The sequence below is a fragment of the Streptomyces sp. NPDC002206 genome, assembly GCF_053593595.1.
In genome coordinates this window covers 1-41928 of the sequence record NZ_JBSFCW010000013.1, presented here as the reverse complement: position 1 = coordinate 41928, position 41928 = coordinate 1, and the positions used below count along the sequence as shown (strand labels likewise).

Sequence of the window (41928 nt, the reverse complement as noted above, 5' to 3'; positions counted from 1 at the left end):
ACCGCGCGGCGGCGTCGAACCAGGAGGACCGGGAGGCGCGGGCGGTCCGGGCGGCTGGGGCGCACCGGGCGGGCCGACCTGCGAGACGAGCTGCGTCGGCAGATAGCCGCCCGCCGGAACGCCGGGCGTACCCGGGCCCGAGGGCGGCGGCACCGGCACACCCGGCCTGACACCCGGCGTACCGGGGGCGCCGGGCGGCGGCGGAGTCGTCGAACCGCCCCCGCGCGCACCGCGCGGAGGCATCACGGCCTTACTGGTGGCCGCGTCCGCGATGTCACCGCTCCCCGGAACACCAGGAGCACCCGGAACCGGAGCTCCGGGGCCGGGCGCGCCCGGCCCCTGCGGGGGCAGCCCCGGAACGACCGCCGTTCGCGGCAGCCGGCTGCCGCCGGACATCAGCGCGGTCGGCGCCTCCGCCGACACCACCGGCGGCGGGGTGCCGTCGTCATCGGCACCCGAGAGCGGCGGCGCGAACACGGTGGCCGGCAGTGCCACCGCCCCGTCGTCGGAGTCCGCGTTGGTGTCGGTCCCCGCCCACGGAGCGGCCCCCACCGGCACATTCGGCGCGGCGGCCGGAACGCCGTCCTGAGCGGTGGGCTCGTACGCGGCCTGCGCACCGGCGCCGGACCACGGCGTCCCGCCGGACGGCAGCCCGGGCCCGCCCACGGCCTCGGGAGCAGCAGAAGAAGGTGAAGGAGCGGTGGGAGAAGCAGGGCGCGTGTCCTCGGACCGCTTCGCCCGCTGATCCGGAATCCCGAGCTTGTCCGCCGCCTCCTGGAGCCACTCCGGGGGGCTCAGCAGGAACGACGTCTGGTTCAGATCGATACGCTGCGGCGGCTCCGGAGCGGCCGGGGTCGCGTCGGGTGCGCCGTACTCCTCCTCGTACCGCCGGATCACCTCACCCACCGGCAGCGCGGGCCACAGCGTGGCGTCACCGCTGTCCCGGGCGATCACCAGCCGCTGACGGCCGCCGTCCGAGACCGGCCCCTCCGCACGGTCCTCGGCCCACACCACGAAGCCCAGCTCGAACTCGCGGACCCGCACCTCGCGATGCTGGTACGCGGGCACATCACCGTTGACCCACTCTTCCGCGCGCTCCTGCGCCTGCGCGAAGGTCACCATCGCGCTCACCCCTCCACCGGGACGACGTACGCGAAGCCGCCGTCCACCATCAGGTTTGCCACGGTCTCCAGCTCCGGCGGATTGCCCGCCAGCCGCTGCAGGAAGGCGTCGAAGTCCGCACCGCAGGGCAGCAGCAACCGGTCCACGCGCTCCTGCACACCCCAGCCGTCCCGGTCCCTGGCATCGTCGTACGCGCAGAACCACACCGAGCCGACACCGTCGCCCCGGACCTTCACCGCGAGGATGCCGCCCTGGACGAAGCCAACGCCCAGGTAGTCCTTGGTGAGATGGTCCCGCAGGCACTTGTTGACGTACACCAGGTCGTTCACGGCGGCCTCCTCGCGCACCGTGAAGAACGGCTGGTCGACCAGGAGACCCAGCTCCGCGTCGAGCGCCGCACCCACCGGGGCCGAACCGCCCGCCGCCTTCAGGAACGAGCGGTACGCGCCCGGCAGCCGGTAACCGAGGTCCTCCTCGACACCCAGGATCTGCTGCTCGCTGACCGCCGCCGCCCCCTTCGGGAGCCGGAAATGCGCGGGCCGGGTCTCCTGCAGCGGACGCGTGCCCCGCTTGTTCTGGTCGACCGGAGTGGTGGCGAGACCACCGTGGTGCCGCAGCAGCGCCTTGACCTCGACCGGGACGAGCTCCATCCGACGGCCGCCCGGCACGTGGTGCCAGGTCCAGCCGTGCGGAGTGGCAACCGCCGGAATCGTGTCCCACAGCTCATGGCCGGTCGCCGCCAACGCCGCGTTCGCCGAGACATAGTCGGTGAGCCGCAACTCATCGACGCCGAAGCCCTGCGGAGGCTCCGCGATCTCGGCGGCGGCCCGTGCGTACGGCGTGAATACCGGGCAGCCGTTCTCGTCCACACGCACACCTCTGGGGTGGCGGGACGCCCGGACCGGATCCGGGAAGTGCACGACCTGCCCGGCGTAGGCCGCGTTCGGTGGCGCGGCTTGCTGCCCGAGCCGACCTGTCGTCATGGCGGTTGCCCCCTGCTGCGTCTGTCTGGTGAGGACCGACCTGCCCATGGTGGCGGTCCAGGCACAGCCTATGCGGTGGCGCAACAGGCGGTCTCGCCACTCCACTTCACCCCCGCTCCACCCTCCGCTTCGATCACCAACCGTCACAACTGAGTGACGGACGAGCGTCGGTCAGGCCACCTTCGGCGACACGCAGACACGTTTCACCGACCCAGCTTCCCCACCACCTGGCACATTTGGCAGGCTGTCACCGCAACTCGGGGGATTGCACGGGAGGGACATCCGCACCATGCACACAACACAAACAGTCACATCCGGGGATCCGCGCCTCAGCTGGAGCAGCACCGAGACCAGCCGCACACCTCGCCTGCTCCACCGCCGCGACGGCATCCTGCCGGCCGTGGCCGCAGCCCTGTCCGTCCGCGGCGAGACACTGACCTGCACGGCCGGCAAAGGCGACCATCCACCCGTACTGCACCCGCTGGTACAGGACTTCCTCGACACCCTCACCAGCGGCCAGCGGGAGCGCTTCACCGGCCGCTGCCCCGAAGCGATACTGCTCTCCCGTCAACTCACCGCCGCCGAGGCCGACCGATCCAAACGAGCCCAGCGCAAGCCGCTGACCAGCAGCGAGGCCCGGCGCGCGCTGAAGCACTCACGGCTCACCGCACGGCGGATCCGTGAGGACGGCGACCCGATGCACGGCAGTTACGCACCGCCCTGCCGCTCCTGTACGGCGATGCTCGCCCATTTCGGCGTACGTCCCATCGACCTCACCACCACCAGCGCGGCAACCACCGCCGAGAAGGGCTGATCGCGCGCCGATGCACGACCGAACCGACGACCACCCCGTTCCCGGCCTTCCCGGACAGGCCGACCGTACGGCCCACGCGGACCGCGCCGCCGCCACCCGATTCCCCGTCGCCATCGATGCCGCCCTGCGCTCCGCGGGCTGGCAGCCGGGCCGATGGGACATCCGGCAGGCAGAGGAATGGGCCGACGCACTGCGCGCCCACACCTCACCCGCCGGGCATCAGCACGCAGTCTTCCCGGCGGCCGTGGAGGCGTGGGCGGAATTCGGCGGACTGCACATCACCGCATCCGCACCGGGCCGGCAGATCGCACCGGCCTCGGTGCGCATCGACCCACTGAGCGGACTCCACCTGGCCCGCACACTCGGCGACCTGGGGCGGGCACTGGAGACCGAGGTCAGCCCACTCGGCGAGGAGGACGACGGACAGGCCGTCCTCGCGATCGACACCGAAGGACGGGTGTACAGCATCGACCACACCGGGGACTGGTACCTGGGCGCGAGCATCGACCAGGCGCTGGCAATGCTGGTCGGAGGGATCCAGCCGCAACGACTGACTTCGGGCTGAGGGGGCTTCCACAACCAGCTGGCCCGTCCTGCGATCGAGAACAGCGAGGCCGAAGAGCCGAGCCGGCCCGGTCACACGGCGCGCTGGTCCGGCAGCACCGCCGAAACCCGGAAGCCCCCCGCATCCGTCGGGCCCGACACGAACACGCCCCCCAGACCGAGCACCCGTTCCCGCATCCCCACCAGACCGTTGCCACCGCTCGGCAACCCCGCGTCCGCCGTCGCGCCGTCCGTCGGACCGTTCTCCACCTGCATCGCGACTTCCGAACCACGGTGCGCCAGCCGCACCCACGTCGTCGCACCCGCCGCATGCTTGTGGACATTCGTCAGGGCTTCCTGCACCACCCGGTACGCCGTCTGTTCCACCTCGGGGGCATACGGACGCGCCTGACCGTCCACCGACAACTCCACCGTCATCCCGGCCGCCCGGGACTGCCCGACCAACGCCTCCACCTCATGCAGCCGAGGACCGTCCTCCGCGGCCGCCGCAGCAGCCGCGGCCGCCGCCTGCCCCACCGCGGCCAGCGGCACCTTCGCGGCCCGGGCCGTCATCGGATCACCCGTGCGCAGCACGCCCAGCATCTCCCGCAGCTCGGTCAGGGCCTGCCGCCCCATGTCACCGACCAGCGCAGCGTTCCGCACCGCCTTCGCCGGGTCCTTCGGGGCAACGGCCTGCAGGGCCGCGGCATGCACCACCATCAGGCTGACCCGGTGCGCGACCACGTCATGCATCTCCCGCGCGATCCGGGTCCGCTCCTCCGTACGCGCCCACTCGGCCCGCTCCTCCGCTCGGTCGGCAAGCAGCGACAGCTCCCGCTCCAGCGAGTCCGCCCGCTCCCGCAAACTCTCCATCAGCCGGCGCCGCGCCCCTATGTAGAGGCCGAACAGCACGGGCGGGGCCGTCAGCCCCAGCGACATGAAGAGGGACAGCACCGGCACGTACCAGTCGCCGGGACCGAAGTTCCCGGCGTGCACCGAAACGCTCTGCCGCAGCCGTACGTAGGTGACGATGAACGTCCCGACCAAGGACATCCCCATCAGCACCGCGGTGATCCTGCGCGGTATGTCGGACGCGGCCAGCGTGTAGAGGCCGACCAGGCCCATCAGGAAGCCCATCTCGGCGGGCGTCGTCGCGATCGAGACCAGCACCACGGCGATCGGCCAGCGCCGCCGCACCACCAGCACGGACCCCGCAAGCAGCCCGAAGACGACCCCGAGCGGCACCGGCAGCCCGGCGTCCCCCGCGAAATTCACCCCTTCCAACGCGCATTCCAGCGCTGACAGCAGCGCCAGCCCCACGTCCAGGGCGACACTGCGCCGTCGTTCCCACCACCAATAGCCGCGAGTGGTCGATCCCGCGCCTTCCCGGTGTTCCCCCGTTGCGGTCATGGCATCCAGCCTACGGGCGGACGCATCTCATTTTCGGGCGACCTGGACAGCACGTCCCTCGTTCGAACAGGGGCGAAATGATCGACGATCGCCCGAAATGGCGAATCGGCCACCCTTTCGAGCCGGACGTCCGCATTCCGGACAACGCTTGACCCGTGACGGAAATCACCAGCAAATACGCCGACTTCGAGGGCCTCCGCAAGCAGGCGGTCGCCCTGCGACGCGAGGGTCTGAGCCGCCGCCAGATCCGCGACCGGCTGTTCGTGGACAACAACGACATCCTCAACCGCCTCCTGGAGGGCGAGCCCGCCCCGGAGTGGACGAAACGCCCGAACGCCAAGGACGACCTGCGGGAGAAGGCGCGTGAACTGCGACTGCAGGGAATGACATACGACCGGATACAGGTGGAGCTGGGCTGCTCCAAGAGTTCGATCTCGCTGTGGGTGCGGGATCTGCCGAAACCTGCGCCACGAACGAAGGCAGACGCATCGGCAATCGCCAAGCGAGGCTGGGAAGTCACGCTGCAACGACGTGAAGTGGCACGTCAGGAAGTCAAGCAGGCTGCGCAGCGCGAGATCGGCACCCTCTCCGAGCACGAACTGTTTCTGCTGGGCGTGGGGCTGTACTGGGCCGAGGGGACCAAGGACAAGCCGCACGCACGCCGCGAGAGAGTGGCGTTCGTGAACAGCGATCCCGACATGATCCAGGTCTTTCTGGCTTGGCTCGCTCTCCTGGACGTCGCCCCCGAGCGACTCCGGTTCCACCTGATGATCCACGCATCAGCCGACGTGGCCGCAGCGGAGCGCTACTGGGCAGACCTCACTGGAACGGACGTCTCCTCCTTCGGCAAGACAACCCTCAAAAAGCACAACCCGAAGACTGTCCGCAAGAACGTCGGGATCGACTATCGAGGCTGCCTCGTCATCCATGTACAGCAGAGCGCCGACCTTTACCGTCGCATCGAGGGCTGGTGGTGCGGCATAGTAGGCGGCAGCGTTTTCGGGCAGGCGCCTCGTTCTGCCCTGACTTGACGCATATTCCGCCGTAGTGTAATTGGCAGCACGGCACCCTTTGGAGGTGTTCGGTCTAGGTTCGAGTCCTAGCGGCGGAGCAACAGTGCGGGCCCCGACCTCACCGGTCGGGGCCCGCACTCATGTCCGCCCCGTACGCCCCCGGTATCCTTCGAATGTCCACCACCCGAAGCCGAAGGGCACATCTGTGAGCGTCAACAGCCCGGCAGCCGTCGTCGTCCTCGCAGCGGGTGAGGGCACCCGCATGAAGTCGAAGACTCCCAAGGTTCTGCACGAGATCTCCGGGCGTTCGCTCGTCGGACATGTCGTCACCGCCGCCCGCGAGCTGACCCCCGAGCACCTCGTCGTGGTCGTGGGTCATGCGAGCGAGCAGGTCACCGCGCATCTCGCCACCGTCGACAGCCAGGTACGGACCGCCTACCAGGCCGTCCAGGGCGGCACCGGCCACGCCGTGCGCTTCGGTCTCGAAGAGCTGGGCGGCACCGTCGAGGGCACCGTGATCGTCGTCTGCGGCGACACCCCGCTGCTCTCCGGCGAGACACTCACCGCGCTCGCCGCCACCCACACGGCCGACGGCAACGCCGTCACCGTGCTGACCGCCGAGGTTCCGGACGCCACGGGCTACGGCCGGATCGTCCGGGATGCCGCCAGCGGTGCGGTCACCGAGATCGTCGAGCACAAGGACGCCACCGACGCCCAGCGCGCGATCCGTGAGATCAACTCCGGCGTCTTCGCGTTCGACGGGCGGCTGCTCGCGGACGCCCTCGGCAAGGTCCGTACCGACAACAGCCAGGGCGAGGAGTACCTCACCGATGTGCTGTCCATCCTGCGCGAGGCCGGGCACCGCGTCGGCGCCTCGGTCGCGGCCGACCACCGCGAGATCCTCGGGATCAACAACCGGGTGCAGCTCGCCCAGGCCCGCGCCCTGCTGAACCAGCGGCTGCTGGAGCGGGCGATGCTGGCCGGCGTGACCGTCGTGGACCCGGCGACGACGGTGATCGACGCCACGGTGACGTACGAGCCGGACGCGATCGTGCACCCCGGTACTCAGCTGCTCGGTACCACGCACCTCGCCGAGGACGCCGAGGTCGGCCCGAACACCCGGCTGACGGACACCACCGTCCACGCGGGTGCGCGCGTCGACAACTCGGTCGCGGACCGGGCGGAGATCGGCCCGGGTTCGACGGTCGGCCCGTACGCGTATCTGCGCCCCGGCACCAGGCTCGGCGCGAAGGCCAAGGCCGGTACGTACGTGGAGATGAAGAACGCCACGATCGGCGAGGGCACCAAGGTGCCGCACCTGAGCTATGTCGGCGACGCGACGATCGGCGATCACACCAACATCGGTGCCGCGAGCGTCTTCGTGAACTACGACGGTGTGGCGAAGCACCACACGACGATCGGCTCACATTGCCGGACCGGTTCGGACAATATGTTTGTGGCACCCGTCACGATCGGGGACGGTGTGTACACCGCCGCCGGCTCCGTGATCACCAAGGATGTGCCGCCCGGTTCGCTGGCCGTCGCCCGCGGTCAGCAAAGGAATATCGCGGGTTGGGTGGCCCGTAAGCGTCCGGGCAGCGCTGCCGCACAGGCGGCTCAGGCCGCTGCGCAGGAGGCCGACAGCGAAAGCTGACCGGAAACGGGTGCGCCGCGCACGGCGTACCGTGATAGATGCTCACCCCATTTCGGCTGGCTCGTTGCACATCGGGACACATGCGTGCAGCGCCAGGAACACGTCTGAGGAGACTGTGCTGTGACCGGGATCAAGACGACCGGCGAGAAGAAACTGATGCTCTTCTCCGGCCGCGCCCACCCCGAGCTGGCCGAGGAGGTTGCGCACCAACTGGGTGTCGGCCTCGTGCCGACGAAGGCCTTCGATTTCGCCAACGGTGAGATCTATGTCCGCTTCCAGGAGTCCGCCCGCGGCGCCGACTGCTTCCTGATCCAGAGCCACACGGCTCCGATCAACAAGTGGATCATGGAGCAGCTGATCATGCTGGACGCGCTGAAGCGCGCGTCGACCCGTTCGATCACGGTGATCGTGCCGTTCTACGGTTACGCCCGTCAGGACAAGAAGCACCGTGGCCGCGAGCCGATCTCGGCCCGTCTGGTCGCCGACCTGATGAAGACGGCGGGTGCCGACCGCATCCTCACCGTCGACCTGCACACCGACCAGATCCAGGGCTTCTTCGACGGCCCGGTCGACCACCTCTTCGCGCTGCCGATCCTCGCCGACTACGTCGGCGCCAAGGTCGACCGGTCGAAGCTGACGATCGTCTCCCCGGACGCCGGCCGTGTGCGGGTCGCCGACCGCTGGTGCGACCGGCTGGACGCCCCGCTGGCGATTGTCCACAAGCGTCGCGACAAGGACGTCGCCAATCAGGTGACGGTCCACGAGGTCGTCGGCAACGTCAAGGGCCGGGTCTGTGTCCTGGTCGACGACATGATCGACACCGGTGGCACCATCTGCGCCGCCGCCGACGCCCTGTTCGCGCACGGCGCCGAGGACGTCATAGTGACGGCGACGCACGGTGTGCTCTCCGGCCCGGCTGCGGACCGGCTGAAGAACTCCAAGGTCAGCGAGTTCGTCTTCACGGACACCCTGCCGACCCCGGGCGAGCTGGAGCTCGACAAGATCACGGTGCTCTCGATCGCGCCGACGATCGCGCGTGCGGTGCGTGAGGTCTTCGAGGACGGTTCGGTGACGAGCCTCTTCGAGGAGCAGTAAGCAGCACTGCGCAAAAGATCCACTTTGGGTGCGGCCTCCCCGCCGGGTAGACTCAGCGAGTTGCTCGGCGAGGGAGGCCGTACTCATGGGTACGGCGGTCCGTTATCGACGCGCTCTTCGTAGCAGGCCTGTCGTGGGCCGGGTGACCATCCAGTTTTCGTCACCCCACGAGGAGTGCAGTCATGGCCGAGATCAAGCTCGCCACCCAGACCCGTACCGAGTTCGGCAAGGGTGCTGCCCGTCGCGCCCGTCGTGACAACCAGGTCCCCGCGGTCGTCTACGGCCACGGCGCCGAGCCGGTCCACGTCACGCTGCCGGCCCACGACCTGCTCCTTGCGCTTCGCACCGCCAACGTCCTGATCGGCCTGGAGATCGACGGCAAGGACACGCTGGTCATCCCGAAGGCCGTGCAGCGCAACCCGCTCAAGGGCGACATCGAGCACGTCGACCTGCTGACCGTCAAGCGCGGCGAGAAGGTCAACGTCGAGATCGCCGTGCACGTCGAGGGCGAGCTGGCCCCGGGCGGCAACCTCCTCGAGTACGTGCAGAACACCCTGCTCGTCGAGGCCGAGGCCACCCACATCCCCGAGTCCGTCACGGTCTCCGTCGCGGGCCTCGACGCCGGTGACTCCATCCTCGCCAAGGACATCCCGCTGCCCACCGGCTCCGTGCTGGCCGGCGACGAGGACGCTGTCGTCCTGCAGGTCGTCTCCGCGCAGGCCGAGGAGCCGACTGCCGAGTCGGCCGAGGCCGAGGGCACCGAGGCCTGAGCCTCGCCCTCCACGCTTCACCTGCTTCACTGACGGGGCGGCGGTTCCTTCTTCGGGGACCCGCCGCCCCGTCCGCCTGTATCCGGGCCATCCGGAACCATCCGTACGCGAAGGAGACCGAGCGCAGATGTCCGAAGCCACCGACCCCTGGCTCATCGTGGGCCTCGGCAATCCCGGTCCCGAGTACGCGGCGAACCGGCACAATGTCGGCTTCATGGTCGCCGACCTTCTCGCGGAGCGGATCGGCGGGAAGTTCAAGCGGGCGCAGAAGGCCCAGGCGCAGGTCGTCGAGGGCCGCATCGGCCCGCCCGGACCGGCGAGCCGCCGCGTGATCCTGGCCAAGCCGATGTCGTACATGAATCTTTCCGGTGGCCCTGTCACGGCGCTGCGCGACTTCTACAAGGTGCCGACCGACCACATCGTGGCGATCCACGACGAGCTGGACATCGACTACGGGATGCTGCGGCTGAAGCTGGGCGGCGGCGACAACGGGCACAACGGGCTGAAGTCGATGACGAAGTCGATGGGCTCCGACTATCACCGGATCCGGTTCGGGATCGGCCGGCCGCCGGGCCGGATGCAGGTTGCGGACTTTGTGCTGAAGGACTTCTCGTCCACCGAGCGCAAGGAGCTCGGTTATCTGGTGGACCGGGCGGCGGACTCGGTGGAGTGCCTGCTCGCGGAGGGTCTGGAGCGCGCGCAGAGCGCGTACAACTCGTGAGTTAGCCGCGCAATTCGGGGTCTTTTCTGGCCATGGGCTGACTCTGAGTTGACCGAAAGCGTTCGCTTGGCCAAGGATCGCTCCCCATGAAGCGGAGCCCCTCCCACCCCGCCCTCCTGTACGGCCGTAGCGCAGCCATGGGCTGTATCGCGCTGCTGCTGCTCGTCGCGGGCGTCGTGTCGTCCTGGGACTCGGCGCAGCACATCGTCCTCGCCAAGGGCCGTGAGCACGGCACGATGACCGTCACCGGCTGCGGCGCCGACGTCTGTACGGGTCCGTTCGCTCCGGCCGACGGCGCCACCGCCCGCCCGCGCGTGACGACGGAGAAGTCCGTCGCGGTGCGGAAGGGCGGCAGGTTCCCGGTCGTCGTGAAGCCCGGCACGGACATTGTCGTACGCACGGGGCTTCCGGGTTTTCTGCATGCCTGGACGCCGCTGGGCGGTGCGCTGCTGCTGGCCGCCCTGGTCATCGGCGGTGGTCTGCGGCTGACCCGGGTCGCCTGGTCCACCGGGGTCGCGGGCGCGGCTCTGCTGGTGGCGACGTTCATCGCCCTGTGACAGAACCGCGCCCGCGCACTGCCCGGCGGGTCAGCCGGTGTTGCGCAGGCCTGCGGCGACACCGTTCACGGTGAGCAGCAGGGCCCGGGCGAGCAGCGGGTCGGCTTCCTCGCCGCGCTCCGCGGCCTCGCGCTGGCGGGCCAGGAGCGAGACCTGGAGGTAGGAGATCGGGTCCAGGTAGGCGTCGCGGATGGAGAAGGTCTGCTGGAGCACCGGGCTGGTGCCGAGCAGTTCGGTCCCGCCGGTGACCTTGAGGACTTCCTCGACCGTGAGCGCGTGCTCGGCCTCGATGTCGGCGAAGACGTGCTTCAGCTCGTCGGGGACGAGCGTGTCGACGTAGTGGCGGGCGATCCGGAGGTCGGTCTTGGCGAGTGTCATCTCCACGTTCGAGATGAAGTTACGGAAGAAGTGCCACTGTTCGTGCATCTCTTCCAGAACGGTGTCCAGGCCGGCTTCGCGCAGTGCCTTGAGCCCGGAGCCGACGCCGTACCAGCCGGGCACGATCTGCCGGGACTGGGTCCAGCCGAAGACCCACGGGATGGCCCGCAGGCCGTCGAGTCCGGCGCCGGAGTCCGGGCGGCGCGAGGGGCGCGAGCCGAGGTGGAGTTCGGCGAGCTGGTCGACGGGGGTGGATGCGAAGAAGTACGCGGGCAGGTCGGGGTCCTCGACCAGCTTGCGGTACGCGTCGTGCGCGGCGTCGGAGACGGTGTCCATCGCCGCGTCCCAGCGTGCGAGGGCCTCGTCGGACTGGCGGGGCGCGGTGTGCAGCGCGGACGCCTGGAGGGTGGCCGCGACGGTCAGCTCCAGGTTCTCCCGGGCGAGCGCGGGGATGAGGTACTTGTCGGAGATGACCTCGCCCTGTTCGGTCACCTTGATCTCGCCCTCCAGCGTGCCCCACGGCTGCGCGAGGATCGCGTCGTGCGAGGGGCCGCCGCCGCGGCCGACGGTGCCGCCGCGGCCGTGGAAGAGCCGCAGCCGTACGCCGTAGCGGTGGGCGACGTCGCGGAGCCGGCGCTGCGCGCGGTGGATCTCCCACTGGGAGGTGGTGATGCCGCCGAACTTGGAGGAGTCGGAGTATCCGAGCATGACCTCCTGGACGTCGCCGCGGAGGGAGACGAGCCGCCGGTAGGACGGGTCGGCGAGCATTTCGTCGAGGATCACGTCGGCGGCGCGCAGCTCGTCGGTGGTCTCCAGGAGCGGCACGATGCCGATCTTGGCCCAGCCGCCGTGCAGGTCGAGCAGTCCGGCCTCGCGGGCGAGTACGGCGGCGGCGAAGACGTCGTCGGCGCCCTGGCACATCGAGATGATGTACGACTCGATGACCTCGGGGCCGAATCGTTCGAAGGCTTCCTTGATGGTGTGGAAGACGCCGAGGGTCTTCTCACCCGCGGCGTCCAGCGGGGCCGGGGAAGGGGCGAGCGGGCGGCGTGAGCGGAGCTCCTTGGCGAGGAGCTTCTGCCGGTAGTCGCGCGGCATGTCGGCGTAGCGCCAGGATTCCTCGCCGAGCCGGTCGAAGAGCTGGCCGAGGGCGTGGTGGTGGGCGTCTGCGTGTTCGCGTACGTCCATGGTGGCGAGCTGCAGGCCGAATGCGGAGAGGGTGCGGATGGTGCGGTTCATCCGCCCGTCGGCGAAGAGGCCGCAGCGGTGTTCGCGCAGGGAGGTCTGGATGAGTTCCAGGTCGGCGAGGAGTTCGGTGGTGCCGAGGTAGTCGCAGCCGGGGCGGTGCGGGGTGCCGCCGGCGAGGCGGTCGCGGGTGTTGACGAGCTTCTGCCGGATGCAGGTGGCCTTGAGGCGGTACGGCTCCTCGGCGTTGAGCCGCTTGTAGCGTGGGCTGATCTCGGGGAGGCGTTCCAGGTCGGCCTGCAGGGAGGTCAGCAGCTCGTCGGTGGCGCCGGTGTAGCGGATGGAGTTGGAGAGTTGACCGCGCAGGTGGTCGACGAGTTCCAGCGCGTCGGTGATGCCGTGTTCGTGCTGGAGGATCAGCACGTCCCAGGTGACGGCGGGCGTCACGTTGGGGTTGCCGTCGCGGTCGCCGCCGATCCAGGTGCCGAAGGTCAGCGGGCGGGTTCCGGCGGGCAGCTCGACGCCGACCCGCTCCAGCTCGGCCGCAAGGTCCTCGAGTACGTCCCCGACGGCGTTGGCGTGCAGTTCGTCGAGGTAGTAGATGGCGTTGCGGGCCTCGTCGGCCGGCTCGGGGCGGACCACGCGCAGTTCGTCGGTCTGCCAGATGAGGTCGATGTTCTCGGCGAGCCGCAGGTCGTGGCGGCGCCGGTCGGCCTCGATGACGGGGGTGTCGAGCAGCTCGGCGATGCGGCGGAGCTTGTTCAGTACGGAGCGCCGCGCGGCCTCGGTGGGGTGTGCGGTGAAGACGGGCCGTACGTTGAGGTTCTTGACGGTCTCGCGCAGGTGCTCGGGGTCCGCGTCCTTCAGCCGGTCGGCGGTACGGGCCAGCAGCCCGCCCTCGGCGGCGCGCCGGTCGCGCATCTCGTGGGCGCGGTGGACCTGCTCGGTCACGTTGGCCAGATGGAAGTAGGTGGAGAAGGCGCGCACGAGCTGTGCGGCGGTCTCCAGGTCCGTGTCGCCGAGGAGCTCGGCGGCGGCCTCGCCGTCGGTACGGGTCAGGGCGCGGACACGCTCGACGAGGTCGAGGAGTTCCTGACCCTCCTGGCGTACGAGGGTCTCGCCCAGCAGGTCGCCGAGGCGGCGGATGTCGGCGCGCAGCTCGGCGTTGGCGGCGGGGGTCTGGTCGGCACTGCTCACAGTGTGCGGCTCCTTGCAGTGGTTGAGCACCGGATCCGGGGCCGGCGGCTGGCAGCGGGCCCCGGGAAAGCAGAGTGCGGACCGCGCTGTCCGACGCTTCCAGGATAGGTGTCCGCGCCGTCGGCGCTGCTCTCGGCCCGACCACCGTTCCCCTTCATGGCGGAGGCCCGCAGCTCTCGTGCTGCGGGCCTCGGCGCTGTCATACTTACGAAGCCGTAGGTTACGGATGCGTAGCCAGAACTATCCGTCGTACTTCTCACCCTCCAGGGGCTCCCCATGAACACCACCCCCGACGTGATCGACGACGCCCGGACACCGGCGGCCGACGGTCCGGATCTCCCCTCCGCCACGCTCGGTGGCGACAACAAGCGTTCGATCGAGCAGATCGCGCTGCTGCTTTTCATCGTGGTGCCGTTCGTGGCGCTGGTCGCGGCGGTGCCGCTGGCCTGGGGCCGCGGTGTGAGCTGGCTCGATCTGGGTCTGCTGGTCGCCATGTACTTCACCGGCGTCCACGGCATCACGATCGGTTTCCACCGCTACTTCACCCACGGTTCCTTCAAGGCGAAGCGCCCGCTCCGTATCGCCCTGGCCGTCGCCGGGTCGCTCGCCGTGGAGGGCCCGCTGGTGCGCTGGGTGGCCGACCACCGCAAGCACCACCGCTTCTCCGACGCCGAGGGCGACCCGCATTCGCCGTGGCGGTTCGGCGAGACGCTCCCGGCCCTGATGAAGGGCCTGTGGTGGGCGCACATCGGCTGGATGTTCGACGAGGAGCAGACGCCTCAGCACAAGTACGCCCCGGACCTGGTCAAGGACCCGGCGCTCCGCGGGATCTCCCGCCACTTCCTCACGTTCACGATCGTCTCGCTGGCGATCCCGCCGCTGATCGGCGGTCTGGTGACGATGTCGTGGTGGGGTGCGGCGACGGCGTTCTTCTGGGGCTCGCTCGTACGGGTGGCTCTCCTGCACCACGTCACGTGGTCGATCAACTCCATCTGTCACGCGGTCGGCAAGCGCCCCTTCAAGTCCCGGGACCGGTCCGGCAATGTGTGGTGGCTGGCGGTCCTGTCCTGCGGCGAGTCCTGGCACAACCTGCACCATGCGGACCCGACGAGCGCCCGGCACGGGGTCATGAAGGGCCAGGTCGACTCCAGCGCCCGGCTGATCCGCTGGTTCGAAAAGCTCGGCTGGGCGTACGACGTGCGCTGGCCTGACGCGTCCCGGATCGACTCCCGGCGCATCGACGCCCGGCGCGAGACCGCACCCGCCGACGCGGCATGATTGACGACGTGGCGACCGACGGCAGCACGAGCAGCGAGAAGAACCGTCCCTCCTCCACCCGGCGGCCCCGCCGCGTGAGGATGACGGGCAAGGAACGCCGCGAACAGCTGCTGGACATCGGCCGCATCCTCTTCGCCGACAAGGGCTTCGAAGGCACCTCGGTCGAGGAGATCGCGGCCCGGGCCGGCGTCTCCAAGCCGGTCGTCTACGAACACTTCGGCGGCAAGGAGGGCCTGTACGCCGTCGTGGTGGACCGCGAGATGCGCCAGCTCCTCGACATGGTGACCAGCGCCCTGACGGCGGGCCACCCGCGCGAGCTCCTGGAGCAGGCCGCGTTCGCACTGCTCGACTACATCGAGACGTATACGGACGGCTTCCGCATCCTGGTCCGCGACTCCCCCGTCGCCCAGTCGACGGGCACCTTCGCGTCGCTGATCAGTGACATCGCCACCCAGGTGGAGGACATCCTGGGCCTGGAGTTCAAGGCCCGCGGATTCGACCCGAAGCTGGCCCCGCTGTACGCGCAGGCGCTGGTCGGCATGGTGGCGCTGACGGGCCAGTGGTGGCTGAACGTACGCAAGCCGAAGAAGGCGGAGGTGGCGGCGCATCTGGTGAACCTGGCCTGGCACGGCCTGGAGAATCTGGAGTCGAAGCCGCGGCTGATCGGCCACCGGAAGAACTGACCGGCCACCGGAAGTACCCGGCGCGCAGACACGGCGCGTGAGCGTGAGCGGGCCCGCCCTGTCGTCAGGGGTGGGCCCGCCGGCCGTTGCCTGCGTCCCGAACCGGCTCCGGCGCTCAGCCGTCCACCGGCTCCAGGAACTCCAGCCGGTTGCCGACCGGGTCGTGGCTGAAGAACCGGCGGTGTCCCGGCAGGTCGCCGTCCCACTGCACCTGTGCGCCGTGCGTCTCCAGCCGCGCCGCGAACGCCTCGATGTCCGTGACCCGTAGCCCCGGGTGGGCCTTCTTCGCCGGGCGGAACTCCGCTTCGATGCCCAGGTGCAGCTGGACGGGGCCCGTCCGGAACCAGCAGCCGCCGCGGGTTGCGAGGACCGGAGGCTTCGGGATCTCCGTCATGCCGAGGGCGTCCACGTAGAAGGCGCGAAGCGCGTCCTCCGAGCCTGCCGGGGCGGCCAGTTGGACGTGGTCCATTGCGGCGATCATCACTTCTCCTTGTGGGTCACGGCGAAGATGCGGCGGAACGGGAAGACCGTGCCGTGCGGGCCCTTCGGGTAGGCGGTGCGCAGCGCGTCGCGGTATTCGGTGAGGAAGGCGTCCTTGGCCTGCGGGTCGTCCGCGAGCGCCGTCAGGATCGGGCGCAGGCCGGTGCCCTTGACCCAGTCCAGGGCGGCGTCCTCGCCCTGGAGGAGGTGGAGGTAGGTGGTCTCCCAGACGTCCGCCGTGATGCCGGGGGCTGTGAGCGCGTCCAGGTAGGCGGTGGGTGTCAGGACGGCGTCGGCGTGGCGCAGGATGCCGGTCAGGCGGGAGCGCCAGCGCGGGGACTCGGCCAGTTCACGCATCAGGACGTGCGTGGGCTGGTCGAAGTTGCCGGGGACCTGGAAGGCGAACGTACCGCCGGGGGTGATGGCGTCCAGCCAGGCCGGGAAGCGGTCGGCGTGGCCGGGGACCCACTGGAGCAGGGCGTTGGAGACGATCAGGTCGTACGGTTCGGCCGGCGTCCAGGTCGTGGCGTCCGCCTCGGCGAAGTCCAGGAAGGGGGTGGCGTGCGCGTGGGCCTGTTCCAGCATCTGGGGGGAATTGTCGTAGCCGGTGATGCGGGCCTCGGGCCAGCGGTCGGCGAGGAGGGCCGTCACGTTGCCCGCTCCGCAGCCGAGGTCCGCGATGCGGGGTGCGGGTGCGGCCGGGAGCTCGGGGATGCGGGCCAGGAGGTCGTGGAACGGGCGGGTGCGGTGGTCGGCGTGGCGCAGGTACTGCTGCGGGTCCCAGGTGGGTGTCGTCATGCAGTCAGGATCACCATCGGGATATCTTGATGTCAAGACACTTGAATTCAAGAGACTTCATGTCGACAGACCCTTTACACTGATCCACATGGAGGACGAGGTCGACCGTCTGGTCGCTGCATGGCGCCGCGAGCGCCCCGACCTCGACGTGGAACCGCTCGAGGTGCTCAGCCGCGTCTCGCGCCTCGCCCGCCACCTCGACCGGGCCCGCCGGATCGCGTTCTCCGAACACAATCTTGAGCCGTGGGAGTTCGACGTACTGACGTCACTGCGCCGCGCCGGTGCCCCGTATCAGCTCTCCCCCGGCCAGCTGCTGACCCAGACGCTGGTCACTTCGGGCACGATGACCAACCGCATCGACCGACTGACCAAGAAGAACCTCGTCGAGCGGCTCCCCGACCCCAGCGACCGGCGGGGCGTGCTGGTCCGGCTCACCCCCGAGGGGCGCGACAAGGCCGACCAGTCGCTGGCCGGCCTGCTCGCCCAGGAGCGTGCCATCCTGGGCGAACTCTCCCGCCACCAGCGCGGCGAACTGGCCTCACTGCTACGCCAGTTGACCGCCCCGTTCGACAACATCCCCGGCTAGCTCGGCCGGTCCGACGCCCGCCCGTCGGGCCAGCGCGACGGCGGCCAGCGTCGAGTGCACACCCAGCTTCCCCAGCACGTTCTGCATATGCGTACGCACCGTGTGCGGGGAGAGGAAGAGTCGCTCCGCCACCGCCTTGCGGCCCAGCCCCGCCACCATGCAGCGCAGCACCTCGCGCTCGCGCGGGGTCAGTGACTCGACCAGCCGCTCACTCTCGGTGCGGTGCTTGCGGGCCGCCGTCAGCTCCCGCAGCACACCGGTGAGCAGCGCAGGAGGAAGATGTGTCTCGTCGCGGAGCACGCCCCGGATGACGGTGAGCAGCCGTTGCAGCGAGCAGTCCTTGGCGACCCAGCCCGACGCCCCGGCCTGCAGCGCGAGCGCGGCCCGGCGTGGGTCGTCCTTCTCGGCGAGCACCACCGTACGGGCGGACGGCTGGCCCGAACGGACGCCGGCGACCAGCGATAGCCCGTCGACCGGCGTGCTCTCGCCGCTGTTCGGTGCGGGTACCGGGACCGGGCCCGAGGCCATGCGTCCACCGCCCGACGACCGGGTGCCGAGTTCGGCGTCGACGAGTATCACGTCGTACCTACGGCCTTCGGCGGCCGCCCGCTCCAGACATCGCAGCGCGGCGGGGCCACTGCCCGCCGCCGCCACGTCGACGTCCGGCTCGGCCGCGAGGGCCGCCGCGAGCGACTCGGCGAAAATGCGGTGGTCGTCCACCACGAGAACCCGGATACGAACCACAGGCACCCCCAAGCTGCATCTGGTGCGGGGCCACCCCCTGGCCCCCCGACGGGGACGGACCGGTGCGGGCACGACGCCCGGAGCGATGGGTGAACCTCAGCTCTACGGCCGCCGCCGTGTGCAGAGGACCACCCCGCCCCGGGCGTCGTACCCGACTGTCTCGTACCCCTGAATCAGCACCGGCCCCCACCGGTGCTGTGCATCAGCGTACGACTGAGGGCCCGGAGCGGAAGGTAATTCACAGAACTGATGGACCTCGGTGTTTAGGGTGTGGTTCATGTTTCGTCTTGAGACAGAAGTAGACAAAGATCGTCGTCTTCTGCTGGGTGAACGGCTGCACCACAGCAACAGGGAGCGCTCCCCGGAACTCCGCGCCCTGCTCGCCACGCCCGCCGAGCACGAACTCCCGCTGGAGGTATGGGCGATGGACGGCCGAGGCGGGCTGGCCGGTGGGCTGACCGGACGCACCTGGGCGTACTGGCTCCATGTGGATCTGCTCTGGGTCGATGACCGGCATCGCGGCTCCGGCCTCGGCTCGCAGCTGCTCGCCGAGGCCGAACGGGTGGCCGTGACGGACCGCGCCTGCACCCGCTCCCGGTTGGAGACCTGGGGATTCCAGGCCCCCGACTTCTACCGTAAGCGGGGGTACGAGGTGATCGGGCAGGTCGACAACTACCCGCCCGGCGTCACCGAGTTCATCCTGACGAAGACCTTCGGCTGACCGTCGGGCTCAGCCGGTTCGGCGGGCGCCTGCCGACGGGACGGCCGGAAAGACCCCGGGCGTCGCGTATCCCGCCGAAGTGAACGCCTCCAGCACCGACTTGGTGACCGCGTCCGCGTCCGCCTCCTCCACCAGCACGATCGCCGACCCGCCGAAGCCGCCGCCGGTCATCCGCGCGCCCAGCGCCCCGGCCGCGTTCGCCGCAGAGACCACCAGGTCCAGTTCGGGGCAGGAGACCCGCAGGTCGTCACGGAGCGAGACATGGCCCGTCGTGAGGACGGGGCCCGCGGCGCGCACATCGCCCGCGTCGAGCAGCGCTATGACCTGCTCCACCCGCGCGTTGTCGCTGACCACATGGCGTACGTACCGCACGACCGACTCGTCGGCACCGGACTCGGCAAGGGTGTCGAGCGCGGCGCCGAGACCGTCGTACGGAAGATCGCGCAGCGTCCCGATGCCGAGCGCCCGCGCGCCCGCCTCGCAGCCGGCCCGCCGCTCCGCGTACGCGCCGTCGCCCAGCGCGTGCTTGACCCGGGTGTCGACGACCAGCAGCCGCAGACCGTGCGCGGCCAGGTCGAACGGGACCTGGCGCTGGGTGAGGTCACGGGTGTCGAGGTGCAGGGCGTGGCCGTCGGTGCAGCAGGCCGACGCCATCTGGTCCATGACCCCGCACGGTACGCCGACGAATGCGTTCTCGGCGCGCTGCGCAAGCACCGCCAGCTCGGACGCGGACAGGCCGAGCTCGAAGAGGTCGTTCAGCGCGAGCGCGGTGACCACTTCGAGGGCGGCGGACGAGGAGAGCCCGGCGCCGGTGGGGACGGTCGAGGTCAGCTGGATGTCCGCGCCGGTGACCGGGTGGCCCGCCTCGCGCAGCGCCCAGACGACGCCCGCCGGGTAGGCCGCCCAGCCGTGCCCGGAGTGCGGGGCCAGCTCGTCGACGCGGAGCTGGACGACACCGCCCGGCACATCGGTCGAGTGCAGCCGCAGCTCGCCGTCGGTGCGGCGGGCGACAGCCGCGCGCGCGGTGTGCGGCAGCGCGAGCGGCATCACGAAGCCGTCGTTGAAGTCGGTGTACTCGCCGATCAGGTTGACCCGGCCGGGTGCCGCCCAGACTCCTTCGGGGGCGGTGCCGTACAGCTCGGTGAAGGCAGTGACCAGCTCAGCGTTGTCGGTCATGGCGCGGTGGGCTCCTCTCGGCGGGCGAACGTCCAGGCGTCGGAGACGATTCCGGCCAGGTCGGCACGGCTCGGCTGCCAGCCGAGCCGCTCCCTGGCAGTGGTGGCGGAGGCGACCAGCACGGCCGGGTCACCGGCGCGGCGGGGGGCCGCGATCTCGGGGACCGGGTGGCCGGTGACCTTGCGGACGGTCTCGATGACCTCGCGCACCGAGAAGCCGTTGCCGTTGCCGAGGTTGCAGATCAGGTGTTCGCCCGCGGTGGCCGCGTCCAGAGCCAGGAGGTGGGCCTCGGCGAGGTCCGCGACGTGGATGTAGTCGCGTACGCAGCTGCCGTCGGGGGTCGGGTAGTCGTCGCCGTAGACGGAAATCGACTCGCGCTGACCGAGCGCGACCTGGAGGACCAGCGGAATCAGATGCGACTCGGGGCTGTGCCGCTCCCCGTGGCTGCCGTAGGCCCCGGCCACGTTGAAGTAGCGCAGCGAGACCGCGGCCAGTCCGTGCGCGGCCGCCTCGCCGGTGATCATGTGGTCGACGGCCAGCTTCGTCGCGCCGTACGGGTTGGTGGGGGCGGTCGGGTCGGACTCCGTGATCGGGCTTGAGACCGGTTCGCCGTAGGTCGCGGCCGTGGAGGAGAAGACCAGGGTACGGACGCCCGCGTCACGCATCGCGGCGAGCAGGGCGGTGGATCCGCCGACGTTGTTGACCCAGTACTTCTCCGGGTCGGTGACGGACTCGCCGACCTGGGAGTACGCGGCGAAGTGCAGCACCCCGTCGTAGGAGGGGTCCAGCCAGCGTGCGGCGTCCTGGATGCGGCCCTCGATGAACTCGGCCCCGGCGGGGACGCCCTCGCGGAACCCGGTGGACAGGTCGTCGAGGACGGTCACCTCGTGACCGGCTTCGAGAAGGTGCGCAGCGACCACGCTGCCGACATATCCGGCGCCGCCTGTGACCAGGTACTTCTTCCGGGGGCTGAGCCGGGGGTCGCTCTGGGGCTTGCTCACTCGCTCGCTACCTCTCGCAGTCGCTGGGCCGCGGCCTCCGGCGGCACGTCGTTGATGAACACACTCATGCCGGACTCGGAACCCGCGAGGAACTTCAGCTTGCCGGAGGTACGTCGGATGGTGAAAAGCTCGAGGTGAAGCCCGAACTCCTCCCGCCCGGGGACTCCGAACGGCGCCTGGTGCCAGGCCGCGATGTACGGGGTCGGCGGCTCACCGGGGCCGAAGATCCGGTCGAATCGCCTCAATAGTTCCAGATAGATCTGTGCGAACTCTGTGCGCGCCCCTTCGTCGAGTTCCCGCAGGTCGGGAACGCGCCGGCGCGGGTGCAGATGCACCTCGTACGGCCAGTGCGCCGCGTACGGGACGAAGGCCACCCAGTGCTCGCCGGTCAGCACCACGCGATCACCGTCGGCCAGCTCGCGGGCCACGATGTCGTCGAAGAGATTGCCACCGGTCCGCTCGCGGTGCGCCTCCATCGAGCGGAGCATCAGCTCGGTGCGCGGGGCGACGAAGGGGTACGCGTAGATCTGCCCGTGCGGATGGCCGAGCGTCACACCTATCTCGGCGCCCCGGTTCTCGAAGCAGAACACCTGCTTGACCTGCTCGAACTCGGCGAGTTCGGCGGTGCGGTCGGTCCAGGCGTCGAGGACCAGGGCCGCCTGCTCCTCGGTGAGGTCGGCGAACGACGAGTCGTGGTCGGAGGTGAAGCAGACGACCTCGCAGCGGCCGGAGTCACCGGCGAGCGAAGGGAAGCGGTTCTCGAAGACGACCACGTCGTACTGGTCGTCGGGGATCTCGCTGAGCCGCCCGTCCCGGGACGGGCAGAGCGGGCACTCGTCGGCCGGCGGGTGGTACGTGCGGCCCTGACGGTGCGAGGCGATGGCGACGCTGTCCCCGAGGAGGGGGTCGCGGCGGATTTCGGAGGAGGTCGATACGGCGTCGAGCGGCCGCCGGTCGACGGCGCCCCGGACCACGTCGTCGCGGCTGTCGTAGTAGAGCAGCTCCCGGCCGTCGGCGAGCGTCGTAACCGTCTTCTTCACCAGGTTCCTCCAAACATAACCGCACACAACAAACCACAAGCCAACAGGCTCGTCAATGAGTGGGCGCGCGGCCGCGCTCGTCTGCGCACACACGTTCCAGACCCGAACACTTAGGGGTGAACTGGACCGGATCCACTGGTAATCACCGAGCAGCCAGCCCTACGTTCCCTGGCGTGAAGGCAGACATGGGGGCCGATACCGGCTGCATCCCGACCGCGCGCAGGAACAGGTTCTGACCCGGTGGGGGCAGGCGGCACGCACTTTGTGGAACATTGCGCTCGAGCAGCGCACATAGCGCACATACGTGTTTGAGCAGCGCGGCAGCACCCTGCGCTCGCAGGAGCAGAGCCGATACCTGACCGCTTTAAGGCGCCCCCATCAACCTCTGGACCGGGCCGGCCATGCTGACCCCGGGGCTGTTCTTCCTGCTGTGGCTGAAGCTGCGTCCGGCACCGGCGCCGGACGCCTGAGCAGTCTCCGCACCGCCCCGAAGGGGCCGGACGTCACCCGACGTCCGGCCCCTTCGTCGTTCCGCCCACCGCCGCGCGGTCCAGCAGCCCGGTGCGGGCCGCCAGTGCCGCGGCCTCCAGCCGTGAGCCGACCCCCAGCTTCATCAGCACCCGCTGCACATGCGTACGCGCGGTGCTCGACGCGATCCGCATCCCGGCCGCGATCAGCCGGGTGTCCTCGCCCTCCGCGACCCGCACCAGGACCTCGACCTCGCGCGGGGTGAGCATCCGCAGCAGCCGCTGCCCCTCGTCGTCCGGCTGGACGGCCGGGTTGAGCAGCTCGGCGAAAGCACCCTGGAGCAGTTGCGGCGCGACCGCCGCCTCTCCGGCCCGCGCCTTGACCATCGCCCGCTCGACACCCTCTATCCGCTCGTCGTGCCTGACATATCCGGCGGCTCCGGCCGCGAAGGCCGCCGCGATCCCGCGCGGACTCGGCACCGGCCCGAGCACCACCACCGCCACCTGTGGGCGCTCCCTTTTGATCCGGGCGATCGGGTCGAACACCCCGGGTTCGGCGGGTGTCGCCGTGCCGAACAGACAGACCTCCGGGGCTCTGCTCACCACGAGTTCCGCCGCACCGGCGGTCGGCGCGGCCGCCGCGAGCACCCGGTGACCCCGCAATTTCAGCGCCGAGGCCAACGCCTCGGCGAGCAGTCTGTGGTCATCGACCACCATGAGCCGCACGCCCATCGAGTTACCCCCCACAGCAATGGAGCCACACCCAGGCGTCGCGCGGCAGACGCCAGTTCGACGACAGGCCCCGGCCCCCCGGCCCCTTTGACCCGGCAAGCTACACGCTTGTTCGACGTAGCGCGCCCCTTACCAGGCAGAAGAACCCCGGAATGCCGAATTATGTGCTGTTCGGGTCCGGTTGACCGACAGTAAGCCGACGGAAGTGGATCGATGAGCGGGCAGAAAACGACCGGCCCTGCCGGTCGAGTGATCGACCGGCAGGGCCGTGGTGCGTGCGCGTACCTGCGCCGGGGTCAGCCGGTGCCGAACGAGACGGCGAGGTACTGCTTGTCGTCGAGGGAACTCTCGCGCGGCTTGCTCACCATCACCTCGGAGATGTACATCCGGCCGCCCGAGTAGAGGATCTCCGCGTAGTCCATGGAGAAGCTGGTCTCCGCGTCCCGGACGGACTCGTCCCCCGGGTTCTCCATCAGCACGGTCTGCTTGAAGGTGGAACCGTCGATGGAGACGATCTGGCCGCCCTTGTCGTACGGGGGAACCTTGTACGCGATGATGTCGGAACCGTCCATGCGGATCGGGAACATCGTGTACCGGTCGCCCGCGTCGGCCTTGTCGCTGGTCGGCTTGCCGGTGGTGAGGTCGAACGAGACGATCTCGTTGGTGTCGCCGTACTCGCCGGTGCCCTCGTGCTCCTCGGTCGGCAGGTAGAGCCGGTTGTTGCCGACGGCCAGCTGCTGGCAGGTCTCGACCTCGGTGGAGCCGCAGCGGGCGGCGTACTTCTCACCGTCCGCGGCGATCTTGGTGAGGAGCTTGCCGGTCGACGCGTCGATCGAGAAGAAGTCCGAGATCCCACTGCCGTCACCGGCGGTGTCGCCGACATCGGCCGCGACGACCAGCGGCTTGGTGGAGACGATGCTCGCGTAATCGACGCCGGGCGGCATCTTGAACGACGAGAGCGGGGCGCCGGTCGTCGGGTTCAGTGCCTGGATGACGAGCTGCGGGCTGTCGTAGGTACCGCACTTGCGGACCACCGCGAGCGCGTCGCCGCCGCCGTACCCCTTGTCGTAGCAGCCATCGGTGCCGACCTTCGGCTTCCAGCGCTCGGCGCCGGTGTTCAGGTCGAAGGCGGCGCCGCCCTCGGTGCCGCCCGCGGCGACCGTGGTGCCGCTGAGCGTGACCTCGTCGAACCTGACCGGCTCGTCACCGCTGGTAGCGGCGGTCACCGGCTTGCTCCACATCAGCTTTCCGGTGTTCAGGTCGATCCCACCGACCTGGTTGCACGGCGGGTACTTCTTCGCCTTGGTCGGCTTGCCCTCCTCGAAGACGATGGCCGTCTTGTAGTCCTTCGACATGTGCCGGGAGGCGGCGCAGAGCTGGCCCTCCAGCGGGATGGACCAGAGCTTGGTGCCCTTGACCTTGTCGTAGCCGACGATCTCGTCGACGCCGGTCTTCACATATGCCTTGTCGGTCAGCCAGGAGCCGTCGACCGTCGTGACGTCGCCGACCTTCGGTTCCGGCAGCTGGAAGGCGACGATGGACTTGGTGTTCGCCGGCACCTTCTCCTTGCCGCCACCACCGATGCCGCTGTCCTCGCCGCCCTTGCCCTCACCGGTGGGTCCGGCGGAGGACACCTCGTTCTTCTTCTCGTCGCCACCGGAGGCGAGGAAGATGCCACCACCGATGATCACTGCCACGGCGACCACCGCGGCGACGATGATCTGCATCTGCGTGGTGAACTTCTTGCCGCCGTTCCCGCCCTGCTGCGGCGGCACGTACTGCGACTGCATCGGGGCGGTGGGGTAGCCGTATCCGTAGCCCTGCTGCGGCGGCTGACCGGGCGGCAGGCCCTGTCCGGCCGGGGGGCCCGGCGGGTAGCCGTAACCGGGCTGCTGCGGATAGCCGTAACCCGACTGCTGCGGCGGACCGGCGGGCGGGGTCTGCGGAGCACCGAAACCACCGGCGGGCGGTTGCGCCTGCGGGGCGCCGAATCCGCCCACGGGCGGGGTGGGCGGCTGCTTGCCGAACGGGTCGGCGGGCGGCGGGACCGGTGCCCCGAACCCACCGGGCGGCGGGTCCTGCGGGGCACCGAACCCGCCCTGGGGCGGTTCGTTGGGCGGCTGGGGCGGCTGAGTCATGGCGTACGTACCTCGAGGGAAGGGGAGTCGGTCGGTCGGGACCTGCCGCGGTCGGTCAGGGTCCGTCGGGTGCCTGCGTGAGCCGTCACTTGCCGAAGGCCATCATGGTCTTCGTCTCCAGCTCTTCCTTGTCGTTGCTCGCGCTGACCCGCCCGCTCGCGATGAAGGAACGCCCGTCCGTGTAGACGATCTTCGCGTTGTAGAACGAACTCTCGATCTGGGACGTCGACTCCGGGTGCCGGAGCAGCATCTGCGGCGCGCCACCGGTCGGGGCGAGGGTGGCGATCCCGCCGCCCTTGTTGTATCCGGCCTCCACGTAGAGCAGCACATTGCCGCCCTCCATCCGCAGCGGCTTCACGGTCTGCTCGGCCGGGGCCGCGGCCTTCCACTTCGGCTTGCCGGTGTTCAGGTTGAACGCGACGACCTTGTTCGTACGGGCGGTGCCGCTGGAGTCGGGTTCGGTCGACATGTAGAAGGTGTTGGCGTCGGCGGCGACACCGACACAGCCGTCCAGTGACTTGCCGAAGATGGCGAACGCGCTGCCGCAGTCCGGTGCGAACTTGTCGCCCTTGTCACCGACCAGCTGGGAACGGAGCGTGCCGTTCTCCTTGATGGCGAGGATGCTCCACTTCTTCTTCTCGCTCTGGGTCAGCGAGACGACGAGCGGGCTCACCGAGTAGACCCGGTCGATCTCCCAGCCACGGGCCGGCCGGTACGTCCACTTGGGCTTGCCGGTGGCCGGGTCGATCTCCTGGATCTGGTGCTGGGGGTTGTCGATGTCATCGGTGCGGCAGCTGGCGGCGGCGATCAGTTTGGGGCCGCCGGCGAAGGCGAACGGCTGGCAGTTGCCCACCGGCTTGCCGAACAGCTCCTTGCCGTCGCTGACCCGGTAGGCGTTGGAGTTGCTGGTCCGGCCGACCGTGACGGTGTCTCCGCTGATGGCGAGGGAGATGTCCGACATCATGTCCCAGATGCCGTTCTTCTTGATCGACTTCTTCCAGCCGGCCTTGCCGGTGTTGAGGTCGATCATCTGGAGGTCCGAGCAGTCCGCCTTGTCGGTGGTGCCGTCCTTGACCCCGATGACGATCTTGCCGTCGGTGGTGGTCTGCGAAGGTGCGGCGCACATGTCGGCGGGCAGCTTCAGCGTCCACTTCTGCTTGCCGTCGGCGACCGAGTAGCCGGAGACCGCGCGGTACATGCCCTTGACGACGGTGTCACCGACGACCCAGGGGCCGTACACGTCCGCGCCGTTGCGCGGCAGGTCGACGTCGTTCTTCTGCAGCCAGAGGACCTTGGCCTCGCCCGGCTTGCGCCCGGCGTTGAGGTCGTCATCGGCCTGTCGTCCGTCGCCGTTGCCGTCGCCCTCGTCGACGGAGGGCGAACCGCTCGGCGCCTTGCCGTCCGTGCTCGCGTGCGCGACGGGCTTCTTGTCGTCGTCACCACCGCTGGTCGCCAGGAACACGCCACCGGCGATGACGATCGCGGCGGCGACCGCGGCACCGATGATCACTACGGGCTTCCCCTTGAAGGGGTTGCCACCGCCCGCGCCGCCGGGGCCGCCAGGTATCGGAGCGCCGGGGTACTGCTGCTGCGGGTAGCCGTAACCGGGCTGCAGTTGCTGGCCGTAGGGGCCGGGCTGTTGGGCGTACGGTCCCGGCTGCTGACCGTAGGGACCCGGCTGCTGACCGTAGGGACCCGGCTGTTGGGCGTACGGGCCCGGCTGCTGCGGGTAGCCGTAACCGGGGGCCTGGCCCGGCGCCTGACCCGGCTGCTGCGGGTAGCCGTAACCCGGCTGGGCGGGCGGCGCGGCCGGCATCTGCGGTGGCTGGGCAGGCGGTTGACCCTGCGGCGGTTGACCCTGCGGCGGCTGACTCTGCGGCGGCTGTCCGGGCGCCGCCGGCTGAGGACTCCCCTGCGGCGGATCCTGCGGAGCGCCGAAGCCTCCCTGCGGCGGTTGCTGGCTGGGCGGCTGGGTCATCAGCACGTCCCCCTTCGTGCGGTCCGGTGCCCGTTCCGGTCTCCCCCGCGATTCCGCTGGGCTGAATTCCCCTCGGAAAGAAGCGAATCGGGCATGGATTCCGCGGCGTCACGACAGTCGAGCGGGGCTTCTTTGTACCACCCGCAACGCATCGGACACCGATTCGGTCCGCCCCCTGTTCCCAAGGGAGAACCGCGCCGTGATGCCCTCGTTACGCCTCGGCCCGTCAGCTGCCGAAGCTCGCCATCGACTTCATCGACTTCTCGTCCTCGTCGTCGATCCCGCTGATCCTCGCGTGCATGAGGAAGCAACGCCCGTTCTGATAGGCGACCCTGGAATCGAAGAAGTCGCGCTCGACCGTGGCGGCCGCCGCCGGGTGCCGCAGCACCATCTGCGGCGTGCCACCGGTCGGCGGGAGGGACGCGATGCCGCCGCCCTTGTTCTTCCCGGCGGCGAGATACATCAGCAGCCTGCCGCCCTCCACCCGCATCGGCATGAGGGTCTGTCCGGCCGGGGCCGCGGCCTTCCACGTCGCCTGACCGTTGTTCAGATCGAAGGCGACGACCTTGTCGGTGGGGGTGAGGTCGGACTCGGCGGGCTTGGTCGCCAGATAGACCGTCCGGTCGTCGGCCGCCACCCCGAGGCAGTTGTCGAGGTTCTTGCCCTCGGTGAGGAGGTCACCGCCGCACTTCGTCGCGTAGTCGTCGGCGCCGCCGACCAGTTGGGATCGGTAGGTGCCGTTCTCGTTGAGCACGATGATCGCCCACCTGTCCTCCTGCTTCAGCGAGACGATCAGCGGCCTGACCGAGTAGAACTGCGCAACCTCCCAGCCCTTCTTGACCTTGTACGTCCACTGGACCTTCCCGGTGACCGGATCGATCCGCTGCACCTGCTGCTCCTTGTGGTCGTCGGCCGCGGTCCGGCAACTGGTGGCGGCGATCGCCACGGGGCCGCTGGCGAAGCCGAACGGCTGGCAGTTGCCCGGCAGTTCCCCGAAGAGCACCGTGCCGTCGCTGACCCGGAAGGCGTCCGTCCTGCCGGTGCGCCCCACGGTCACGGTGTCACCGTTGATTGCCATCGAGACGTCGGACAGCAGATCCCAGGCGCCCTGGCGCCTGTATGTCTTGCGCCAGCCGGCCTTGCCGGTCGTGAGGTCGACCATCTGGAGGGAGTTGCAGAGCGCGTCGTCCGCGGTGCCGGTCTTGATTCCGAAGACGATCTTGCCGTCGGCGGTGGGCTGCGAAGGCGTCGCGCACAGATTCGACGGCATACGAAGGCTCCACTTCCGGCTGCCGTCGGTGACGGAGTAGCCGGAGACCGTGTGGAACATGGCCTTGACGACGGTGTCGCCGACGATCCAGGGGCCGTACACGTCCGAGCCGTTGCGCGGCAGGTCGACGCCGCCCTCCTGGAGCCATAGGACCTTCGCTTCGCCCGGCTTGCGCTGGGCATTGAGTGCGTCGGCCTCGGCACGGAGGTGGTGCGTGTCCCGGTCCTCGGCCTTGCCGTCACCGGTGGCGCCCGGCTCGGGGTCGGTGCTCGCCCCTGCCGTGGGCTTCGACTCGTCGTCGCCCCCGCTCGTGGCGAACCAGATGCCACCCCCGGACAGCAGCACCACCGCGAGCACGGCACCGATGACCGCACCGCGCCCGCCCTTGAAGAACCCTCCGCCACCGGGCGGCGGGGGCTGCTGCGACTGCTGCTGCTGGTAGCCGTATCCGGGCTACGGCGACGGCGGATAGCCGTACGGCCCGGGCTGCGTGGGCGCGTTGTACGGCTCGGGCTGCGTGGGCGCGTTGTACGGCCCGGGCTGAGGAACGCCGTACGGACCCGACTGCGCGGGTGTGCCGTACGGACCCGGCTGTACCGGCGCACCGTACGGTCCCGCGGCCTGACCGGTCGGCGGCGCGGAGCCGTATCCGGGCGGCGACGACGGCTGGACCGAATCCGGCGGAGGATCGTACGGAGCCCCGAAGCTTCCCTGCGGCGGTTGCTGGCCGGGCGGCTGGGCCATCAGCACGTCCCCCTTCGTGCGGATCGGTCCGGCATCTGCACCTGCGCCGGGCGAGCCTTCTTTCTACCACCCGCCCCACGGGCCCCACCGACGGCACGTCAGCGATCAGGCGTCCTCGGCCAGTTCCAGCCAGCGCATCTCCAACTCGTCGCGCTCCGCGACCAGTTCCCGCAGCTCCGCGTCGAGCTTCGCCACCTTCTCGAAGTCCGTGGCGTTGTCGGCGATCTGCGCGTGCAGGGTCGTCTCCCTGCTCGACATCTTGTCGAGCTGCCGCTCGATCTTCTGCAGTTCCTTCTTGGCGGCGCGGGCGGCCTGCGGCGAGACCGCGGCGGCGGCCGGGATCTCCTTCGCCGCGGTGGGCGCCGAGGGGGGCACGGCCGCCTCCTCCATCCGTCGCCTGCGCTCGATGTACTCGTCGATGCCGCGCGGCAGCATCCGCAGCGCGGCGTCACCGAGCAGCGCCATCACCCGGTCCGTGGTCCGCTCGATGAAGAACCGGTCGTGGGAGATCACGATCATCGATCCCGGCCAGCTGTCGAGGAGGTCCTCCAGCTGGGTCAGGGTCTCGATGTCGAGGTCGTTGGTGGGCTCGTCGAGGAAGAGGACGTTCGGCTCGTCCATCAGCAGCCGCAGGATCTGCAGCCGGCGCCGCTCACCGCCCGACAGGTCGCCGACCGGGGTCCACTGCTTCTCCTTCGAGAAGCCGAACTGCTCGCAGAGCTGGCCCGCGGTCATCTCCCGGCCCTTGCCGAGGTCGACCCGGTCCCGTACCTGCTGCACGGCCTCCAGCACCCGCAGGTTCGGGTTGAGCTCGGTGACCTCCTGGGAGAGGTAGGCGAGCTTGACGGTCTTGCCGACGACGATCTTCCCGGCCGCGGGCTGTGTCTCGCCCTGGGTGCGGGCCGCCTCGGCGAGCGCCCGCAGCAGCGAGGTCTTGCCCGCGCCGTTGATCCCGACCAGACCGATCCGGTCGCCGGGGCCGAGGTGCCAGGTGAGGTGGGCGAGCAGCGTCTTGGGGCCGGCCTGGACGGTCACGTTCTCCAGATCGAAGACGGTCTTGCCGAGCCGGGCGTTGGCGAACTTCATCAGCTCGCTGCTGTCGCGCGGCGGCGGCACATCGGCGATCAGCTCGTTGGCCGCCTCGATGCGGTAGCGCGGCTTCGACGTACGGGCGGGGGCGCCGCGCCGCAGCCAGGCCAGCTCCTTGCGCATCAGGTTCTGCCGCTTGGACTCCTCGGTCGCCGCGATCCGCTCCCGCTCGGCCCGGGCGAACACGTAGTCGCTGTAGCCGCCCTCGTACTCGTGGACCGTGCCGCGCTGGACGTCCCACATGCGCGTACAGACCTGGTCGAGGAACCACCGGTCGTGGGTGACGCAGACCAGCGCCGAGCGCCGGTTCTGCAGGTGCCGGGCCAGCCACGAGATGCCCTCGACATCGAGGTGGTTGGTCGGCTCGTCGAGGACGATCAGGTCCTGTTCGGCGATGAGCAGCTTGGCAAGCGCGATCCGGCGCCGCTCGCCGCCGGAGAGCGGGGCGATGACGGTGTCCAGGCCGTGCTCGAAGCCGGGCAGGTCCAGCCCGCCGAAGAGCCCGGTCAGCACGTCACGGATCTTGGCGTTGCCCGCCCACTCGTGGTCGGCGAGATCGCCGATGACCTCGTGGCGGACCGTCGCCTTCGGGTCGAGCGAATCGTGCTGCGTGAGGACGCCGAGACGCAGGCCACCGTTGTGGGTGACGCGGCCGGTGTCCGCCTCCTCCAGCTTGGCGAGCATCCGGATGAGGGTCGTCTTGCCGTCGCCGTTACGGCCGACGACACCGATCCGGTCCCCCTCGGACACACCGAGGGACACACCGTCGAGCAGGGCACGGGTGCCGTACACCTTGCTGACCTGCTCGACATTGACCAGATTGACGGCCATTTCACTCCTGACTGGGGGATCGATCGACATCCCAGGGTAGTCGCCACGCGGGTGGGTTAGCGTGCGGCGATTGATCAAGGGCGGGACAGGGGACTTCGATGGTGCGCAATTCGGTACGGGGCACGGTCACGGCGGTGCTGGCGGTGGTGTCGGTGGCAGTGACCGGCTGCACGTCGTCCGCCCAGGACGACGGCGGGAACGGCGGGAAGGCTGCGCCGAAGCCGCGGGCCGCGGCACAGAGCACGATGAAGGGCGGCAGCGTCGGAGGCTCCGGTTCTGCCTGCGCCCTGCCCGTCACCTTCGACCTCGCGGCCTCCTGGAAGCCGGAGGCCATACAGCTCGGTGAGGACGACGCGCTGAACGAGCTGGTCCGACAGGGCCCGGTCACGCTCGTCTGCGAGATCGACGCGAAACCCGCAGGGAGCATCGGCTTCCTGCGTGTGTGGACCGGCGACCGCACCGACCGCACCCCGCGCCAGGTCCTGGAGGCGTTCCTGGCCGCCGAGCCGAACGCCGGCAAGATCACTTACACCGACACCGAGGCCGGCACCCTTCCCGCGACGGAGGTCGGGTACACCATCAGCAGCGAGCTGCTCGACGGGCACCAGAAAAAGCGGGCGTTCGCCGTCTCCACCCCACGCGGGCCGGTCGTGGTGCACCTGGGCGGGCTGGACTCGGAGGAGTACGAGGAGATGCTCCCCGCGTACGAGCTGGCGAAGCGGACCGTACGGCTCGGCTGAGCCGTACGTACGACCCGTCCGGCGCCCGTCCGGTCAGCCGGACCGCCGCCCCGCCCGTTCCACCAGCAGCCAGCCGCCCAGCGCCATCGCGACGGCCGCCGGGGCGCTGACCCGTACGGCGATCAGCACCGCCGTATGCCCTTCCAGCAGCCCGCCGAACCCGACCATCGACACCCCGAGCACCCCGAACAGGCAGAGCGTCACACCGAGCGCGGACACCGGCCCGGAGCCCTTCCCCGGTACCGCGGAGACCGGCCGCTCGAACGCGCGGAAGACCGCGACCAGCCCCGCCGTGACGGCTGCCGCCACCGCGATCCGCACCGGCACCTGCGCCCACCAGGCACCGGTCGCCGGCTCGGGCAGCGGGACGTTCAGCGCGATCATCGCCCCGTAGACCCCGAGCATCGCGGTGAGGTGCCAGAGGAACGCGGTCATCGCCACCCCGTTGGCCGCGACGACCCCGCGCCACACCCGCGGGCGGGCGACCAGCCGGGTGCCGGGGCCGCGCAGCAGCTCGACCGCGCCGACCAGCCACAGGCCGTGGCAGAGCAGGGCGAGCGTCGGCGGTGCCATGTTGCTGATCTTCTCGCCGGGCATCCCGACCATGGAGAGCGGATACGGGCCGACCGCGACCAGTGCGGCCGCGGCGGCCAGGCCCGGGCCGGCCAGCAGCGCGGGGCGGCGGATGCGGCCGTCGGCGCGCAGGAAGCCCAGCTGGTGCACGGCGAGCCAGACGAAGGCGAAGTTGAGGAACGCGATGTACGGGACACCGGCGGCGAACCGCAGCACGTCCACCGCGACCGCCGCCGCGGCCAGCCCGGCGAAGGCGCCCCAGCCGTACCGGTCGTGCAGCTTCAGCAGCGGCGGCGTGAACGCCACCATCGCGAGATAGATCCCGATGAACCAGAGCGGCTGGGCCACCAGCCGCAGCGTGACCCCGGTCAGCCCGCCGCCCCCGCCGAGCAGCTGGACGATCAGCGCGGCCGTCCCCCAGACCAGGATGAAGACCATGGTGGGGCGCAGCAGCCGCTGCAGTCTGGCCCGGAGAAAGGCCGAGTAGACGGAGTCCGTCGAGCCGGCGGGCTGCTTGCGGCAGAGGGAGCGGTACGACAGGGCGTGCGAGAAGCCGCCGACGAAGAAGAACACCGGCATGATCTGGAGCACCCAGGTCAGCAGCTGAAGACCGGGGACGACGGCGAGCAGGTTGCCGACGCCGTCGGCGGTGACGGAGGCCATCAGCCAGTGCCCGAGGACGACCGTCCCGAGCGAGGCGACGCGCAGCAGGTCGACGTACCGGTCCCGGGTGGCGGGCGTGGCCCCGGCCAGTTCACGAACACTTGATCCCATACGGGTACGGTCGCGCCCGACGCCCCGGGGGCGGCAGCGCGACCGTACTCAATTCCCGTCTGAGTACCCGCGGTCAGATGATCGTGGCACCCGGCGCGGGGGACACCGCGACCCGCGCGGTCCGGCAGGTCCCCGACGTCCGCAACGTGTCCGCGATCTTGCGCGCCGCCTCCGCGTCCGCCGCCAGGAACGCGGTGGTCGGCCCGGAGCCCGAGACCAGTGCGGCCAGCGCACCCGCCCCGGTGCCTGCCGCAAGGGTGTCGGCGAGCGAGGGCCGCAGGGAGAGCGCGGCGGGCTGCAGGTCGTTGGAGAGAGCCTTCGCGAGCACATCGGTGCTGCCGGTGCGCAGGGCGTCGAGGAGTGCCGGCGAGGTCTCCGGTGCGGGGACGTCGGTGCCCGCGGTGAGCCGGTCGAACTCCCCGTAGACGGCCGGGGTGGAGAGCCCGCCGTCGGCGACCGCGAACACCCAGTGGAATGTGCCGCCGACGTCGATCGGGGTCAGCTGCTCGCCGCGGCCGATACCGAGGGCGGCGCCGCCGACCAGGGAGAACGGCACGTCGCTGCCGAGCTCCGCGCAGATGGCGAGCAGCTCGTCCCGGGTGGCGCCGGTGGCCCAGAGGGCGTCGCAGGCCACCAGGGCGGCTGCGGCGTCGGCGCTGCCGCCCGCCATGCCGCCCGCGACGGGGATGTCCTTGGAGATGTGAATGTGCACGTCGGGGGCGATGCCGTGGCGTTCGGCGAGCGCGATCGCGGCGCGGGCGGCGAGGTTGCCGGCGTCCAGCGGGACCTGCGCGGCGTCCGGGCCCGAGCAGGTGACGGTCAGCGCGTCGGCGGGGGTGACGGTGACCTCGTCGTAGAGGCCGACGGCGAGAAAGACGTTCGCCAGGTCGTGGAAACCGTCGGGGCGCGGGGCGCCGACCGCGAGCTGCACATTGACCTTGGCGGGGACGCGAACGGTGACGCTCACTCGCCACTCCCGGTGGACTCGTTCCCGGTGGACTTCTTCCCGGCGGGCTCGTCCGCGCCGGGCTTGCTCTCGCTCGACGAGTCCGCCGCCGGCTTGTTCTCGGCGATGGCCGCGAACTCCTCGACGGTCAGTGCTTCACCCCGCGTCTTCGGCGGGATCCCGGCCGCGACCAGGGCCGCCTCGGCGGCCGGCGCGGAGCCCGCCCAGCCGGCCAGGGCGGCCCGCAGCGTCTTGCGGCGCTGAGCGAACGCCGCGTCGACGACCGCGAAGACCTCGGACCGGCTCGCGGTCGTGGTGATCGGCTCGGCGCGCCGGACCAGCGACACCAGACCGGAGTCGACGTTCGGGGCCGGCCAGAACACCGTGCGGCCGATGGACCCGGCCCGCTTGACGTTCGCGTACCAGTTGGCCTTCACCGACGGCACGCCGTAGACCTTGTTGCCCGGCCGGGCGGCCAGCCGGTCGGCGACCTCGGCCTGCACCATGACCAGGGTCCGCTCGATGGTCGGGAACCGCTCCAGCATCGTCAGCAGGACCGGCACGGCCACGTTGTACGGCAGGTTGGCGACCAGGGCGGTGGGCGGCGGGCCCGGCAACTCCGTGACCAGCATCGCGTCGGAGTGGACCAGCGAGAACCGGTCGGCGCGGCCCGGCATCCGGGCCTGGACCGTGGCCGGCAGCGCCGCCGCCAGCACATCGTCGATCTCGACGGCGACGACCCGGTCCGCCGCCTCCAGCAGCGCCAGGGTCAGCGAGCCCAGACCGGGTCCGACCTCGACCACCACGTCGTCCGGACGGACCTCCGCCGTCCGTACGATCCTGCGGACCGTATTGGCGTCGATGACGAAGTTCTGACCGCGCTGCTTCGTGGGGCGTACCCCCAGCTTCGCGGCCAGCTCGCGGATGTCTGCGGGGCCCAGAAGGGCGTCGGGCTCTGTGGTGCTCACCCGGTAAGCCTACGGCCGCAATGCGGCCACGGGCTCGCCCCCCGTTGCAGGTACAGCTTCTTCGCCCGGAACGTCTGCTCGGACGCCGGGGCGTCCTGCGGGCGTCCGCTGCCGCCGAGGGAGTGCCAGGTCTGTGTGTCGAGCTGGTACAGCCCGCCGTAGGTGCCGCCGGCGTCGACCGCGCGGGGCCGACCGCCGGACTCGCAGGACGCGAGCCCGGACCAGTTCAGCCCGTCCGCGCCCACCACGGACCGCGGGCGGGCTCCGGTACCGACCTTCACGATCCGGTCGACCGGTGTGCGGACGACTTCGGCGTCCAGCGCCCGCGGCCGCTGCCGGACGCCGTTGACCGTCCGCACCCCGTACGTGATCCGGCGGACGCCCGGCCTGCCCTCGCGCTCGACGACCTCCGTACCCGCGAAGAGCGAATCGTCCTCGGACCGTTGCTCGGCGTACGGGATGGGCTCCTCGCGCACCTCGCGGGAGTCGGTGATCCGCATCACGGAGACCGTCTGGCCGTCGCGCGGGAAGCTGTGCGGGTCCACGGAGGTGGTGTCCTCGCCGTGCAGGGTGATGCCCGCCTCGGCGACGGCCTCGCGAACGGTCGCGGCGTTGGTGCGGATGGTGCGCTCCCGGCCGTCGGCCATGAAGGTCACGGTGCGTTCGGTGCGGATGTCCAGGGCGAGCCCGGTGCGGCCGATCGAGGAGGAGCGGGCGACGGAGAGGTACGCCCCCTCAGCGCGCACCCCGAGCTGGCGCGGAGCGCCGTCGACGGAGCCTGCGGTGGTCCACACCCGGTGCTGCACTCCGTCGAGGGTGAGGGTCACCGGGCGCCCGTGGCGGACGGTGATCTCGTCGCCGTTGTCGAGGTCGCCGTCGGGCGCCGGGGTGACGACGTCGTGGGCGCCGACGGTGATGCCCTCGTCGTCGAGGAGTTCGCCGATGTCGTCCGCGAAGGTGTGCAGGGTTCGCGGCTTCCCGTCGACGGTGAGTTTCACCGCCTTGTCATGGGCGACGAACGCGGTGGTGCCGCCGGCCAGGAAGGCGACGACCAGGGCCTGCGGGACGAGGCGGCGCAGGTTCTCCGGACGGACGGCGGCCTTGCGGCGGTGCGCGGCCCGCCGGGCACCGGCCCGGCCGCCGGTGCGGGGGCCGCCGTCCCGCGGGACGGCGGCCGGGCCGGGCGGCCCCGCAGGCGTGTCGACGGCGGTCGGATCGTGGACCGGCCAGGGGGCGACGAGCGTCCGCTCCTCGTGGAACGGCACGGGCGCGGGGGCGGTCGGCGGTGTCGCCACCGCCGCGCCTCCCGCATCTCCCCTGCCCGATGCCGCACGGTGCCTGCCCTGCGCATTGATCACGACGCTCCAGAAGATCCGTTCGTCCCGGTCGCCCGATGGGCGTCCGGGACGATAGTGGAGCTTCGGTCACTCTCCAAACCGGCGCGACCGCACACCGTCACAGCGTGATCTGTCAGTAATCGAACGCGCGAGCTGTGTTGTCGTTGATCGCCGACGCCAGGGTGTCCTCGTCGACCCCCTTCACCTCCGCCATGGCGCGGAGCGTGACGGGAATGAGATACGGCGCGTTGGGCCGGCCGCGATACGGGGCGGGGGTGAGGAACGGCGCGTCCGTCTCGACCAGGACCAGTTCGATCGGCGCGACGGCCAGCGCGTCCCGCAGCGGCTGGGCGTTCTTGAACGTCACGTTGCCCGCGAAGGACATGAAGTACCCGGCGTCCGCGCAGATCCGGGCCATCTCGGCGTCCCCGGAGTAGCAGTGGAACACGGTCCGTTCGGGGGCGCCCGCGTCGGCGAGCACGCGCAGCACATCGGCGTGCGCCTCGCGGTCGTGGATGACGAGCGCCTTGCCGTGCCGTTTGGCGATCTCGATATGGGCCCGGAAGGACTCCTCCTGGGCGGCCATGCCCTCGGGGCCCGTACGGAAGCGGTCGAGGCCGGTCTCGCCGACGCCGCGCACCCGGTCGAGGGCGGCCAGCTTGTCGATCTCGGCAAGGGCCTCGTCGAGGGCCGCCTTCCCGCCCGGCTCCCGTGCCTCCTGACGGGACCAGCCCTCCGGGTCGCCGTGGACGATGCGCGGCGCCTCGTTGGGGTGCAGGGCCACCGCCGCGTACACGCCTGCGTGCGCGGCCGCGGTCTCGGCGGCCCAGCGCGAGCCCCGCACGTCGCAACCCACCTGGATCACGGTGGTGACGTTGACCGCCGCGGCCCTGGCCAGGCCCTCCTCGACGGTGGCGTCCTGCATGTCCAGATGGGTGTGCGAATCGGCGACCGGTACCCGCAGGGGTTCGGGCAGTGGCGGGGCTTCCGTACGGCTCATGCCACGATCGTACGAGGACCGTGGCGCCGCTCTCACTTGCGGTGGAAGGGGTGCAGCAGGTCGGAGAGGTGCCAGTGGTGTTCCCCGGCCGTCGGAGCGGCTGCGGATGCGGCGACCGCCTCGCGTTCGCGGGCGTCGCTGTCCTCGGTGTGCCCGGCGGTCTCGTACTGCGACTCGAGCAGCTGCTGGACGGTCGAGACCCGGCCGGACCGCATGATCCGGACCACATGGCCTTCGCAGTTCGTGCAGGTGGGCCTGGACAGGGGTGACGGGACCCGTTCCCCGTTCGCCTTGTAGATGACGAAGTCGTTATTGGAACCGTCTACGTGGTGCTCTATCTCGTAGGCCTGTTCCCAGCCATATCCGCACCTCATGCAGGCGAAGGCATACGCCTCATGCACGGTGGTTGCTGCGGTCTCGCTCATGCCTGCTCCTCTTGTCCGCCGGACAAGCACTCCGGAGAATGCGTCCCTGATTCAGTGGACGCCTTTACCGGCGGGAGCGCACCATGCCCTGTCGAGTATTGGAGCGGTCTTGGCCTTCTCGTGGCAAAAGGGGCCAGATGCGCGGCTCGCGCTTTGCTTTTTACGATAGTCCTTTGCCGTCCGCAGAGCCGGTCCGCGACGCGTTCTTTGCCGCGACGACCGCATCGAAGACCTCGCGTTTGGGCAGCCCCGCAGCCGCGGCGACAGCGGCGATCGCCTCCTTGCGCCGCTCCCCCGCCTCCTCGCGCACCTGCACCCTGCGTACCAGCTCGGCGGCGTCCAGCTCCTCGGCCACGTCCGCCGCGCCCTCGACGACGACGGTGATCTCGCCGCGTACGCCTTCGGCCGCCCAGACCGCCAGTTCGGCCAGCGGGCCGCGCTTCACTTCCTCGTACGTCTTGGTCAGCTCCCGGCACACGGCGGCCCTGCGGTCGCCACCGAACACCTCGGCCATCGCGGCGAGGGTGTCGTCCAGCCGGTGCGGGGCCTCGAAGAAGACCATGGTGCGGCGCTCGTCGGCGACGTCACGGAGCCGGCCGAGCCGTTCGCCCGCCTTGCGCGGCAGGAAGCCCTCGAAGCAGAACCGGTCGACGGGCAGCCCGGACAGGGCGAGCGCGGTGAGCACGGCGGACGGGCCGGGGACCGCGGTGACCTTGATGCCCTTCTCCACGGCTGCGGCGACGAGCCGGTAGCCGGGGTCGGAGACGGACGGCATCCCGGCGTCCGTGACGAGCAGGACCCGGGCGCCACCGGTCAGCGCCTCGACGAGTTCGGGCGTACGCGCCGACTCGTTGCCCTCGAAGTAGGAGACGACACGCCCCGTGGTGTGGATGCCGAGCGCCTGCGTCAGCCGGCGCAGCCGACGGGTGTCCTCGGCGGCGACGACGTCCGCCGTCTCCAGTTCTGCGGCGAGGCGTGGCGGGGCGTCCGCCACATCGCCGATGGGGGTCCCTGCGAGTACCAGCGTTCCAGTCGTTCCAGTCACATCAGCCATCCTCCCAGCACGGGCGACAGCAGTCGCACAGATGCGTTCCCTACGATGGCGCGGTGACGAGTACTGCGCCCGAAGCCCAGCAGGGTCAAGACGCCGGGGAACAGCACGGCGAAGAGCCGCCTTCCTGGCAGCAGCGGCTGCGCCGCTTCGGCCATTCGCCGCGGCCCGGTATCGGGCTGCGGGAACGGCTGATCCCGCCGTACAACCGGCCGGGACCGCAGTTGTGGGCGGTGCTGGGGGTGTCGCCGCCGACCGCCGAGCGGCTGGTGCGATGGTCGGCCTGGGGCGGGCCGCTGCTGGTGACGCTGGTCGCGGGGGTGCTGCGGTTCTGGCATCTGGGCAGCCCGAAGGCGGTGATATTCGACGAGACGTATTACGCCAAGGACTCCTGGGCGCTGATCAAGCAGGGGTACGAGGGGTCCTGGCCGAAGGACGTCGACAAGTCGATCCTGGCCGATCCTTCGCTGGTGACGGTGCCGACGGCGCCCGGCTATGTGGTGCATCCGCCGGTCGGCAAGTGGATCATCGGGTTCGGTGAGCAGCTCTTCGGGTTCACGCCGTTCGGCTGGCGGTTCATGGTGGCGGTGCTCGGCACGCTGTCGGTGCTGATGCTGTGCCGGATCGGGCGGCGGCTGTTCCGCTCGACGTTCCTGGGGTGTCTGGCGGGCGCGCTGCTCGCCGTCGACGGGCTGCACTTCGTGATGAGCCGCACCGCGCTGCTCGACCTGGTGCTGATGTTCTTCGTGGTGGCGGCGTTCGGCTGTCTGCTGATCGACCGGGACTGGGCGCGGCGCAGGCTCGCCGCGGCGCTGCCGGTCGACGCGGAGGGGGTGCTGCGCCCGGACGCGCGGATCGCCGAGACGCTGCGGCTGGGGTGGCGGCCGTGGCGGATCGCGGCGGGGCTGTCGCTGGGGCTGGCGTTCGGCACGAAGTGGAACGGCCTGTACATCCTGGTCGCGTTCGGTCTGATGACGGTGCTGTGGGACGTCGGTGCGCGCCGGACGGCGGGTGCGGTCCAGCCGTACCGGGCGGTGATCCGGCGGGATCTGGTGCCCGCGTTCGTCTCGACCGTGCCGGTCGCGATCCTGACGTACATCGCTTCGTGGACCGGCTGGATCATCAGGAACGATCCCGACCACCACGGCTACTACCGGGACTGGGCCACCACCGACGGCAGGGGCGGCAACTGGACCTGGCTGCCGGACTGGCTGCGCAGCCTGTGGCACTACGAGTACCAGGTCTACGAGTTCCATGTGAACCTGACGTCCGGCCACACGTACCAGTCGAACCCCTGGAGCTGGATCGTCCTGGGCCGCCCCGTCTCGTACTTCTACGAGGAGCAGAACGGCTGCACGGCCTCGGAGACCGGCAAGTGCGCCCGTGAGGTGCTGGCGATCGGCACACCGCTGCTGTGGTGGGCCGGGTGCTTCGCCCTGGTGTACGTCCTGTGGCGGTGGCTCTTCCGGCGCGACTGGCGGGCGGGCGCGATCGCCTGCGGTGTGGCGGCGGGCTGGCTGCCGTGGTTCCTCTACCAGGAACGGACGATCTTCCTCTTCTACGCGGTCGTGTTCGTGCCGTTCCTCTGTCTCGCGGTGGCGATGATGATCGGCGCGATGATCGGGCCCGCGGCGGGCACTGGGGCCAGGCGGGAACTGGGCCTGGCGACGGCCGATCCGTCCGGTGAACGGCGGCGGACATTGGGGGCGGTCGCGGTCGGCGTACTCGTCCTGCTGATCATCTGGAATTTCATCTATTTCTGGCCGCTGTATACGGGCATGTCCATTCCGGAGAATTCCTGGCGCAACCGTATGTGGCTGGATACCTGGATCTAGCTGGGCAGGATCACCAAGAGGGGGTGGCCATTGGCCACCCCCTCTTGGTGATTGCTGGCGGTCATTGGTGACCACTGGCCGCCCTCGGACGGCCCCCAGACGGCCCAGCTTTCGCCTCGGGCACGCTGCCCGTGATCCGCGCACAGGCAAGAGGAGCACTGTGCGCGTGCTCCTCTTGCTGTCTGGCGCCAGCGCCGGCGTCCGCTGATGGGGGTTAGTCGTCTGGCTTGTCGCTTGTCTTGTCGCTTGTCGCTTGTCGTCGTCAGGCAGGTCAGACGTGGTTTCCGTCCCCACGAGAGCGCGAACGGCGTCACCCGCGACAAGCGACAAGCGACAAGCAGGAGCCACGCACATGAAGCGGAGGAAGGCGCGGACAGATCGTCCGGGCTTGCTCTGACCATGCTGGAAGGTGAGACCGCAAGCGAGTCACGGCCCTGCGTAGAAACTTAGCCTCGATCCACCGAGTGACTCGCGTGCTGTGGATGAGCAATCGAGAAGAGGTGCCTGCTGACCTGCGATGATGGGAGTTCTGACGCTTCCAGCACGCACAATCAGCAAGGCACCTCGTAGATGCAAGTTTCCCATACTCCGGCAGCGGTCTCCGCTGTGTTCGATGACCCGAACCTGATCGCGCATGCCGGACTGGTCTCGGTGATGAGGCTGGCCGAACGGTGCGGGCTGTCGGACCTGGTGACCGCGAAGGTGAAGCTGACCGGGACGAAGAACGGGGCGGAGGCCGCGGCGGACGCCAAGGTCACCAGCATCGTGGCCGGCATGGCCGCGGGTGCGGACAGCATCGACGACCTCCACGTCCTGCAACACGGGGCGATGCCGGCCGTGTTCGCAGGTGCCCGTGCCCCGTCCACGCTGGGCACCTTCCTTCGCGCGTTCACCCACGGTCACGCCCTTCAACTCCACGCTGTCCACCGCCGGTTCCTGGCCGCACTGGCCGCGCACACCCCCTTGCTGCCGGGCTCGGACGAGCTGGCGTTCATCGATGTCGACTCCACCCACAAGCGGGTCTACGGCCGGGCGAAACAGGGCGCCGAGTACGGCCGGTTCAAGGGCATCCGCACCCTGC

The 41928-nt window shown here is 70.2% G+C and carries 37 protein-coding genes, 1 tRNA gene and 2 pseudogenes; 17 read left to right on the top strand and 23 right to left on the bottom strand.

All coding sequences use genetic code 11. The features are described 5' to 3' along the window. Both ACWCP8_RS23530 and ACWCP8_RS23525 read right to left on the bottom strand, forming a co-directional pair. A pseudogene (locus tag ACWCP8_RS23530) lies at positions 1 to 1122 on the bottom strand (SUKH-4 family immunity protein); the annotation flags it as partial. A gap of 5 nt (positions 1123 to 1127) precedes the next feature. Continuing rightward, entirely contained in the window at positions 1128 to 2105 is a 978-nt protein-coding gene (locus ACWCP8_RS23525; RefSeq protein WP_352265503.1) for an SMI1/KNR4 family protein, read from the bottom strand. 289 nt (positions 2106 to 2394) lie between these two features. Here ACWCP8_RS23525 and ACWCP8_RS23520 point away from each other — a divergent pair, with 289 nt between their 5' ends. Further along, on the top strand, positions 2395 to 2919 hold the full coding sequence (locus tag ACWCP8_RS23520; protein WP_352265502.1) for a YwqJ-related putative deaminase: 525 nt from the start codon (positions 2395 to 2397) through the stop codon (positions 2917 to 2919). A 10-nt stretch (positions 2920 to 2929) separates the two neighbouring features. Beyond that, positions 2930 to 3484: an SUKH-3 domain-containing protein gene (locus tag ACWCP8_RS23515; protein ID WP_451117924.1), complete on the top strand. Its 555-nt coding sequence runs from the start codon at positions 2930 to 2932 to the stop codon at positions 3482 to 3484. Between the two features lie 71 nt (positions 3485 to 3555). Here ACWCP8_RS23515 and ACWCP8_RS23510 read toward each other — a convergent pair whose 3' ends face one another. Beyond that, positions 3556 to 4872: a sensor histidine kinase gene (locus tag ACWCP8_RS23510; protein ID WP_352265498.1), complete on the bottom strand. Its 1317-nt coding sequence runs from the start codon at positions 4870 to 4872 to the stop codon at positions 3556 to 3558. 155 nt (positions 4873 to 5027) lie between these two features. Here ACWCP8_RS23510 and ACWCP8_RS23505 point away from each other — a divergent pair, with 155 nt between their 5' ends. The 7 genes from ACWCP8_RS23505 (at position 5028) to ACWCP8_RS23475 (ending at position 10682) form a co-directional block, all read left to right on the top strand. Next, entirely contained in the window at positions 5028 to 5903 is an 876-nt protein-coding gene (locus tag ACWCP8_RS23505) for a hypothetical protein (protein WP_451117922.1), read from the top strand. A gap of 7 nt (positions 5904 to 5910) precedes the next feature. Next, positions 5911 to 5983: transfer RNA gene (locus tag ACWCP8_RS23500), tRNA-Gln, on the top strand. 107 nt (positions 5984 to 6090) lie between these two features. Then, positions 6091 to 7539 carry a bifunctional UDP-N-acetylglucosamine diphosphorylase/glucosamine-1-phosphate N-acetyltransferase GlmU gene (gene glmU, locus ACWCP8_RS23495; RefSeq protein WP_352265494.1) on the top strand — a complete coding sequence of 483 codons (1449 nt, stop codon included), beginning with the start codon at positions 6091 to 6093 and terminating at the stop codon, positions 7537 to 7539. Between the two features lie 120 nt (positions 7540 to 7659). Then, the gene (locus ACWCP8_RS23490; RefSeq protein ID WP_352265492.1) at positions 7660 to 8634 is read left to right on the top strand and encodes a ribose-phosphate diphosphokinase; all 975 of its coding nucleotides are present in this window, start codon (positions 7660 to 7662) and stop codon (positions 8632 to 8634) included. 182 nt (positions 8635 to 8816) lie between these two features. Further along, positions 8817 to 9404 (top strand): 50S ribosomal protein L25/general stress protein Ctc, encoded by a 588-nt coding sequence (locus ACWCP8_RS23485; protein WP_352265490.1) that lies wholly within the window; start codon positions 8817 to 8819, stop codon positions 9402 to 9404. 127 nt (positions 9405 to 9531) lie between these two features. After that, the gene (gene pth / locus ACWCP8_RS23480; protein WP_352265488.1) at positions 9532 to 10125 is read left to right on the top strand and encodes an aminoacyl-tRNA hydrolase; all 594 of its coding nucleotides are present in this window, start codon (positions 9532 to 9534) and stop codon (positions 10123 to 10125) included. Between the two features lie 86 nt (positions 10126 to 10211). Then, positions 10212 to 10682 carry a hypothetical protein gene (locus ACWCP8_RS23475; protein WP_451117919.1) on the top strand — a complete coding sequence of 157 codons (471 nt, stop codon included), beginning with the start codon at positions 10212 to 10214 and terminating at the stop codon, positions 10680 to 10682. Positions 10683 to 10712: 30 nt separating this feature from the next. Here the strand turns inward: ACWCP8_RS23475 and ppc are convergent, their stop codons facing one another. Beyond that, complete coding sequence (ppc, locus tag ACWCP8_RS23470) at positions 10713 to 13442, bottom strand: phosphoenolpyruvate carboxylase (RefSeq protein WP_352265485.1); 2730 nt, start codon at positions 13440 to 13442, stop codon at positions 10713 to 10715. A 276-nt stretch (positions 13443 to 13718) separates the two neighbouring features. On the opposite strand from ppc, the gene ACWCP8_RS23465 reads away from it, so the two are divergent. Further along, positions 13719 to 14720: an acyl-CoA desaturase gene (locus ACWCP8_RS23465; RefSeq protein ID WP_352265484.1), complete on the top strand. Its 1002-nt coding sequence runs from the start codon at positions 13719 to 13721 to the stop codon at positions 14718 to 14720. After that, entirely contained in the window at positions 14717 to 15403 is a 687-nt protein-coding gene (locus ACWCP8_RS23460; protein WP_352265483.1) for a TetR/AcrR family transcriptional regulator, read from the top strand. Before ACWCP8_RS23465 ends, ACWCP8_RS23460 begins: the two co-directional genes overlap by 4 nt. 115 nt (positions 15404 to 15518) lie before the next feature. Here the strand turns inward: ACWCP8_RS23460 and ACWCP8_RS23455 are convergent, their stop codons facing one another. Together ACWCP8_RS23455 and ACWCP8_RS23450 are read right to left on the bottom strand one after the other, a co-directional pair. Then, entirely contained in the window at positions 15519 to 15884 is a 366-nt protein-coding gene (locus ACWCP8_RS23455; RefSeq protein ID WP_352265481.1) for a VOC family protein, read from the bottom strand. Next, positions 15884 to 16681 carry a trans-aconitate 2-methyltransferase gene (locus ACWCP8_RS23450; protein WP_451117916.1) on the bottom strand — a complete coding sequence of 266 codons (798 nt, stop codon included), beginning with the start codon at positions 16679 to 16681 and terminating at the stop codon, positions 15884 to 15886. The genes ACWCP8_RS23455 and ACWCP8_RS23450 overlap by 1 nt, the downstream gene beginning before the upstream one ends. Positions 16682 to 16769: 88 nt before the next feature. Between ACWCP8_RS23450 and ACWCP8_RS23445 the strand changes: the two genes are divergently transcribed. After that, positions 16770 to 17267 (top strand): MarR family winged helix-turn-helix transcriptional regulator, encoded by a 498-nt coding sequence (locus tag ACWCP8_RS23445; protein WP_030976849.1) that lies wholly within the window; start codon positions 16770 to 16772, stop codon positions 17265 to 17267. Here the strand turns inward: ACWCP8_RS23445 and ACWCP8_RS23440 are convergent. Then, complete coding sequence (locus ACWCP8_RS23440; protein ID WP_352265644.1) at positions 17226 to 18011, bottom strand: response regulator transcription factor; 786 nt, start codon at positions 18009 to 18011, stop codon at positions 17226 to 17228. The genes ACWCP8_RS23445 and ACWCP8_RS23440 overlap by 42 nt on opposite strands. A gap of 277 nt (positions 18012 to 18288) precedes the next feature. Between ACWCP8_RS23440 and ACWCP8_RS23435 the strand changes: the two genes are divergently transcribed. Beyond that, on the top strand, positions 18289 to 18732 hold the full coding sequence (locus ACWCP8_RS23435; protein ID WP_352265478.1) for a GNAT family N-acetyltransferase: 444 nt from the start codon (positions 18289 to 18291) through the stop codon (positions 18730 to 18732). A gap of 9 nt (positions 18733 to 18741) precedes the next feature. Here the strand turns inward: ACWCP8_RS23435 and galK are convergent, their stop codons facing one another. Genes galK through galT form a run of 3 tightly spaced genes read right to left on the bottom strand, consistent with a single transcriptional unit; the run spans position 18742 to position 21949 of the window. After that, a complete protein-coding gene (gene galK / locus ACWCP8_RS23430; protein ID WP_352265476.1) occupies positions 18742 to 19908 on the bottom strand; it encodes a galactokinase in 1167 nt (388 codons plus the stop codon). After that, positions 19905 to 20909, bottom strand: a complete 1005-nt coding sequence (gene galE, locus ACWCP8_RS23425) for a UDP-glucose 4-epimerase GalE (protein WP_355763536.1) — start codon at positions 20907 to 20909, stop codon at positions 19905 to 19907. Before galE ends, galK begins: the two co-directional genes overlap by 4 nt. Beyond that, the gene (galT, locus tag ACWCP8_RS23420) at positions 20906 to 21949 is read right to left on the bottom strand and encodes a galactose-1-phosphate uridylyltransferase (protein WP_451117913.1); all 1044 of its coding nucleotides are present in this window, start codon (positions 21947 to 21949) and stop codon (positions 20906 to 20908) included. Before galT ends, galE begins: the two co-directional genes overlap by 4 nt. A gap of 202 nt (positions 21950 to 22151) precedes the next feature. Here galT and ACWCP8_RS23415 point away from each other — a divergent pair, with 202 nt between their 5' ends. After that, positions 22152 to 22244 carry a helix-turn-helix domain-containing protein gene (locus ACWCP8_RS23415; protein ID WP_352265642.1) on the top strand — a complete coding sequence of 31 codons (93 nt, stop codon included), beginning with the start codon at positions 22152 to 22154 and terminating at the stop codon, positions 22242 to 22244. Positions 22245 to 22452: 208 nt separating this feature from the next. Here ACWCP8_RS23415 and ACWCP8_RS23410 read toward each other — a convergent pair whose 3' ends face one another. The 6 genes from ACWCP8_RS23410 to ACWCP8_RS23385 all read right to left on the bottom strand — a co-directional run bounded on the left by ACWCP8_RS23410 (position 22453) and on the right by ACWCP8_RS23385 (position 31198). Beyond that, entirely contained in the window at positions 22453 to 23148 is a 696-nt protein-coding gene (locus tag ACWCP8_RS23410) for a helix-turn-helix transcriptional regulator (protein WP_352265472.1), read from the bottom strand. Between the two features lie 296 nt (positions 23149 to 23444). Then, positions 23445 to 25286, bottom strand: a complete 1842-nt coding sequence (locus ACWCP8_RS23405) for an outer membrane protein assembly factor BamB family protein (RefSeq protein ID WP_451117911.1) — start codon at positions 25284 to 25286, stop codon at positions 23445 to 23447. Positions 25287 to 25371: 85 nt separating this feature from the next. Beyond that, positions 25372 to 27264 (bottom strand): outer membrane protein assembly factor BamB family protein, encoded by a 1893-nt coding sequence (locus tag ACWCP8_RS23400; RefSeq protein WP_451117909.1) that lies wholly within the window; start codon positions 27262 to 27264, stop codon positions 25372 to 25374. A gap of 226 nt (positions 27265 to 27490) precedes the next feature. Next, the gene (locus tag ACWCP8_RS23395) at positions 27491 to 28891 is read right to left on the bottom strand and encodes an outer membrane protein assembly factor BamB family protein (RefSeq protein WP_451117907.1); all 1401 of its coding nucleotides are present in this window, start codon (positions 28889 to 28891) and stop codon (positions 27491 to 27493) included. Positions 28892 to 28987: 96 nt separating this feature from the next. Next, a complete protein-coding gene (locus ACWCP8_RS23390) occupies positions 28988 to 29278 on the bottom strand; it encodes a hypothetical protein (RefSeq protein ID WP_451117905.1) in 291 nt (96 codons plus the stop codon). A 105-nt stretch (positions 29279 to 29383) separates the two neighbouring features. Then, positions 29384 to 31198 carry an ABC-F family ATP-binding cassette domain-containing protein gene (locus ACWCP8_RS23385; protein WP_451117903.1) on the bottom strand — a complete coding sequence of 605 codons (1815 nt, stop codon included), beginning with the start codon at positions 31196 to 31198 and terminating at the stop codon, positions 29384 to 29386. Between the two features lie 98 nt (positions 31199 to 31296). Between ACWCP8_RS23385 and ACWCP8_RS23380 the strand changes: the two genes are divergently transcribed. Beyond that, positions 31297 to 31938 carry a lipoprotein gene (locus ACWCP8_RS23380; RefSeq protein ID WP_451117901.1) on the top strand — a complete coding sequence of 214 codons (642 nt, stop codon included), beginning with the start codon at positions 31297 to 31299 and terminating at the stop codon, positions 31936 to 31938. A gap of 33 nt (positions 31939 to 31971) precedes the next feature. Here ACWCP8_RS23380 and ACWCP8_RS23375 read toward each other — a convergent pair whose 3' ends face one another. The 7 genes from ACWCP8_RS23375 to rsmI form a co-directional block, all read right to left on the bottom strand. Further along, the gene (locus tag ACWCP8_RS23375; protein ID WP_451117899.1) at positions 31972 to 33285 is read right to left on the bottom strand and encodes an acyltransferase family protein; all 1314 of its coding nucleotides are present in this window, start codon (positions 33283 to 33285) and stop codon (positions 31972 to 31974) included. A gap of 73 nt (positions 33286 to 33358) precedes the next feature. Then, positions 33359 to 34252: a 4-(cytidine 5'-diphospho)-2-C-methyl-D-erythritol kinase gene (locus ACWCP8_RS23370; RefSeq protein WP_451117897.1), complete on the bottom strand. Its 894-nt coding sequence runs from the start codon at positions 34250 to 34252 to the stop codon at positions 33359 to 33361. Further along, positions 34249 to 35199: a 16S rRNA (adenine(1518)-N(6)/adenine(1519)-N(6))-dimethyltransferase RsmA gene (gene rsmA / locus ACWCP8_RS23365; RefSeq protein WP_355996106.1), complete on the bottom strand. Its 951-nt coding sequence runs from the start codon at positions 35197 to 35199 to the stop codon at positions 34249 to 34251. Before rsmA ends, ACWCP8_RS23370 begins: the two co-directional genes overlap by 4 nt. Then, positions 35196 to 36494, bottom strand: coding sequence for a ubiquitin-like domain-containing protein (locus ACWCP8_RS23360; RefSeq protein WP_451117895.1), 1299 nt, complete (start codon positions 36492 to 36494; stop codon positions 35196 to 35198). Before ACWCP8_RS23360 ends, rsmA begins: the two co-directional genes overlap by 4 nt. Positions 36495 to 36669: 175 nt before the next feature. Next, the gene (locus tag ACWCP8_RS23355) at positions 36670 to 37536 is read right to left on the bottom strand and encodes a TatD family hydrolase (protein ID WP_355996104.1); all 867 of its coding nucleotides are present in this window, start codon (positions 37534 to 37536) and stop codon (positions 36670 to 36672) included. Positions 37537 to 37568: 32 nt separating this feature from the next. After that, on the bottom strand, positions 37569 to 37961 hold the full coding sequence (locus ACWCP8_RS23350; protein ID WP_352265454.1) for a hypothetical protein: 393 nt from the start codon (positions 37959 to 37961) through the stop codon (positions 37569 to 37571). Positions 37962 to 38121: 160 nt separating this feature from the next. Beyond that, positions 38122 to 39015 carry a 16S rRNA (cytidine(1402)-2'-O)-methyltransferase gene (gene rsmI, locus ACWCP8_RS23345; protein ID WP_267004730.1) on the bottom strand — a complete coding sequence of 298 codons (894 nt, stop codon included), beginning with the start codon at positions 39013 to 39015 and terminating at the stop codon, positions 38122 to 38124. A gap of 53 nt (positions 39016 to 39068) precedes the next feature. On the opposite strand from rsmI, the gene ACWCP8_RS23340 reads away from it, so the two are divergent. Both ACWCP8_RS23340 and ACWCP8_RS23335 read left to right on the top strand, forming a co-directional pair. Beyond that, on the top strand, positions 39069 to 40847 hold the full coding sequence (locus ACWCP8_RS23340; RefSeq protein ID WP_352265452.1) for a dolichyl-phosphate-mannose--protein mannosyltransferase: 1779 nt from the start codon (positions 39069 to 39071) through the stop codon (positions 40845 to 40847). Positions 40848 to 41417: 570 nt separating this feature from the next. Continuing rightward, positions 41418 to 41928, top strand: a pseudogene (locus ACWCP8_RS23335) (IS1380 family transposase); the annotation flags it as partial.

What these genes read in the sequence shown, in the direction of transcription:
- ACWCP8_RS23485 (WP_352265490.1), top strand. Translation starts at nt 8,817, where the DNA reads ATGGCCGAGATCAAGCTCGCCACCCAGACCCGTACCGAGTTCGGCAAG.
- ACWCP8_RS23475 (WP_451117919.1), top strand. Translation starts at nt 10,212, where the DNA reads ATGAAGCGGAGCCCCTCCCACCCCGCCCTCCTGTACGGCCGTAGCGCA.
- ACWCP8_RS23460 (WP_352265483.1), top strand. Translation starts at nt 14,717, where the DNA reads ATGATTGACGACGTGGCGACCGACGGCAGCACGAGCAGCGAGAAGAAC.
- ACWCP8_RS23385 (WP_451117903.1), bottom strand. Translation starts at nt 31,198, where the DNA reads ATGGCCGTCAATCTGGTCAATGTCGAGCAGGTCAGCAAGGTGTACGGC.
- ACWCP8_RS23455 (WP_352265481.1), bottom strand. Translation starts at nt 15,884, where the DNA reads ATGATCGCCGCAATGGACCACGTCCAACTGGCCGCCCCGGCAGGCTCG.
- ACWCP8_RS23515 (WP_451117924.1), top strand. Translation starts at nt 2,930, where the DNA reads ATGCACGACCGAACCGACGACCACCCCGTTCCCGGCCTTCCCGGACAG.
- ACWCP8_RS23445 (WP_030976849.1), top strand. Translation starts at nt 16,770, where the DNA reads ATGGAGGACGAGGTCGACCGTCTGGTCGCTGCATGGCGCCGCGAGCGC.
- ACWCP8_RS23405 (WP_451117911.1), bottom strand. Translation starts at nt 25,286, where the DNA reads ATGACTCAGCCGCCCCAGCCGCCCAACGAACCGCCCCAGGGCGGGTTC.
- ACWCP8_RS23375 (WP_451117899.1), bottom strand. Translation starts at nt 33,285, where the DNA reads ATGGGATCAAGTGTTCGTGAACTGGCCGGGGCCACGCCCGCCACCCGG.
- rsmI (WP_267004730.1), bottom strand. Translation starts at nt 39,015, where the DNA reads ATGGCTGATGTGACTGGAACGACTGGAACGCTGGTACTCGCAGGGACC.
- ACWCP8_RS23390 (WP_451117905.1), bottom strand. Translation starts at nt 29,278, where the DNA reads ATGGCCCAGCCGCCCGGCCAGCAACCGCCGCAGGGAAGCTTCGGGGCT.
- ACWCP8_RS23410 (WP_352265472.1), bottom strand. Translation starts at nt 23,148, where the DNA reads ATGGGCGTGCGGCTCATGGTGGTCGATGACCACAGACTGCTCGCCGAG.
- ACWCP8_RS23465 (WP_352265484.1), top strand. Translation starts at nt 13,719, where the DNA reads ATGAACACCACCCCCGACGTGATCGACGACGCCCGGACACCGGCGGCC.
- ACWCP8_RS23520 (WP_352265502.1), top strand. Translation starts at nt 2,395, where the DNA reads ATGCACACAACACAAACAGTCACATCCGGGGATCCGCGCCTCAGCTGG.
- ACWCP8_RS23435 (WP_352265478.1), top strand. Translation starts at nt 18,289, where the DNA reads ATGTTTCGTCTTGAGACAGAAGTAGACAAAGATCGTCGTCTTCTGCTG.
- galK (WP_352265476.1), bottom strand. Translation starts at nt 19,908, where the DNA reads ATGACCGACAACGCTGAGCTGGTCACTGCCTTCACCGAGCTGTACGGC.
- ACWCP8_RS23525 (WP_352265503.1), bottom strand. Translation starts at nt 2,105, where the DNA reads ATGACGACAGGTCGGCTCGGGCAGCAAGCCGCGCCACCGAACGCGGCC.
- ACWCP8_RS23355 (WP_355996104.1), bottom strand. Translation starts at nt 37,536, where the DNA reads ATGAGCCGTACGGAAGCCCCGCCACTGCCCGAACCCCTGCGGGTACCG.
- ACWCP8_RS23350 (WP_352265454.1), bottom strand. Translation starts at nt 37,961, where the DNA reads ATGAGCGAGACCGCAGCAACCACCGTGCATGAGGCGTATGCCTTCGCC.
- ACWCP8_RS23380 (WP_451117901.1), top strand. Translation starts at nt 31,297, where the DNA reads ATGGTGCGCAATTCGGTACGGGGCACGGTCACGGCGGTGCTGGCGGTG.
- ACWCP8_RS23400 (WP_451117909.1), bottom strand. Translation starts at nt 27,264, where the DNA reads ATGACCCAGCCGCCCAGCCAGCAACCGCCGCAGGGAGGCTTCGGCGCT.
- pth (WP_352265488.1), top strand. Translation starts at nt 9,532, where the DNA reads ATGTCCGAAGCCACCGACCCCTGGCTCATCGTGGGCCTCGGCAATCCC.
- ACWCP8_RS23450 (WP_451117916.1), bottom strand. Translation starts at nt 16,681, where the DNA reads ATGACGACACCCACCTGGGACCCGCAGCAGTACCTGCGCCACGCCGAC.
- ACWCP8_RS23510 (WP_352265498.1), bottom strand. Translation starts at nt 4,872, where the DNA reads ATGACCGCAACGGGGGAACACCGGGAAGGCGCGGGATCGACCACTCGC.